This window comes from Nocardia brasiliensis NBRC 14402 (assembly GCF_000308475.2).
Lineage (GTDB): Bacteria > Actinomycetota > Actinomycetes > Mycobacteriales > Mycobacteriaceae > Nocardia > Nocardia brasiliensis.
The window spans coordinates 115344-173014 of the sequence record NZ_BAFT02000110.1 but is presented as its reverse complement, the minus strand read 5'-3'; the positions used below and the strand labels follow the sequence as shown (position 1 = coordinate 173014).

Annotated in this window: 49 protein-coding genes and 1 riboswitch (2 of these 50 cut by a window edge); of the genes, 21 read left to right on the top strand and 28 right to left on the bottom strand. The window is 67.9% G+C overall.

Annotated features, from left to right (window positions below; genetic code table 11):
• Positions 1 to 1138, bottom strand: the 5' portion of a protein-coding gene (locus TY25_RS36985) for an FAD-dependent monooxygenase (RefSeq protein WP_042264384.1). Its footprint begins 80 nt before the window's first position; the window shows 1138 of its 1218 coding nt (coding positions 1-1138); it begins with the start codon at positions 1136 to 1138; the stop codon falls past the left edge of the window.
• A 248-nt stretch (positions 1139 to 1386) separates the two neighbouring features.
• Here TY25_RS36985 and TY25_RS36980 point away from each other — a divergent pair, with 248 nt between their 5' ends.
• Entirely contained in the window at positions 1387 to 2472 is a 1086-nt protein-coding gene (locus TY25_RS36980) for a serine/threonine-protein kinase (protein WP_042264383.1), read from the top strand.
• Positions 2473 to 2544: 72 nt separating this feature from the next.
• On the opposite strand, the gene TY25_RS36975 is transcribed toward TY25_RS36980, so the two are convergent.
• On the bottom strand, positions 2545 to 3363 hold the full coding sequence (locus TY25_RS36975; RefSeq protein ID WP_042264836.1) for an MBL fold metallo-hydrolase: 819 nt from the start codon (positions 3361 to 3363) through the stop codon (positions 2545 to 2547).
• A 454-nt stretch (positions 3364 to 3817) separates the two neighbouring features.
• Here TY25_RS36975 and TY25_RS36970 point away from each other — a divergent pair, with 454 nt between their 5' ends.
• From TY25_RS36970 to TY25_RS36960, 3 genes are all read left to right on the top strand, one after another.
• The gene (locus tag TY25_RS36970) at positions 3818 to 4861 is read left to right on the top strand and encodes a sigma-70 family RNA polymerase sigma factor (RefSeq protein WP_042264833.1); all 1044 of its coding nucleotides are present in this window, start codon (positions 3818 to 3820) and stop codon (positions 4859 to 4861) included.
• A gap of 68 nt (positions 4862 to 4929) precedes the next feature.
• Positions 4930 to 5811 carry a YybH family protein gene (locus tag TY25_RS44725; RefSeq protein ID WP_042264382.1) on the top strand — a complete coding sequence of 294 codons (882 nt, stop codon included), beginning with the start codon at positions 4930 to 4932 and terminating at the stop codon, positions 5809 to 5811.
• A gap of 34 nt (positions 5812 to 5845) precedes the next feature.
• Positions 5846 to 7021, top strand: coding sequence for an aminotransferase class V-fold PLP-dependent enzyme (locus TY25_RS36960; protein ID WP_088606992.1), 1176 nt, complete (start codon positions 5846 to 5848; stop codon positions 7019 to 7021).
• A 283-nt stretch (positions 7022 to 7304) separates the two neighbouring features.
• On the opposite strand, the gene TY25_RS36955 is transcribed toward TY25_RS36960, so the two are convergent.
• Positions 7305 to 8129 (bottom strand): hypothetical protein, encoded by an 825-nt coding sequence (locus tag TY25_RS36955; protein ID WP_201773749.1) that lies wholly within the window; start codon positions 8127 to 8129, stop codon positions 7305 to 7307.
• A 61-nt stretch (positions 8130 to 8190) separates the two neighbouring features.
• Positions 8191 to 9885 (bottom strand): protein kinase domain-containing protein, encoded by a 1695-nt coding sequence (locus tag TY25_RS36950; RefSeq protein WP_042264379.1) that lies wholly within the window; start codon positions 9883 to 9885, stop codon positions 8191 to 8193.
• A gap of 177 nt (positions 9886 to 10062) precedes the next feature.
• Between TY25_RS36950 and TY25_RS36945 the strand changes: the two genes are divergently transcribed.
• The 4 genes from TY25_RS36945 (at position 10063) to TY25_RS36930 (ending at position 14292) form a co-directional block, all read left to right on the top strand.
• Positions 10063 to 10956, top strand: a complete 894-nt coding sequence (locus TY25_RS36945; RefSeq protein WP_042264377.1) for an NADP-dependent oxidoreductase — start codon at positions 10063 to 10065, stop codon at positions 10954 to 10956.
• Positions 10957 to 11022: 66 nt separating this feature from the next.
• Entirely contained in the window at positions 11023 to 12783 is a 1761-nt protein-coding gene (locus TY25_RS36940) for a CocE/NonD family hydrolase (protein ID WP_042264375.1), read from the top strand.
• The gene (locus TY25_RS36935) at positions 12780 to 13148 is read left to right on the top strand and encodes a putative quinol monooxygenase (protein WP_042264372.1); all 369 of its coding nucleotides are present in this window, start codon (positions 12780 to 12782) and stop codon (positions 13146 to 13148) included. Before TY25_RS36940 ends, TY25_RS36935 begins: the two co-directional genes overlap by 4 nt.
• A 478-nt stretch (positions 13149 to 13626) precedes the next feature.
• Positions 13627 to 14292, top strand: a complete 666-nt coding sequence (locus tag TY25_RS36930) for a dioxygenase family protein (RefSeq protein ID WP_042264371.1) — start codon at positions 13627 to 13629, stop codon at positions 14290 to 14292.
• 9 nt (positions 14293 to 14301) lie between these two features.
• Here TY25_RS36930 and TY25_RS36925 read toward each other — a convergent pair whose 3' ends face one another.
• Together TY25_RS36925 and TY25_RS36920 are read right to left on the bottom strand one after the other, a co-directional pair.
• Complete coding sequence (locus TY25_RS36925) at positions 14302 to 15453, bottom strand: serine hydrolase domain-containing protein (RefSeq protein ID WP_081869346.1); 1152 nt, start codon at positions 15451 to 15453, stop codon at positions 14302 to 14304.
• 85 nt (positions 15454 to 15538) lie between these two features.
• Positions 15539 to 16282: a HEAT repeat domain-containing protein gene (locus tag TY25_RS36920; RefSeq protein WP_042264830.1), complete on the bottom strand. Its 744-nt coding sequence runs from the start codon at positions 16280 to 16282 to the stop codon at positions 15539 to 15541.
• A 183-nt stretch (positions 16283 to 16465) separates the two neighbouring features.
• Between TY25_RS36920 and TY25_RS36915 the strand changes: the two genes are divergently transcribed.
• The 3 genes from TY25_RS36915 to TY25_RS36905 all read left to right on the top strand — a co-directional run bounded on the left by TY25_RS36915 (position 16466) and on the right by TY25_RS36905 (position 18936).
• Positions 16466 to 17599, top strand: a complete 1134-nt coding sequence (locus TY25_RS36915; RefSeq protein ID WP_042264367.1) for a serine hydrolase domain-containing protein — start codon at positions 16466 to 16468, stop codon at positions 17597 to 17599.
• A 35-nt stretch (positions 17600 to 17634) separates the two neighbouring features.
• The gene (locus TY25_RS36910; protein ID WP_042264364.1) at positions 17635 to 18405 is read left to right on the top strand and encodes a MerR family transcriptional regulator; all 771 of its coding nucleotides are present in this window, start codon (positions 17635 to 17637) and stop codon (positions 18403 to 18405) included.
• Positions 18406 to 18495: 90 nt separating this feature from the next.
• Complete coding sequence (locus TY25_RS36905; RefSeq protein ID WP_042264361.1) at positions 18496 to 18936, top strand: YybH family protein; 441 nt, start codon at positions 18496 to 18498, stop codon at positions 18934 to 18936.
• On the opposite strand, the gene TY25_RS41055 is transcribed toward TY25_RS36905, so the two are convergent.
• The 5 genes from TY25_RS41055 to TY25_RS36880 all read right to left on the bottom strand — a co-directional run bounded on the left by TY25_RS41055 (position 18897) and on the right by TY25_RS36880 (position 28729).
• On the bottom strand, positions 18897 to 21125 hold the full coding sequence (locus TY25_RS41055) for an ABC transporter ATP-binding protein/permease (protein WP_052383441.1): 2229 nt from the start codon (positions 21123 to 21125) through the stop codon (positions 18897 to 18899). The two genes, TY25_RS36905 and TY25_RS41055, sit on opposite strands and share 40 nt — an antisense overlap.
• Positions 21126 to 21151: 26 nt before the next feature.
• A complete protein-coding gene (locus TY25_RS36895) occupies positions 21152 to 22123 on the bottom strand; it encodes an ABC transporter permease (protein ID WP_042264359.1) in 972 nt (323 codons plus the stop codon).
• Positions 22124 to 22128: 5 nt separating this feature from the next.
• Positions 22129 to 23715, bottom strand: a complete 1587-nt coding sequence (locus TY25_RS36890) for an ABC transporter substrate-binding protein (protein ID WP_042264825.1) — start codon at positions 23713 to 23715, stop codon at positions 22129 to 22131.
• A gap of 19 nt (positions 23716 to 23734) precedes the next feature.
• Positions 23735 to 23917: riboswitch (cobalamin riboswitch) on the bottom strand.
• 159 nt (positions 23918 to 24076) lie between these two features.
• Positions 24077 to 27097, bottom strand: coding sequence for an alpha-mannosidase (locus TY25_RS36885; protein ID WP_042264823.1), 3021 nt, complete (start codon positions 27095 to 27097; stop codon positions 24077 to 24079).
• 183 nt (positions 27098 to 27280) lie between these two features.
• The gene (locus tag TY25_RS36880; RefSeq protein WP_201773748.1) at positions 27281 to 28729 is read right to left on the bottom strand and encodes an FAD-binding oxidoreductase; all 1449 of its coding nucleotides are present in this window, start codon (positions 28727 to 28729) and stop codon (positions 27281 to 27283) included.
• A gap of 110 nt (positions 28730 to 28839) precedes the next feature.
• Between TY25_RS36880 and TY25_RS36875 the strand changes: the two genes are divergently transcribed.
• Both TY25_RS36875 and TY25_RS36870 read left to right on the top strand, forming a co-directional pair.
• The gene (locus TY25_RS36875) at positions 28840 to 29484 is read left to right on the top strand and encodes a TetR-like C-terminal domain-containing protein (protein ID WP_042264357.1); all 645 of its coding nucleotides are present in this window, start codon (positions 28840 to 28842) and stop codon (positions 29482 to 29484) included.
• A 26-nt stretch (positions 29485 to 29510) separates the two neighbouring features.
• Positions 29511 to 30194, top strand: a complete 684-nt coding sequence (locus TY25_RS36870) for an NAD(P)-dependent oxidoreductase (RefSeq protein ID WP_042264356.1) — start codon at positions 29511 to 29513, stop codon at positions 30192 to 30194.
• A 33-nt stretch (positions 30195 to 30227) separates the two neighbouring features.
• Here the strand turns inward: TY25_RS36870 and TY25_RS36865 are convergent, their stop codons facing one another.
• A complete protein-coding gene (locus TY25_RS36865; RefSeq protein ID WP_081593917.1) occupies positions 30228 to 30941 on the bottom strand; it encodes a response regulator transcription factor in 714 nt (237 codons plus the stop codon).
• Positions 30942 to 31616: 675 nt separating this feature from the next.
• Between TY25_RS36865 and TY25_RS36860 the strand changes: the two genes are divergently transcribed.
• Positions 31617 to 32348: a response regulator transcription factor gene (locus TY25_RS36860; protein WP_042264354.1), complete on the top strand. Its 732-nt coding sequence runs from the start codon at positions 31617 to 31619 to the stop codon at positions 32346 to 32348.
• Positions 32349 to 32353: 5 nt separating this feature from the next.
• Here TY25_RS36860 and TY25_RS36855 read toward each other — a convergent pair whose 3' ends face one another.
• From TY25_RS36855 to TY25_RS36795, 13 genes are read right to left on the bottom strand one after another with little or no spacing between them, the layout of a single operon-like run.
• Positions 32354 to 32785: a nuclear transport factor 2 family protein gene (locus tag TY25_RS36855; protein ID WP_042264352.1), complete on the bottom strand. Its 432-nt coding sequence runs from the start codon at positions 32783 to 32785 to the stop codon at positions 32354 to 32356.
• Positions 32778 to 34160, bottom strand: a complete 1383-nt coding sequence (locus TY25_RS36850) for an NDP-hexose 2,3-dehydratase family protein (RefSeq protein WP_042264350.1) — start codon at positions 34158 to 34160, stop codon at positions 32778 to 32780. Before TY25_RS36850 ends, TY25_RS36855 begins: the two co-directional genes overlap by 8 nt.
• Positions 34157 to 35278: a DegT/DnrJ/EryC1/StrS family aminotransferase gene (locus tag TY25_RS36845; protein ID WP_042264348.1), complete on the bottom strand. Its 1122-nt coding sequence runs from the start codon at positions 35276 to 35278 to the stop codon at positions 34157 to 34159. The genes TY25_RS36850 and TY25_RS36845 overlap by 4 nt, the downstream gene beginning before the upstream one ends.
• A gap of 58 nt (positions 35279 to 35336) precedes the next feature.
• Positions 35337 to 36206 (bottom strand): glucose-1-phosphate thymidylyltransferase RfbA, encoded by an 870-nt coding sequence (rfbA, locus tag TY25_RS36840; protein WP_042264817.1) that lies wholly within the window; start codon positions 36204 to 36206, stop codon positions 35337 to 35339.
• A 31-nt stretch (positions 36207 to 36237) separates the two neighbouring features.
• Entirely contained in the window at positions 36238 to 37149 is a 912-nt protein-coding gene (locus TY25_RS36835; RefSeq protein WP_042264347.1) for an alpha/beta hydrolase, read from the bottom strand.
• Positions 37146 to 38648 carry an FAD-dependent monooxygenase gene (locus TY25_RS36830; protein ID WP_042264344.1) on the bottom strand — a complete coding sequence of 501 codons (1503 nt, stop codon included), beginning with the start codon at positions 38646 to 38648 and terminating at the stop codon, positions 37146 to 37148. Before TY25_RS36830 ends, TY25_RS36835 begins: the two co-directional genes overlap by 4 nt.
• Positions 38649 to 38681: 33 nt before the next feature.
• Entirely contained in the window at positions 38682 to 40136 is a 1455-nt protein-coding gene (locus TY25_RS36825; RefSeq protein ID WP_042264342.1) for an FAD-dependent monooxygenase, read from the bottom strand.
• Positions 40137 to 40140: 4 nt separating this feature from the next.
• Positions 40141 to 41085, bottom strand: a complete 945-nt coding sequence (locus TY25_RS36820; RefSeq protein WP_042264339.1) for an aromatase/cyclase — start codon at positions 41083 to 41085, stop codon at positions 40141 to 40143.
• 21 nt (positions 41086 to 41106) lie between these two features.
• Positions 41107 to 41892 carry a 3-oxoacyl-ACP reductase FabG gene (fabG, locus tag TY25_RS36815; protein WP_042264337.1) on the bottom strand — a complete coding sequence of 262 codons (786 nt, stop codon included), beginning with the start codon at positions 41890 to 41892 and terminating at the stop codon, positions 41107 to 41109.
• Between the two features lie 12 nt (positions 41893 to 41904).
• On the bottom strand, positions 41905 to 42162 hold the full coding sequence (locus tag TY25_RS36810; RefSeq protein ID WP_014982309.1) for an acyl carrier protein: 258 nt from the start codon (positions 42160 to 42162) through the stop codon (positions 41905 to 41907).
• Positions 42163 to 42174: 12 nt separating this feature from the next.
• The gene (locus tag TY25_RS36805) at positions 42175 to 43374 is read right to left on the bottom strand and encodes a ketosynthase chain-length factor (RefSeq protein ID WP_042264335.1); all 1200 of its coding nucleotides are present in this window, start codon (positions 43372 to 43374) and stop codon (positions 42175 to 42177) included.
• Positions 43371 to 44642 (bottom strand): beta-ketoacyl-[acyl-carrier-protein] synthase family protein, encoded by a 1272-nt coding sequence (locus TY25_RS36800; RefSeq protein ID WP_042264333.1) that lies wholly within the window; start codon positions 44640 to 44642, stop codon positions 43371 to 43373. Before TY25_RS36800 ends, TY25_RS36805 begins: the two co-directional genes overlap by 4 nt.
• Positions 44639 to 44965, bottom strand: a complete 327-nt coding sequence (locus TY25_RS36795; protein WP_042264331.1) for a TcmI family type II polyketide cyclase — start codon at positions 44963 to 44965, stop codon at positions 44639 to 44641. Before TY25_RS36795 ends, TY25_RS36800 begins: the two co-directional genes overlap by 4 nt.
• A gap of 439 nt (positions 44966 to 45404) precedes the next feature.
• On the opposite strand from TY25_RS36795, the gene TY25_RS36790 reads away from it, so the two are divergent.
• The 6 genes from TY25_RS36790 (at position 45405) to TY25_RS36765 (ending at position 51308) form a co-directional block, all read left to right on the top strand.
• The gene (locus TY25_RS36790; protein WP_042264328.1) at positions 45405 to 46592 is read left to right on the top strand and encodes a nucleotide disphospho-sugar-binding domain-containing protein; all 1188 of its coding nucleotides are present in this window, start codon (positions 45405 to 45407) and stop codon (positions 46590 to 46592) included.
• Positions 46592 to 47209: a dTDP-4-dehydrorhamnose 3,5-epimerase family protein gene (locus TY25_RS36785; protein ID WP_042264326.1), complete on the top strand. Its 618-nt coding sequence runs from the start codon at positions 46592 to 46594 to the stop codon at positions 47207 to 47209. Before TY25_RS36790 ends, TY25_RS36785 begins: the two co-directional genes overlap by 1 nt.
• Positions 47200 to 48204: an NAD-dependent epimerase/dehydratase family protein gene (locus TY25_RS36780; protein ID WP_042264324.1), complete on the top strand. Its 1005-nt coding sequence runs from the start codon at positions 47200 to 47202 to the stop codon at positions 48202 to 48204. Before TY25_RS36785 ends, TY25_RS36780 begins: the two co-directional genes overlap by 10 nt.
• Before the next feature lie 66 nt (positions 48205 to 48270).
• Positions 48271 to 49266, top strand: coding sequence for an LLM class flavin-dependent oxidoreductase (locus tag TY25_RS36775; RefSeq protein WP_042264321.1), 996 nt, complete (start codon positions 48271 to 48273; stop codon positions 49264 to 49266).
• A 16-nt stretch (positions 49267 to 49282) separates the two neighbouring features.
• A complete protein-coding gene (locus TY25_RS36770; protein ID WP_042264816.1) occupies positions 49283 to 50335 on the top strand; it encodes a ketoacyl-ACP synthase III family protein in 1053 nt (350 codons plus the stop codon).
• Positions 50328 to 51308, top strand: a complete 981-nt coding sequence (locus tag TY25_RS36765; RefSeq protein ID WP_042264319.1) for an acyltransferase domain-containing protein — start codon at positions 50328 to 50330, stop codon at positions 51306 to 51308. The genes TY25_RS36770 and TY25_RS36765 overlap by 8 nt, the downstream gene beginning before the upstream one ends.
• Here TY25_RS36765 and TY25_RS36760 read toward each other — a convergent pair whose 3' ends face one another.
• From TY25_RS36760 to TY25_RS36750, 3 genes are all read right to left on the bottom strand, one after another.
• A complete protein-coding gene (locus tag TY25_RS36760; protein ID WP_042264318.1) occupies positions 51309 to 52481 on the bottom strand; it encodes an IS701 family transposase in 1173 nt (390 codons plus the stop codon).
• A gap of 363 nt (positions 52482 to 52844) precedes the next feature.
• Positions 52845 to 55001 carry a winged helix-turn-helix domain-containing protein gene (locus TY25_RS36755; protein WP_042264314.1) on the bottom strand — a complete coding sequence of 719 codons (2157 nt, stop codon included), beginning with the start codon at positions 54999 to 55001 and terminating at the stop codon, positions 52845 to 52847.
• Between the two features lie 44 nt (positions 55002 to 55045).
• On the bottom strand, positions 55046 to 56731 hold the full coding sequence (locus tag TY25_RS36750) for an MFS transporter (protein ID WP_052383439.1): 1686 nt from the start codon (positions 56729 to 56731) through the stop codon (positions 55046 to 55048).
• Between the two features lie 530 nt (positions 56732 to 57261).
• On the opposite strand from TY25_RS36750, the gene idi reads away from it, so the two are divergent.
• A protein-coding gene (gene idi / locus TY25_RS36745; protein ID WP_042264313.1) for an isopentenyl-diphosphate Delta-isomerase crosses the window boundary here: on the top strand, positions 57262 to 57671 show its 5' portion. 214 nt of this gene lie beyond the right edge of the window; only the first 410 of its 624 coding nucleotides appear in the window; the start codon lies at positions 57262 to 57264; its stop codon lies off the right edge, out of view.

The following is a 57671-nucleotide window of genomic DNA, read 5'->3' as shown; positions in this document are numbered from 1 at the left end:
CGCTCTCCTCGTTGAGCAGGTGGTTGCGTGCGTCGAGCGCGTCGGCGGTCGGCGGTGCCAGGAACTGAGCGGTTGCCTGCCCGCCTTCCTGGCAGGCGGTGAGGTAGGCACGAAGGCGGGATTCATACGCGCGGAAGGCGTTTCGGTGGTCGCCTGGGGCGATGGCGAGTTCTCCGGCGAGGACGTAGGCGCCGACCATCGCCGACCCGGTGCCCTTGCCGCCCAAGGTGGCGCCTGCGGCCGCATCGCCCAGCAGGACCGTCCGCCCGCTGGACCAGGAGTCGACGTCGACGCGGCTGATGGAATCGAAATACAGCGTCGGCGTATCGGCCAAACCGTCCAGCAGTGTGGTCGTTTCCCAGCCGATACCGCAGAACGTCTCGGCCAGGATTTTCTTCTGCCGGAACGGATCACGATCACCATCGATCGTGTCGGCGGCGAAAAGGGCGTAGACGTCGATCTTCGCGGAACCGCCGGGACGGGGCACGGCCATGATCATTTTGCCGGGGACGTTGTACATCAACGCGGTGCCATCGATCCCGACCCGATTGGCCGCCGTCCAAGCGGCCACGTAATAGCCCAGGTGACTGACGAACCGCGATTCCGGGCCGAAAGCCGAGCGCCGCACCGTGGAATGCAGCCCGTCGGCACCGACGACGAGGTCGAACGTGCGCGCGGGCGACCGCCGAAAACCAACGCGCACAACATCTTCGGCTTCCTCCAGTGCGACGACCGCATCGCCGAAGATGTACTCGGCGCCATCGCGCGTGTGCTCGTGCAACACGCGCGTCAGATCGCCGAGCATGATCTCGATCTGACCGCCGCCCCACTCGATCGGTACCTCCGCGAGCCGGCGACCGGCACCGTCGACGACCGTCGTCGGAACTCCGCCGGTCTGTCGCTCGCGTACGTCGTCCAGAATCCCCATCCGTTCCAGGACGGTGAGATGTGCCGCGCCGCGGAAGTCGACCGCGAAACCACTGTCGCGGCGCGAAGGCGCGGCTTCCACCACGGTCGGCCGGCAGCCGTACCGGCCGAGCCAATACGCCAACGCCGATCCGGCGACGCTCCCGCCACAGATGAGCACGTTGCGGCCGCTCAGAACGCGCTCGGGCGAGCGCAGAGAATGATCGAACATGATATGAGAGTGAATCCTTCACTGGTGCAGACAAAGACGAACCACATGTACGAAGACATAGGCCGCTGACACCAGCGATCAGTGCGGGCTAGAGCTGAAAACCCACCCCGGCGGTGCACAACGGCCCCTGCGGGCGCGTAGGCATGGACGTCACTCCCTCGAAACTCGACAAATCATGAAACCAGCGAACAGCTAACCCGACAGCACAAGATCGGTCAAGTAACAGGCCGGGAAGCAAGGTAGTAGCAATGTCACCTCACGCCACGACTCCCGACCTGTCGCACCAGGCGCGACTGCACGCCCACAGCGCCGTCTCCACTGCCTTGGCACTGCACAGCGACTACACGTTGCGCGAACTCGTGGACGGGGCCGCGCCGATCGGCACCGGTATCGGCGGGAAGTCGGCGCTGCTGGAGGTCGCCGGAACCCCGGTCTTCGTGAAGCGAGTGCCCCTCACGGACTTCGAACGGCAGCCGAAGCACGTCCGGTCCACGGCGAACCTGTTCGACCTCCCGCCGTTCTGCCATTACGGCGTCGGGATCCTCGGCGGGCCCGGCTCCGGGGCCTGGCGTGAGCTCGCCGTGCACATCATGACGACGAACTGGGTGCTCGCCGCCGAACACGAGGGCTTCCCGCTGATGTATCACTGGCGGGTACTGCCGGACACGACACCGCTGCCCGAGGAACTCGCCGACATCGACCGCGCCGTCGCCTACTGGGACAACCGACCACAGATACGCCACCGGATCGAGGCCATCCGGAATGCGTCGGCAAGCATCGCGCTGTTCCTGGAGTACCTCCCGCAGAATCTGCACGAATGGTTGAACGCCCAGATCGAGGCGGGCGACGAGACTGCCGACCGGGCCTGCGCCATGGTGGAGCGCGAACTGGCCGACGGCACGCAGTTCATGAACAGCCGCGGGCTGCTGCACCTCGACGCGCACTTCGAGAACATCCTGACCGACGGCCGGCGCCTCTACTTCGGCGACTACGGCCTCGCACTCTCCCGCGCATTCGACCTCTCGCCGGCGGAAGTCACGTTCTTCGACCAGCACCAGAGCTACGACCGCGGCTACACCGCCACCTCCCTGGTGAACTGGCTGATCGTCGCCCTGTACGGGCTGTCGCCGGCGGACCGGCAGGCGCGGGCCGAGCTGGTGCGCACCTTCGCCGAAGGCCAACCGCCAGAGGGCATTCCGGCGCAGGCTGCCGCAATCCTCACCCGACACGCGCCCACCGCGGCGGCGATGTCGGCGTTCATGCGTGCGTTCCAGCAGGAGAGCCGCACCACTCGATATCCCGACCAGGAAATCCGCCGCCTGCTGAGCGAGTAGAGCGCGGCTGTGCTTCGACTGTCTGAACGTGAGCGCGTCTTTCGCCGACGCGGCACCACGGCAGCGGTTCGATCAGCCGATCGGAGGGGCGAGGTATTCCAGTGCATAGCCGTTGCCGGAGGGGGTGACGCGGGCGATGCCGGGTGAGTCGAGGTGGGCGCCGGCCACGTAGTGGTGTGGCCGGGTCAGTTGTTCGAGGAGGGCTGCTCGTACGGTGCGGGCCCGAGGTTGGTCACCGTCGAACTCCCAGGCGATGTTCGGTCGCTCGAATTGGAGGGTGGGCACGTGCACGGTGTCGCCCCAGACGAGCAGGTGACCGGCACTGCTGCGGACGTCGTAGACGGTGTGGCCGGGGGTGTGGCCCGGTGTCGGGATCGCGGTGAGCCAGCCTGTGATCGCGACCTGTTCCGAAACCGGGACGACGCGGTCGCGAAGCGGCTCGAGGCGGCCGGTGAACACCGAGGTGTCGCCCGCGCCGATCCACACCTGCTCGAGCTCGGGAAACGCCTCCGTGCCGTCAGACGCGATCAACCCACTTACGTGGTCTACATGGCGGTGGGTGATGGCCACCTCGGTGATTTGCGCGCGACCGATACCCGCTTCGTCGAGCGCGTCGTAGATCGAACCCATGGTGGGCTCGTGCCAGACATCGCACCCGCCGGTGTCGATCAGCACCGATCGCGTGCCATCGGTGACGAAGAAGGCGTTGACCGCCAGCCGCAAGTTCGTGTCGACCAGCGGCACGGTAGCGGGCAACTCGTCGAGCGGGCACCCGTCCGCACCGCGCAGCCGAGTCGGCGGCATATCGATGTACCCGTCTCGCAACGAAATCACTTGCAGTTCGCCGAATTCGAAGGTGGCATGGTGCCGCCCACTCGAGATCAAACGCATGACACCTCCGACGTCCAGCATGTCTGCTGATTCTTCCGCACAAGAACCTACAGAGCCCGACGATCAGCGTCGCATCCAAGATCGTTCCCGCCTGCCGGCACCGCGAACGCCGCGGTGGTCACACGGTCACATCGGATTGCCGAACAGTCGGCGCGTGGCGTACACGAGCAGCGGTGTCACCCTGCAGCGCAGCCCACGACCGAACTACTGGCAAATCACTAGTGTTTTCCGGAATGCGTTGTTCAACTGCAAGGGCTACCCGAATGAAGGTTCCGACGGGTTCCCGCAACAGAATTCGTGACGCGTCCGAATCAGCGGCGCGATAAGCGAATTCGAGCACCCTGCCGTTCGAGAGCACCTACGACCGGCATACCGCCGCGCACGTGTGCGGACGCGTCAGCGGCCGGTGACGATGCCGGTGAATTCCGACGTCGTTCGGCGTAGCGTGGCGATCATGGGCGATCTTTCGGACCGGGTGCGCGATGCACATCAACCGGGCGAGTCCGCGGCCACAAAACTTTTGGTGGCAGCGCGCGCGGGCGACGGCGACGCGTTCGGACGTTTGGTCGCGCCTTTCCGCGACGAGTTACGTGCCCACTGCTATCGAATGCTGGGGTCTGTTCATGATGCCGAGGACGCAGTCCAGGACACCCTGGATCGCGCATGGCGAAACCTGCGGAGCTTCGAGGATCGCGGGTCGATCCGGCCGTGGCTGTACAAGATCGCGACGAACCAATCACTGACGCTCATCGAGCGTCGCGGGCGGCGGGAGCTGCCCACCGATTGGGCAGCAGGCGCTACCCCGCGAGCCGAGGCGACATGGCTGGAACCATATCCGGATCAATTGATGGGCTGGACAGCGCAATTGAGCCCGGAGGCCCGAGTCATCGCACGAGAAACCGTGGAGTTGGCGTTCGTCGCCGCACTGCAGCAGCTGTCCGCTCTGCAACGAGCCGTACTCCTCCTACGCGATGTGCTCGGCTTCGCCGCGGACGAGGTCGCCGCACTGTTGGACACCACGGTGCCGGCGGTGAACAGCGCACTGCAGCGAGCACGCAAGGTGCATGCCGGCCTGCTCCCGGCAACGACGCAACGCCGGACCCTTGACGCGCTGGGCGAGGTCGCCCAGCGGGACCTGGCAAAGAAGTACATGCTCGCGTGGGAGGCGGGCGAGGTGGACACGATCGTGACAATGCTGACCGAGGACGTGCGCTACTCGATGCCACCGCTGAGCATCTGGTACGAGGGGCTCGACGGGGTACGCGAGTTCCTGGTCGATATTGCCCTGCGGCATCGCTGGCGGTTCCGGCCGGCGCAGGCGAACGGGCAGCTCGCGTTCGGTACGTACCGGTGGGCGCCGGAACAGGGCACCTACATCCCATCAGGCCTGGATTTGTTGCTGATACGCGATCGGCGGGTGGCCGAGGTGGTCTCGTTCCTCGACGCGGATTTCCCGTCCTTCGGACTGCCGGCACAACTGACGGAAAAAGATCTGTGAACGGCGATGAGTTTGCGGGGCGGCCCGGGTTGTAGTCCTGACACGCAACCCGAAAGGACCGAGCACACATGTCCACAGACGAGAAGCAGATCCGCACACTGATCGAGCATTGGGCCGAGTCGGTGCACAACGGTGACCTCCCCGCAGTCCTCGCCGACCATGCCGCGGACATCGTGATGTTCGATGTGCCGCCACCGCATCAAGGCGTGCGCGGCCTCGACGCCTACCGCGAAACTTGGCCGTCGTTCTTCCAATGGCAGGCCCAGGGTGCCGCCTTCGAAATCGAGTCACTCGACATCACGGCCGGTGACGACGTCGCGTTCGCCCACGCCCTGCTGCGGTGCGGAACCGAGAAGAACTTTCTCAGCAATCCCGAAAACCGACTGCGGTTGACGTTCGGGCTGCGCAAGCAGGACGGTCGATGGGTCGTCGCCCACGAGCACCATTCCTTCCCGCTCGACACGGACGCCCCTGCGCAAGCCGACGTCGCCGCGGAGCAGGACCTGCGCGAACTACACCGAAGCTGGTTCGACAGCACCGCCGCGAAGGACATCGACGGTCTCATGGCTCCCATCGCCGACGACGTCGTCTCCTATGAACATGAGCAGCCGCTGGAATACGTCGGTGTCCGAGCCGTTCGCGAGGTCTGCCAGGCCGGCCTCGATGCTTCCGCCGACGGCACCGTCACATGGGATGTTCCCGATCTGAAGATCGTGGTCGACGGCGATCTCGCCGTCGCTTGGGGCCTCAACCACATGCAGGTTGCTCCCTCAGATGCGCCGGCTACCGAGAGCTGGTCCCGCGGCACCCGCGTTTTCCAACGCAGACAAGGTGTTTGGCGGATGACGCATCAGCACGTCTCCTTTCCCTACGACCCGGCCACCGGTGCCGCCAAGACCGACCTCCCCCATACCGCGGGTTCCCACGACCAGGAAGGCAATGATCGATAGGCCCGGGGTTCGATCAGATCGACCAAGGAGAACTGTGTCTGTATTCGATATCGAACAATTGAGAGCCGACACCCCTGGGTGTGCGAATCGAATCCACCTCAACAACGCGGGCGCAGCGCTGCTGTCGCGCACGACACTGGCGGCGATGACCGACTATCTGCACCTCGAAGCGGCCATCGGGGGCTACGAGGCGGCCGAGGAATCGGCGGAGCAGATCGCCGGTACCTATCACGCACTCGCGCGGCTGCTCAACGCGAACAGTTCGGAGATCGCGCTGTTCGACAACTCGACCCACGCATGGAACGCCGCGTTCTATTCCGTGCCGCTACATCGGGGTGACCGAATCTTGACGGGTCGCAATGAGTACGGCAGCAACGTACTGGCATATCTGCAGACCGCGCAACGTCACGGCGTGGAGGTAGTCGTTGTTCCTGATGACGACCACGGGCAACTCGATACAGCGGCATTGACCGAACTGATCGATGAACGCGTCAAGCTGATCGGACTCACGTGGGTGCCGACCGGCGGCGGACTGGTCAACCCGGCGGCCGAGGTCGGCCGAATTGCCAACGCGGCCAACATCCTTTACCTGCTCGACGCCACGCAGGCGGTCGGTCAGTTCCCGATCGACGTCGCAGCCCTCGGCTGTGATTTCCTCACCGGAACCGGGCGCAAATACCTTCGCGGTCCGCGTGGCACCGGTTTTCTCTACGCCCGCGAAGCCGCACTGCCGCATATCGATCCGTATGTGGCCGAAATAGGCTCGGCCCACTGGGACGGTCACCGCTCGTTCAGTTGGGCCGCGGGCGCCCGGCGGTTCGAGACCTGGGAATACAGCTACATGAACGTCGTTGGGCTGGGCTCGGCAGTCTCCCAGGCACTCGATCTGGGCGTCGACGCGATCGGACAGCGCACTCGGCGCCTCGGCGCACAGCTGCGGGCCGGCTTGCGTGAACTCGCCACCGCCACTGTGCACGACCTCGGCGAAGAGCAGTGCGCCCTGGTCACCGCGACGGTCTCCGGTCACAGCAGCGCCCAAGTCGCTGACGAACTCGCCCGGCACGCGATAAATGTCGACACCACCGTCGCCGAGCACAACCAATTCGACACCGAACAACGCGACATCCATCCGTTGGTCCGTTTGTCGCCGCACTACTACAACACCGAAGACGAAATCGCCCGCACCATAGACGTACTCGCCTCGCTGTAGGTCCTCCAGCGCTGCGGACCACCTCTCGGTCAGGGATTGATCACCCGTCAGCGCCAGGCTGAACTTGTCTGCGGTACGGCCAAGGCTCGAGCGGTGCCATCGATGGTCGCGACCACCCGCCGAACCCGCACCCCTCCCGCGGGTTCGGCGACGGTCGCCGCCACGCGTCCGCCGTGCGCGATCAGTGACCGTTCCGCGGCAGAATGCGCTGAGCCAGAATGGGTTTCGCACAGTACAGTGCGCGACAACGCAATACGCTCCTGTCGCGGCGTGGGAAGTGTGACTAGTCGAGCAGGTCGAGATCGCGTGGCACGAGCGTCGACGACTGGATCAGCTCCTGAATCAAGTTGTGGTTCAGCATGTTCCCGATCGGCTCGGTCAGCTGGTCCCGGGTCAGGCCGGGGACCGGCAGCCGCCCACAGGCCCGCGCGTACTTCTCGTCCGAGAGCTTAGCCCGGACCCGGCCGACCAACTCGGCGACCACCCGGTCGGTCCAGCCCGCTTCGGGCTGCACCGTAGCCAGCAGCGTGGCGGTTTCCTTCCAGGTCCACGGCTGCGGCCAGCGCTCGTGGAACAGATACGACTGCCCGAGCGCGACCAGCACCAGTTTCTCGTCCGGCCGCAACGGCCACGGCGGCGCCACGTCGGTGACATGCTCGTGCCGGGGTGCGCGCACGTCACCGTCGTCGCCGGTGACGTAGACCTCCAGCAGATGCTCACGGTGGTGCGAGCCACGGATGAACATCGGGGTGTAGCCGGTGCACAGCGGGAACGGCTCCTCCCGCGGAAACAACAGCCGGGCTTCCGGTAGCCGGATGGGCACGGTGCCGGTATTGCTGAGTTGCCAACCGGCCCGGCGATAGGTCAGCGTCCCGTGTACCCGGCTGATCCGCAGATCGTCCGGCCCGACCCCGACGTCGACCTGCCGCAGGTTGCGGCCGAACTCGATGACGTTGCCTTCCTCGGGGCGTCCGCTCACCCCGCCGACCGTCGACTGGACCGAGATGGTGCCCGGTGGCACGCCACCGATTCCGCCCGCCAGTCCCTGGGTGGACGGGGCCAACGCGGTCAGTCCGCTGCGCTTGCGCTCCCCTGCTTGCTGCGACACTTCGGCCTCCTCTACTCGGTGCTCGAGCCTCGCACGACGCCCGCCGGACCGGTCCGCGCATTCACCGGACCAGGCTGGCGGCGACGGTGGTGGCGAGTTCGGTGGCGGTCGCGCAACGCAACTCCGGCGTCGGCGCGCCACCGAACCGGACGACGGCGATCTCGGCGAGGTCGTCGCCGGAAATTCCGGTGAAGTCCCGGTACTGGATCTGTACGGTGCACTCGTCGGTACTGGTCACTCCGGCGCGCCGGAAGCTGGGTAGTCCGGCGAGCACGAGCGGTTGCCCGTCCACGGCGGTCTTCGGTGGGTCGCGGTCGTAGCGCACCGTCACGTGGCTGTCGATGGTGCTGTTCCAGCGACAGGACCAGTTGCCGAAGCCGGGCACCGGACGCAACGCGTCCAATCCCGGTACCTTGCTGAGCGTCGGCACGTCCAGTTGCGCGCAGGCGTCGTGGCGGGCCAGCGAGTCCGCCGGGAACTCCCCTGACCGTCGCGGAATCGGCCCACGTGCCAGCATCTCTCGCACATGGCCGGTCACCGCGTCGGCCAGCGCGCACGGATCCGGCCCGCCGGGCTTGCGCTGACCGAGGATCTCGATCGTCGCAAGGTCCGAAAGGGCCAGGGCCCGAGTGCATCTGGTGTTACCCGGGGGCTCGGACACAATGGCGAGGTCACCGACCCGGGTCACCGTGGCATGCGAGCCCGGCTCGGGCGGCGGGGCGTCGGACAAGGTCAGCCGGACCCGGCCGACCTCGGGATGAAAATCCTCGCCGGGCAGCCGGACCCGCAGATCGCAGGTATCGAAATTACCCTGGTCCGTGGCCATGTCGATGCGCCCGAAGTCCGCGAGCACCGCCGGGTCCAGCAGCGCACAGGGGTCGGCGGTGCGCGGATCACCGAGCGGGTCGGCGGGCCTGTCGGCGGGCATGGCCACCCCGGCCGCGACGGTCAGCGCTACCGCACACAGCAGGGCCGCACCGAGCACCACCCGACGCAACCGGGTGCGGTCCAGATCGCGCGGCGCCTGTTCCAGCCGCGCGAACGCGTCGGCGGCCGCGGCGGCGGTGGGGCGCAGGCTCGGATTCGCTTGCGTGAGCTGGGCCAGCAACGCATCGAGGGCGCCGGTCCCGCGCCGCGGGCCCGATACCGCGAGCAAGGATGCGGCGAGCGCGTACACGTCGGCCTTGGGGCCGGGGAGCCCGCCGCGGCCGATCTCGGGTGCGGCATAGCGCCACTTTCCACGTGCCGCATCGGCTTTCGGGCGCTCGCCGGTACCGGCCGCCCGCAGATCGAGCGAGCTGCCGAAATCGGTGAGCCTGGCTTCCCCGTCGGGAGTGAGGATGATGTTCTCCGGCGAGACATCACAATGCAGGATGCCGTTGTCGTGACAGTGCGCGAGCGCGCTCGCGATCTGCGCGCCCACGGACACGGCCTGGGATATCCCCAATTTCCTTTGCTGACGCACATTTTCGGCGAGCGAAGCGCCCGGGACATATTCGGCGACCAGCCACAGCACGCCGTCGCATTCGAAGATATCGAGCACGCCGACGATATTCGGATGCCGCAGGCCCGCGGCGTTGCGTGCCGCGACACGCAGCACCTGCGCGCCCTCCGTATCGCCGTCACGCGGGCATTTGAGCACCACATCCCGGCCGAGTACCTCGTCGGTGGCCCGCCAGACCAGCCCCTCGCCGCCCAACGTGAACATTTCCCGCAACGTGTAACGATCCGCGATGCAGTCACCGTCGCTCGCCATGCGCCCATCCTCGATTCGGCTCACGTCCCGCAGCGAAAGTGTAGCCCTCCCACAATGACTCGACCCGAATCAACCACCACCCACACCTCGACCCGTGACGCTATCAGATCCAAACCACGACCAGCTACTAAAGACTAACCATTGCAAAACACTAACAGTTAGCGCTATGTTCTGGGTATGAGAGCAGTCCGCTTCGCCGAGTACGGCGGCCCCGAAGTCCTGGAACTGACCGAAGTGCCCGAACCTCACCCGGGGCCGGGGCAGATACGCATCGCCGTGCGCGCGGCAGGTGTGAATCCGCATGACTGGCGGGTGCGCGAGGGCCAGTTCCGGCGGATCCGCCCGATCGAGTTGCCGACGGGCCTCGGCCAGGACGCCGCGGGCGTGGTGGACGAGGTCGGCGCGGGTGTGACCGATATCGAGGTCGGCGCGTACGTGTTCGGCCGTGGTGCGAACACGTACGCCGAGTTCGCCGTGCTGTCCTCGTGGGCCCGGCTGCCTCGCGGTCTCACCTTCGCCGAGGCGGCCGGGTACCCGTCTGTAGTCGAGACCGCATTACGAATCCTGCGCCTGGTCGATGTCCAGCCCGGGCAAACGCTGCTGGTCAGCGGCGCGGCCGGCGGTGTCGGTTCCGCGGTGTTGCAGATCGCCCGGGAACGCGGCATCAAGGTGATCGGTACCGCCGGGGCCGCGAACCTGGATTACGTGCGCGGCCTCGGCGCCCTCGCCACCACCTACGGCGAGGGCTGGGTCGAGCGGGTCCGCGCGCTGGGCCCGGTCGACGCCGCGCTGGACCTGAACGGTGCCGGTGTCATCCGGGGTCTGCTCGACCTGACCGGAGACCCGGACAAGGTCATCACCATCGCCGACCTCGAGGCGCCGATGCTCGGCATCCGATTCGCCGGTGTGGGCGGCAGCATGACCGAAGCGCTCGCCGAGACCGTAGCTCTGGTCTCCCGCGAAAAGTTGTATATCCCTGTTGCCCAGTCGTATTCGCTCGCCGACGCGGCGACCGCACACACCGACAGCCAAGCCGGGCACACCCGTGGACGCCGGGTCCTGCTCGTTTGAGCGCGTGCGTCCCGCTCCGGCCGGAGCATCCATCCCGGTCACCCGTCGACCTCAGAGGAGACAACCGTGTACCGCCCCCGCATCGATGCCGATGTCGAGATGACCACCAGAGACGGCGTCACCCTCACCGCCGATCTGTACCGCCCGGCTGAGGAGGGCCGATGGCCGGTGCTGCTGCATCGCACCCCGTACAACCGCAGGGACTCCTTCCGGGTGTCCGGAATCGTGGCCGACCCGCTGTGGCTCGCCAGACAGGGCTTCGCGGTGCTCGTCCAGGACACCCGCGGCCGATTCCAGTCCGGTGGCGAATTCGATTTCATCACACAGGAATACAACGACTCCTACGACGCGATCGATTGGGCCGCAACGCAATCCTGGAGTGACGGCAATGTCGGGATCTACGGCTCGTCCTATCTGGGCATGGCCGTCCTGCAAGCCGTCGCGGCCCGCAACCCACATCTCGGGGCAGCGGTCGCCCTGGTCGCCACCGCCGACATGCACCACACCGCCCGGCCGGGTGGTGTGTTCGAGCTCGGCTTCCTCACCACCTACGGCCTCGTCCTCTGCCTGGAAGGACTCGACCACAGCTCCCTGCACGCCGACGAGCAGGAGCAGGTGCGCGAGCAACTCGCCGAAGCCTTCGCCGACCCGCTCGCCACCGTGGGCAGACTGCCGCTCACCGGTATCGGCCCGCTCGACGACGACCGGGTAGCGCCGTTCTGGGCCGACTGGCTGCGCTCGCCCAACGACCCGTTCTGGCAGCGGCCCACCCTGCTCACCGAACCCGAACGCGTCACCATCCCGTTCCTGCAGGTGACCGGCTACCAGGACTTCACCAGCCCCACCCAGTTCCGGCTGGCCTCCGCACTCGCCGACAACGAGAACGCCCGCCTCGTCGCCGGACCCTGGACGCATTTCGGCGCCTACACCCCGTCCGGGCAGGTCGGTGCGCGGGTGCTCGCCGACGCGAGTGCCGGTGTCCCCACGTGGAATTCGGTGCTCGCCGCGTTCTTCGACCGCCATCTGCGCGGCGGCGATGGCGCGGACCACCCGACTGCCGACCGGTATCTCTCCGGACCCGGCCGGGTGACCTACTTCGTCGGCGGCTCGGACACCTGGGCCCACGCGCCTGCCTGGCCGCCCGCGTCGACCATCGAGGAGTGGGCACTCGGCTCGGCCGGTGACGCACGCAGCGCGGAGGGCAATGGACAGTTGACCCGGTCAGGCACGAAAAGCTCTGGGGCCAGCGCCATTTCCGATACGTTCACCGCCGACCCGCACGATCCCTTCCCGACCCACGGCGGCGCGGTCCTGCTGGAACGAGACCCGGCGGCGGCCCCGCAGGGCATCCAGGACCAGCGCGCCGTCGACCGGCGCTACGACCTGCTCGTCTACACCAGCGAGCCGCTGACCGAGGAGGTGACGATCGCCGGACAACCCGAACTGGTCACCTTCCTCACCAGCAGCGCCCCCGACGCGGACGTGTGCGTCACCCTGGTCGATGTCGAACCGGATGGTTTCGCCCGCAATGTCGCCGACGGTGCGCAACGGGCCCGCTACCGCGACGGCGGTGACACCGACTGGCTCGATACCGTGGAACCCAGCCGCGTCACCGTCACCCTGCACGACGTGGCGCACCGGTTCGGTGTCGGCCACCGCATCCGTGTGCAGATCGCCGGGTTCGATTTCCCCCGGTTCAGCCGCAACCTGCACACCCGCACCGTGCCCGAGTTCGGCACCCTCGACGAGGCCGTGCCCGCTCAGCACACCGTGCACCACCATCCGGCGGCGCCCTCCACGCTGCGTCTGCCGGTGCTCGTCGCGTGACCATCGACCCACAGGAGCCCACGTTGTCCGAAATCGTCGTCGTCGCCAGTCTGCAGGCCAAGGCCGGACGGGGCGCGGAACTGCTCGCGTTGCTGTCCGAACTGGCCCCGCGGGTCCTGCACACCGAACCACAGCTGCAGCGTTATGCCTTCTACGTCGAACCCGACTCCGACCCACTCCGCGTCACCGTGATCGAAAAGTACGCCACCCGCGCCGATCTGGTGGCGCACGACAACGGTGTGCTGACCGAGTATCTGCCACGCCTGCTCGACCTGGTCGATCCCGCACCCCGCACGATCGAACTGCACCCGGCTCCGCTGACGGTCGAGGTCAACGCGGTCGATGCCGCACGGTTGACCATCTAGCGCAGTATTCCACTGCTTCACAGCTGGTCCACCAGGCCGGACGGGCATCCCGTCCGGCCTGTTCGCGATGCGCGAAAATAATTAGTTTGCAACATGATACGAACACTGATCCCGAGCTCCTTCGAACAGCGGTGATTGCCTGAGCACAGTCGATTCGACAACTGGGGCGCACTGGGGACAGCGCGTCGACAATCAGGACAGCTCGACTAATTCAGTTGCAGCACAAGACTTTTCCTTGGGACGGCCAGCCGCCCCCCGCACACCACGGACTGCACTTCTTGTCCGCTCCACCGCGATCGACTTATCGTTCACTCGCGTTCAAATTTGAAATACCCTCGCCGACAAGATCTTTGATCATCAGCCGAACCGTCGCCCGCGCACTCAGGTTGCGCGGCGCGCAATGATCAGAGCTGTCGGCGCCGCCGGAGTCGAAGCCCGCGCACTTCGGCAATCCATTCCCGCGAGGAGACGAACAATCATGACCGATCGATCCCTTTCCGACGACGACGCCGACATCCCCCAGGCGATCACCCGCAAACGCCTCCTGCAGATGGGCCTGCTGGCGGTACCCGCCGCGGCGGCACTGACCGCAGCCACCACGGCCACCAGCGGAAACGCCAGTCCGCCGCAGGCGGTGCCGGACGACCTCGAGCCCACCCCGGCCTGCCACGACGGGGACGCGGCCACCATCGCGCAGACCGAAGGCCCCTATTTCAAACCGAATTCACCTCGGCGCAGCGACCTGGTGCTCCCGGGCGCGCCGGGCACCCGGCTGACGGTCAGCGGCTATGTGTTCACGCGCTCCTGCCGTCCGGTGGCCCAGGCCCTGCTGGACTTCTGGCAGGCCGACAACGCCGGAGCCTACGACAATTCGGGCTACAACTGGCGCGGGCATCAGTTCACCGACGCGAACGGCCGATTCAGCCTGTCGACCATCGTGCCCGGCCTCTACCCCGGCCGCACGCGGCACATCCATGTGAAGGTGCAGGCGCCCAACCAGCGGATACTCACCACCCAGCTGTATTTCCCCGGCGAGCCCCGCAACAACACCGATTCCATCTTCGACCGGCGGTTGCTGATGACGGTACGGACGGTACCCACCGGGAAGGAAGGCACTTTCGACTTCATCCTGAACTTCCGCTGACCGCCCCGACTAAGCCGCGCAGAGTGCGTGATCGGTCAGTTCGTCGGCCGCCTGCAGCTGGGCGAATCCCGCACTGCGCGTGATGTCTTCGCCACCGACGGCGAGGGTGCCGGTGAGGGAGACGACGACGCTGCGGGCTCCGTTCTCGGTCACACCGGCGTTGCTGAGGTAGCCCGTCTGGCCGCCGTTGTGCATCCAGTAGGTGCCACCGCAGGACAACGGGACCGAGAACAGCCCGAGCCCGTAGCGCGCGCCCGGCCACGCCTTCGCGGTGACGCCGTCGACCGGGACGGTGGCGCGCATCTGTGCGAGTTCTTCGGGACGTAACAGGCTGCCGTCCAATAATTTTCGATAGAAGGTACCGATATCCGCGGTGGTGGACAGGTAACCGCCGGACGCGTCGGCGTCGACGAGTTCGGTGACCTCGACCATCGGCCCGTCGACCTCGAACTGCTGATAGCCCTTCGCATGTGGCGCGGGTAGCGTCGGCCGGTCGCCGGGCCACCGGGTATCACGCAGCCCCAGCGGTTCGAGGATGCGCGTGCCGATCTCGTCGTACCACGGGCGCTGGGTCACCTGCTCGATGATCGAACCCAGCAGGACGTAGCCGGTATTGGAGTACGACCAGCCGGCGCCCGGTGCGAAATCAGGCGCCTGTTCCATGGCGGACGCCACCACCTGCCGCGGGGTGCGGGTCTGGTAGCGGAGGCGGAGATAGTCCTCGGCCGTGTGCATTTCCAGCGGCGCGTCGCGAATACCGCTGGTGTGCTGGAGCAGTTGCCGCACGGTGATCCGATTGCCGTCATAGCCGTTGCCGTTCAACAGATCCGGTAACCATCGCGCCACGGTGTCGTCGAGTCCGAGCCGTCCTTCCCCGGCCAGCATGAGCACCACGGTCGCCACCATCGTCTTCGTCAGGCTGCCGACCCTGAAGTACCCGTCCGGCGAAACCGGCTCCGCGACAGCGATATCCGCGCGACCTCCCACGGCGACACGGTCGATTCCGGCCGCGGTGTCCACCGTCCTGGCCTGTACGCCGGTGGTGCCCACCGCCACGATCGCATCGACATCGCGCTGTAATGGGTCAGCGCCGGTCGTTTCGCCACAGCCACCGGCCACCAGGACCGCAGCCACCGCCGCAGCTACCGCCGTATATCGCATCGCGTCCCCTTCCGAGTCCGCGAAAATCTAGCCGCGCCTTCCACCCACCGAGATCACCCTCGGGTAGTGCATCGCCACGCCCTTCTCACCTCGTGGTACCGAGCGCCACCTCGCGCACCTCGGGATCCGGGTCGGCGGCCAAGCCCGCCAGCAGTCGACGGGCCGCACTACCCCGATAGCTGCGCAATGCCACCGCGAGCGCGTAACGCACGTCGGGGTTGGCGTGCTCGACCAGGTGCGCGATATCGCCGACGTCACCGCGGCTGCGCCGGCTCAGACCCCACAGCGCGTCGGCCAGGTCGTCATCATCTTTCGCATGCCGCAGTTGGTGCAGCAGTTGCGGTTTCGTCGGCTCGGGGCCTTGGACCGGGAACCGGCGGCGCAGGTCCGCCGCCTTGTATTCGCCACGCCCCAGGCACGCGGGGCAAGCGCAGGGCCGGCGGCCGTGCGCGTCCGGGCGGTATCGCCACCCGGTCACCTGGCGCACCTGCCGAATCCGATGCAGTTCCGCCGCGGCGATCGACCGGGGAACGACAACCTGGTACCCGCGCGCGTCACCGGCGGCTCGGGCCATCGAAACAGCTTCGGCCGCAGTCATTTCCGCACCGGTGTCCGCGTACTGCCCGACGAAGACCCGTTCCTCGTCCGGCACCCGGAAATGCACCGCGACGATCAGCCGCTGCCCACGTCGGCGCAACTCCCGCAACCACTGATGCGACAGCACATAGGAGGGCAGCACCGGTACACAGAACACCCCCGCACCCTGCACCTTGATACCCGCCCGGCGAATCCGCCGCACGTTCTTCTCCGGTGTCAGGTGCACAAACATGGCCACCCTTGAACGGTAGCCACCCGCCCTCGCCACAGCCATCGGTTTTCCAGCGTCGGCGGGCTCGGCGAGTACCGAAGGCAGTGAGCCAGATCACTGTTGAGGTTGACCCGAGGTCAGGGTGGACGCTCGGTGCAGCGGCACGGAATACGCCGAACGGAACAGCATCGAGGAGCACCCACCATGACCACCGACACCGTCGTTCTGGAACGCCCGGAACTGCAACAGGCCATCCAGAGCATGGTCGATTCGGGCTTCCTCGGCGTCACCCTGCGCGTGCACGACGAGCGCGGCGAATGGACCGGGAGCGCCGGGCTGAGCAAGCTGGGCGAGACGGCCGCGCCACCGATCGACGGGCACGTCCGGATCGGCAGCAACACAAAGACTTTCATCGCGACCGTGGTGTTGCAACTGGTGGCCGAGGGCAAGATCGACCTGGACGCGCCGCTGGTCGGCTACCTGCCCGAGTTCGAGCTGGATTCGCGGATCACGGTGCGCATGGTGTTGCAGCACACCAGCGGAATCTTCAACTTCACCGGCGAGTTCTACACCGAACGCGAGAACGAAGCGGCCGTGCCGTGGAACGACGGCTGGATGGTCCGCGGGATCGCCTGGTCCGGGCAGGAGTGGGTGGAGAACCGGTGCAAGACCTATCGCCCCGAGGAGCTGGTCCAGCTGGCGTTGACCAAGCCGGCCCGGTTCGAGCCGGGCGCGGGCTGGAGCTATTCCAACACCAACTACGTGCTGGCCAGGCTGCTGATCGAAAAGGTGAGCGGGGGCCCGTACGCCGCGGAGATGCAGCGGCTGATCCTGGGGCCGCTGGGATTGACCGGCACCGTGGCCCCGACGGTCGAGCAGGAGATCGCCGAACCGCACGCGCACGCCTACTACCGGTACGAGGACGCGGCCGGGGTGGCGCATACGGTTGATGTCACCCGGCAGAATCCGTCCTGGATCTCCAGCGGCGGGGACATGATCTCGACCACCCGGGATCTGCACACCTTCATCGCCGCACTGGTGGGCGGCAAGCTCCTGCCCGCCGAACTGCTCGCGCAGATGTTCACCCCGCATCCCGAATTCGGCTACGGCCTGGGCGTTTTCGTGCAGGAGGCGCCGAACGGCGGCGGCACCCTCGTCACCCACAACGGCGGTATCGCCGGTCACGGGGCGCTGATGTACAGCTCGCTCGACGGCAGCAAGACCCTGACCGCGACGCTGAATTCGGTGGACGACGCCGACCTGTCCCTGTCCGGCGCGTTCCAGCAGGGCATGCAGCGGCTCGTCGCGGCGGTGTTCGGCGGCGCGCAGGCCGAGTAGACCGACCTGCCCGCGCACCCAGGCAAGCTGGACGAATGATGAACGGCGTCACGATCGGGCAGGCGGCGGCCTTCGCCGGTGTCACGGTCAAAACCGTGCGGCACTATCACAAGCACGGGTTGATCGAGGAACCCGCACGCGACAGCTCCGGCTATCGCCGGTACGGATCGGACGAGCTGCTCCGGCTCGTCCAGGTCCGGGCCCTGGCCTCGGCCGGCATCCCGCTGGCCGAGATCGGGCCGCTGCTCGACGCCGACGCCGCAGAGTTCGCCACCGCCCTGGCCGAGGCCGAGCGCCTGCTGAACGAGCGGATCGCGGACCTGGTCGCGCGGCGCGACACACTGCACCGGCTCGCCGACGGCGACCGCGCCCTGCTGCCCGACCGCGCTTGCGCGCTGCTCGACCGGATGGCAGAACTCGGTTTCGACCCCGAGTTCGTGGCCGTCCAACGCGAGGCCCTGGTATTGACCAGGGCCCTGGTGCCCAACGGTTTCGACGGCTTCCTGGCCCAGCTCGAACACCGATTCAGCGATCCAGGACATATCGACCTGGCCAAACGCGGCTGGGCGGCAGAGGCCTGGGATCCCGACGATCCGAGGATCGCGCAACTCGCGGCCGCCATGGCCGAGCACTATCTCGCCGACACCGCGCCGCCGGCGAAAGTCACCGACCTGAACGCCTGGACCAACGCGGCCACCCAGTACAAGCTGATCAACAACCATCGCGATTCCCCGGTCTCGGCCCGGCTCACCGCGCTGGTCGAGGCCGAACTGCGCGCCGCGGGCCTGCCGATCCCCCACCGTTAGCGGCGCGTCCTCACATTACGGTGGGCTGCGTCGTCGGATTACTGGAACCGCAGGCACGGGCCGCGGTCCGAGTTCCCGAGAGGTGATCCGATGACTACCAACGATTCCGAGATCAGCGCGTTCATCGCCAGTCGCACCGACGCCCAGCAGACCAAGGACATCGATCGGCTGATGACGCATTACGCGCCCGGCATCGTCTACTACGACGTGGTGCCGCCGCTTCGCTTCACCGGCACCGACCAGGTGCGCCGCAACTTCGTGCGCTGGTTCGACGAGTACGAGGGGCAGATCGACCTGCAGACGCACGACCTGACCATCGTGCGCGACGGCGACCTCGCCGTGGCCAACATGCTTCATCTGGATTCCGGTGAGCGCAAAGGCGGGCTGCAAAGGTCGATCTGGGTCCGGGAAACCTCTTGCCTGCGCCGGGAATCCGGCCGATGGTTGGTCACGCACGAACACATCTCGATTCCGTTCGACCCGGCCAGCCTTCAGGTCTGGCTCCCGACGGACAAAGACCAACCCGCCTGAGTATCGAGGTCGGCGCTCGATGCGGTCAGCGCGAGGGTGGTGTCGGCGAGACGATCGAGCACGGCGCGCTGGTGGCTGATCAGGACGAGGGACAGGCCATCTCGGCGCAACTCGTCGAGCAGGTCGATGATGGTTTCCCGGGCCCGGGCGTCCAGGGCGGACGTTATCTCGTCGCAGATCAGGATGCGCGGATCGGCGGCGAGTGCGCGGGCGACGGCGACCCGCTGTTGTTGCCCGCCGGACAGTTCACCGGGGCGGCGGGCAGCCAGGTTCGGTTCGAGCCGAACGGATTCCAGCAGTCGGACGGTCTCGCGGGCGGCGGCCTCGGGCGTCATCCCGCGCAGCAGGCGTAGCGGCCTGCTGATCTGCAAGCCGATGCGGTAGTGCGGGTTCAGCGACGTCGCGGGGTTCTGATAGATCAGCTGAATCGCGCGCCGCTGCGCGGTGGTCCGCCGATCCACGTCGGGCGCCAAGCGGGTGCCGTCGAGTTCGAGCAGGCCGTGCGCGGGCCGGTGCAGGCCGGCGAGCACCCGGGCCATGGTGGTCTTACCCGCACCCGAACGTCCACTGAGCGCGAGACATTCGCCGGGATGCAGCGAGAAGGACAGGTCGGCGGCGACCACCCGAAAGCGTCCGCGGTGCCCGTGCCCGGCCGTCAGCTGCTCGACGCGCAGCACCGGAGGGACCGCGTCGTTCCTCGCGGACGATCGTGAACTCGCTGTGTAACAAGGTGTTTCATCGCGAAGCGGAGCGAACGAGCGAACTCGGCCCTGATCGAATTCCAGCACATCGTCGATCAGCTCGGCCAGGGTCGAGACCTCGTGCGTGATCACCAGCAGGGTGATCGTGCTGTCCTGCCTGATCCGGCGCAACGTAGCCACCAGTTCGTCGCGGGTCTGCGCGTCGAGGCCGGTGGTCGGCTCGTCGAGCACGAGCAGCGTGGGCTCGCCGAGCAGCGCCATCGCCAGCAGCACCCGTTGCTGCTGGCCGCCGGAGAGCTGGTGCGGGAACCGGCGCCGGAAGCGGCGGTCGTCCGGTAGGCCGACGCGGCGCAAAGCCTGCCCGACACCATCGCCGGCATCGCCCTGTAGCCGGGCGATCTCGCGGATCGCGGTGCCGATCCGCAACGACGGATTGAGCCCGGACGCCGGATCCTGCGGCACATAGCCGGTGGTCCGCCGCTCCCCCTGTGCCGCACCGACTTCGATCGTTCCTTCGGCCCGCAGCCCGGCGGGTAGGGCACCGAGCACCGCGCGGGCGAACGTCGTCTTACCCGCGCCGGACGGGCCGACCACGGCTACGCCGCGGCCGGCGGGCAGATGAACCGAAACATCGTGCAGCAAAAGGTTATCCGCACGATCCCGCACCGTGAGCCGCGCCACCCGCACACCGGAAGCGCCGGTCCGGCTGGGCGATACCGTCTTGCCCCGCGTCGCGCGCTGCGCGCCGAGCATACGATCCACCACCAGGTTGATCGACACCACGAGCACCATGATCAGCAACGCCGGTGCGAGCACCGCCCACGGCTGGCGCCCGAAGCCGGGCCGGTTCTCGGTGATCATCAGCGCCCAGTCCGGTGCGGGCGGGCGCAGCCCGAGCCCGAGGAAGCCGCTCACCGCGACCATCGAGATGGTCATCGACATCCGCACCCCCGCGTCGGCCAGCACCACCGACCGCAGATTCGGCAGCACCTCGACCAACGCGAGCCGCCACAGGGGTTCGCCTCGGGCGCGCGCGGATTCGACGTAGCCGGTACCCGCGAGTTCCAGCACCGCCGTACGCACGATGCGGATGATCCACGGCACCGACGCCAGGGTGCTCGCCGCGACGATCGCGGCGGGCCCCGCGCCGATCGCCGTCGCGAGCACCGCGAGCAGCAGGAACCACGGCACGACGACGATCGCGTCGACCGGCCGCATGATCCAGCGGTCGGCGCCGCGGCGCAGCCCCGCGACCAGGCCGAGCCCGAGGCCGAGGCCGTAGGCGACGAGCAGCGCCAGCCCGGCGATCGCGACCAGCGACAGACCGCCGTGCAGGACCCGGGACAGCACGTCGCGCCCGACCACGTCGGTGCCGAGCAGATGACGCGCGCTCGGCGGCTGGAACGGCCGGCCGTGCGCGGCGGTCGGTGCGTAAGGCGCGCAGAGCGGACCGGCGAGCGCCACCAGCAGCACGGCGAAAGCGCTCACCGCCCACGGTGTCCGCAGCCGCCGCCTCATCGGCCCGCCACGATCTGCTGCCGCGCAAGCGGACTCACCAGCAGCGCGAGCAGGTCGGCGAGCAGGTAGACCCCGATGCCGAAGGCCGCCAGCAGGACGGCCGTCGACTGGACGAACGGAAAATCACGAGCGGAGATGGCGCGCAACAACTCCTGGGACAGGCCCGGATAGACGAACAGCGTCTCCACCACGGCCACGCCGCCGATCAGCCCGACCACCGAACCGGCCAGTGGATGGATCGACGCCGAGACCGCGTTGGGCGCGACGTGCCGCAAGAACAAGCGCGCACCCCTGATTCCGTTGAGCCGCGCGGTCAAAATGTACTCACTGGCCATGACCTCGGCGGTCTGGGCGCGCACCATGCGCACCGGGTGTGGCGACAACCCGATCAGCAGACAGGTCACGGGCAGCACGAGGATCTCCGGTCGGTCCCAGACGCTGGTGCCGGTCGGCAGCAGCGAGACGGCGGGCAGCAGATGCAGGGTCAGCGAGACGGTCGCCACCAGCAGCACACCGGACACGAACGAGGGCACCGACTCCGCGGTGAGCGCGGCGACGCTGATCGCCCGATCGGTCCGCGAACCGGCTCGCGCGCCGGCCGCCAGACCGAGCCCGATCGCCAATGGCACCAGCAATGCCGCGGTGAGCAGCGCCAGTGTCGCGCTGTTGGCGAATCTGCCGAGCAGCACCTCGCGCACGGGACGCCCGGAGATCAGCGAATTGCCGAAGTCCCCCTGCGCGAAATCGCCCGCCCACTCCGCGAATCGGACCGGCGCGGGCCGGTCCAGGCCCAATTGCGCACGCAGCGCGGCCACTTGGGCCGGCGCCGGATCGCCACCGCCTTCCCGGGACAGGATGACGGTGGCCGCATCGGAATCCAGCGTCTCGAACAGACCGAACACGATCAGGGCGACGCCGAGCAGCACGGCGATGCCCGCGCACACTCGACGTGCGACATAGCGAAGCACGACCGTCAGCGGGCCAGCCAGGTCGTGGCGTAGTTCGCCCAGTCGTCCGTACCGGGCACCCCGTTGCGCACCCCGCGCACGAACGGCCTGGCCGCATCCGGTCGCTTCGCGAAGCTGTGCAGGATGTAGCCGCCCTCGTCCCAGAGCGATTGCTGCAGTTCGAAGTAGAGCTGACGGCGCCGCTGCGGATCCATCGCCGCGCGCGCCGCCGCGAACTTCGCGTCCCACTCCGGACGCTGCCAGCCGGTGCCGTTGCTCGGCGACGTGCTGGTCATGGTCTGGCCGTAGAAGTAGTCGAGACTGTAGTTCCACCAACCGATGTGGGTCAGCGGGTACTTTCCGCTGACCTGGGAGAAGTAGGTATCGGCCGGCACGGATTCGAGCCGGATGGTGATCCCCGCCGCCTTCGCCTGCTCGGCGTAGAGGGTCGCGGATTCGAGCATGCCCGGCATGCCGTCGGCGGTTTGCAGTGCGACCGTGAGGTTTTCCTGCCCGGCCGCGCGCAGCAGCTCGCGGGCCCGCTGCGGATCGTACGTGCGTTGCGGCAGCGAATCGGCGTAGAAGGGCGCGCCTTTGCCGTACACGTCGTTGCCGACCTCGCCGTAGCCGTAGTACACCGAGTCGACCATCGCCTGCCGGTCCACCGCCAGCCGCATCGCCTGGCGCACGCGCACGTCGTCGAACGGCGGGATATCCACCCGCATCTGGAAGGCGCCCATCAACCCGGCGGGCGGCACGATCACCGAGACGTCCGGATCGCTGGACAGATTGCTGGCCTGCAGATACGACACCTCGTGCACCACATCGGCCTGATCGGAGAGGAAGGCGTTCACCCGGGCTTCGGTCTCGGCGATCTGGATGATCTCCACCTCGTCCAGCAGGGCCGGCCCGTCCCAATGCCGCTCGTTGCGCCGCAACAGCGTTCGGTCACCGGGCGACCACCGCACCAGCGCGAAGGGCCCGGTGCCCACCGGCAGGGTGCGCTCGTCGAAGGTGGTCGTACCGTCCTTGACGATGTAGCAGTACCAGCCCGCGAGCACCGAACCGAAGTCCGCGAGCGGCGTTTTCATCGCCACCACCACGCCGAGATCGCCATCGGCGCGGGTCCGGGCCATATCGACCATGGCGAGGTCCCCGGAGGACTTGCGGGCCGGGTCCAGCATGCGCGTGAAACTCCACAGCACGTCCCGGGAGGTGAGGGGGGTGCCGTCGCTGAAGAGCACGCCGGGCCGCAGGGTGATCCGCCACTCGCTGCCGTCGGCGTTGGGCTGCAACGATTCCGCCAAGCGGTACCGCAGGGTGAGGTCGTTGTTGTAGGCGACCAGCTTGTCCCACACGTTCTTGGAGACCGCGCCACCCGCCGAACTGCCCGCCTGATGAGGGTCGAGCACATCGGCGGTTGCCGAGCGGCCCGCGATCGCCGTGCGCAACCGCCCGCCGGGCCGGGGTGGGCCATCGGGTGCGTTGCCGGGGGTCGCGTCGGTGCCGCAGCCGGTCAGCGCCCATGCGCCGCCGAACGCGGTCAGCGCGGTCGCACCGAGCAGTAACCGCCGCCGCCCGAATGCGGGCGCGGTCGATGTGGAGTTGTGCATCGCCATCCTCGTGGTGTTCGTCCCTTACCGCGGCGCAGGTATCCTGGCTCCCGATTCGACGCGCACCGCCGGCCTTCCAACCTGGGCAGGTCGTGGCCATGAACTGGCGGTTTACTCCTCGGTGACAGTTGCGGGACAGCCCCGGATTCGCACCGGTGTTCCCTACGCCGATCAGAACGTTACAAGGCCCCGGCTTCGAAACCACACCTTCACCTCGGGTTTCGCCGCCACTCGGCGAGTTCGGCTTCCCTGATAAATAATTTGGGGTTACCGTAGACAGTGCCGGAGCGTGTACCGGCAGCCACGATGGCCCCGCGCCGCTACACCCCGGCGCGGGGCCACCCCGGAGCCTGCCCGCGGCCTACGCCGCGGGGCGTGGGAAACGAAGCGTGACGAGCTGGAAAGGCCGCAGCCGCACGCGAACTCCGCCGGCTTCCGCGCGCACCGGGACTTCGCCGGACAGCGGTCGTTCCAGCAGATCGCACACCTGCTGACCCGTGGTGTCGAAATCCGGGGTGACCAGTGCGGTGGCACGACCGCCGTGCGCTTCGTAGAGGCGAAGGACGACATCGCCGCTGCCGTCGTCGGCGAGTTTGACCGCGCTGGTCACGACCGCGTCGTTGTCGACGGTGAACAGGGGCGCGACCGGGTCGGCGACGCCGGCGGTCGGCCGGGCGAGGTTGATCCGATAGCCCGCGGCGACCGCGTCCCCGATCGAGGCGCCCGGCAACAGGGCGTGCCGGAAGTCGTGCGTGCCGTGATCGGTCTCCGGATCGGGGAACCGCGGTGCGCGCAACAGCGAGGCCCGCACCGTTGTGGTCGTTCCGCCGTCGGGCCGGACCGTCCGGGTGACGTCGTGGCCGTAGGTGGAATCGTTGACCAGCCCGACACCCCAACCGGGTTCGGCGAAGTGCACGAAACGATGATTGCAGGCTTCGAACTTCGCGTATTCCCAACTGGTATTCGTGTGCGTGGGCCGGTACAGATGCCCGAACTGGGTCTCGGACGCGTAGCGGTCGGCGTGGATGTCCAGGGGAAAGGCCAGTTTGAGGAACTTCTCGGTCTCGTACCAGTCGACGCGGGTGTCGATATCGAGACTGCGCGCGCCCGCGCGCAGCGTGAGCGCCTGCTCGATCTTGGACGAACCGAACGAGCGGCCCACCCGCACCACCGCATCGATCGGCGAATCCGTCTGCGCCACCACGAAATCCGCGTCGGTGAGATCGGTGACCCGGTTCCGGTAGAACAGATCGACATCCCAGGCGTCCCACGAGTTGGGCAGATCCGGATGCAGCTGCAGCAGGTTCGCGGGACTTTGCGGCGGCAGCGTCTCGCGCTGCTGGACGAGGTCGAACACCGACACCACGAGACCGCGCGCGTCGATCTCCACCCGCAGCAGGGCGTTGTCGAGCACGAACCCGCCGCCGGCCCGCTCGACCACCGTGCACGGCGCCTCCGGCTGTTGCGGTCCGGCGCCACCGGCGGGCACCGCGCGCCAGGCGTGCGGGGCGGGGTTGAAGACATTCGGTCCCGCCTGATCGCCGCCGAGCTGCCGGTGCGCTTGATCGATGAGCGCGGTCAGCTCCGCGGTCACCGCCGCGTGCGTGCGCTCCGCCTCCCGATGCACCCAGGCGATCGACGAGCCGGGCAGTATGTCGTGGAACTGGTGCAGCAGCACCGTCTTCCAGAGCCGGTCCAGCGCGTCGTACGGATACTCGGCGCGCTTGCGCACCGTCGCCGTCGCGGCCCACAGCTCGGCCTCGCGCAGCAGATGTTCGTTGCGCCGGTTGCCCTGCTTGGTCTTCGCCTGACTGGTGAGGGTGGCACGGTGCAGCTCGAGGTACAGCTCCCCCACCCACACCGGCGGATTCCGGTACTCCGCCTCGGCCCGCGCGAAGAAGTCGGCGGGCTTGTCCCAGACCACCTTCGGCGAACCTTCCAGATCCTTCATCCGGGCCGCCTTGGCGATCATCTCGCGCGTCGTCCCGCCGCCGCCGTCACCCCAGCCGGTCGGCGCGAGCGACATCGACGCCCGGCCCTTGTCCTTGAAATTCCTTGCGGCGTGCGCGATCTCGCGCCCGGCCATGGAGCAGTTGTAGGTGTCGACGGGCGGGAAGTGGGTGAAGATACGGGTGCCGTCGATGCCTTCCCACAGGAAGGTGTGATGCGGGAACTTGTTGATCTGACTCCACGAAATCTTCTGCGTCAGCAGCCATTTCGATCCGGCCGCCCTGATGATCTGCGGCAGCCCGGCCGCGAAACCGAAGGTGTCCGGCAACCACGCCTCTTCGTTCTCGATCCCGAACTCCGCCAGGAAGAACCGTTTTCCGTGCACGAACTGGCGCGCCATCGCCTCGGAGCCCGGCATGTTGGTATCCGCCTCGACCCACATCCCGCCCGCGGGCACGAACCGCCCTTCGGCCACGGCCGCTTTGACTTTCGCATAGACCTCGGGGCGTTGCTGTTTGACGAAGTCGTACTGCGCCGCCTGCGACATGGTGTAGACGAACTCGGGGTCCTCGGCCAGCAGCGCCGTCATGTTCGCGGTGGTGCGAGCCACCTTGCGGACGGTCTCGCGCAGCGGCCAGAGCCACGCCGAGTCGATATGCGCGTGCCCCACCGCCGAGATTCGATGGGCCGACGCAATCGCGGGCTGCGCCAGCGCCTCGGCCAGGCAGGCGCGCGCCGCGGCCGCGGTGGCGGGCACGTCCTGCAGATCGATGGCGTCCAGCGCGCGCTCGATCGCGCGCACGATGTCGTAGCGGCGGGCGGGATCCTCGGGCATCTCGTGCATCAGTTCGCCGAGCACCTCGAGGTCCTGCACCAGGTGCCAGACGTCGTCGTGGAAGACCGCGAGATCCATTCGGCCGAGCCGGTATTGCGGCTCGGTGCCCGCGGTCGACTTGTCGCCCAGCGGCGTCGGCGCGAAGAACGGGATGATCGGGTTCGACGCCGCTTCGACATGCAGCAGCACGTGCTCGCCGCCCACCGCGGGAGACCCCACCCGCACCCACTGGTTGCGCGGCTGCAGCCCCTTCACCGGCGACCCGTCGGGCAGATAGACCAGGCCCTCGCACTGGAAGCCGGGCATGTTCCGGTCGAAGCCGAGGTCGATGATCGCCTCGACGGTCTTACCCGCCCACGCCGCCGGCACGGTGCCCTCGACAGTGAGCCAGCTGGTGCCCCACGGCGCACCCCAGGCCGCGCCCGGCGCGGTGGGCGTCCGCGGCGCGGCCAGCCCCTCGGCCACCGGTACCGGCTCGTCCGGTGCGACCCAGATGGACACCTGCATCGGCACCGATTCGCCGTAGATCGCGGGTGTGATCCGTTCGCCGAGTACTCGCCCGAGGCGATCTTCGATCAATCGACGGTCGTCGTGCATGGCGGTGGCTCCCATCGGATCAGGCGCTGATCATCGATCTGCCCCATTCTCCGTGATGGTGCTGTGCCCGCCGGGAATTCCCGGGAAACGGCGGTTCGGCGGCGCGGGGCAGGCCGGACCGGCACACCGGTCCGGGGCCGCCCCGGCGCGCCGCCCCACCGGGACGGAAATGCCGTCGGTGATTCAGCGGCCGGACTTCGGGTCGAGGACCGGGAAGTTGCTGCGGAACACACCGTGCGGGTCCGTGCTGCGCTTGATATCGCGCAGCCGGGCCAGCGTGTCGGGAGTGAAGGCGTCCGCGGCGGTCTGACCGGGACCCAGCAGGGTCAGCGGCGTCCGACGGCTGCGCGACGAACCGAGGGCGGTGAGGTAGTCCGCCATCCGAGTCTCGTTGGCGGCGGCCATATCCGGCGTGACCTCGGGTGCGATCAGGCCGATGTAGTACGGGGCGGCGACGGCGCCGGCCGGAGTGTCGGACGCGCGGGCGAGGCGACCGCCGAGGTGGCGTACCTGCACCGCGGCGACCGGCGCCATCGGCTTGCCCAGCAGGCCCGCGACGTCCGCGTCGGTGAGCCCGTTCAGCAGTTCGATCTGCGAGCGGATCGGACTGGGCTCGGCGGGTTCACCGGTGATGGTGCCCAATTCGGCGATCGGCAGCACTCTGCGGGTATCGCGCATCTTGCCGTCGATACCGTCGAACGGACGCAGCAGCGCCTGCCCGGCCGCCTCGTCACCGAGATAGGTGACGTCGAGGCCGACCATCGGTGGGGCGCCGTCGAATTGGAGCAGACTCCACCAGAGCGTCAGCTCGTCCGGAGCCGTCGCCGTCACCTCGCGGAAGGCGGCCATCACCTGCGGCGCCCGGTCGGCGGACCACAGCACCTTGCCGCCGTACAGGGCGGGGGCCGGGTGCAACCCGAACTCGATCGTGGTGACCAGCGCGTAGTCGCCGCCACCACCGCGCAGAGCCCAGAACAGATCCGGCTCCGTCGCGGCCGTCACCCGCCGGGTGCGTCCGTCTGCGTCGATGATCTCGAACGCGGTGACGCTGTCGGCGGCCCAGCCGAATTTGCGTGCGAACCAGCTCAATCCACCGCCGAGGGTGTACCCGGTGATACCGACGCCCGGCGCGCTGCCCGCCACCCCGGTCAATCCGTGCGAGCTCGCGATCTCCTGCACCTGTCCCCAGGAGACGCCGGCGCCGACCCGGGCGGTGCGCGCGACCGGATCGACGCGGATCTCGTTCAGCCGCTTGGTGCGTACCAGAATCGTTCCGTTCACCGCCGGCGAGGGATTGTGCCCGTTCGGCTGGACTGCCAAAGTACTGCCAGCATCTTTGGCATACCGCACCAGCGCGGTGGCATCCTCGGCGTCGGCGAGTTCGACGACGGCGCGCACCGACTGGTCGACCGTCAGATTCCACGGCTTACGAGCGAGGTCGAACCCCTCGTCGCCGGGCAGCAGCACCCGCCCGCGCACGGCGGATCGCAGCTTCGAATCATCACCGGGGGCAGCCTCCGTACCGGACCCGTCGGTCGTGCACGCCGCCACCGCGAGCCCGCTGCCGACCACCAGCAAGCGGCGGCGGCTCAGCTCGAACGACCCACCCTTACCGTCCTGACCTGCACTCATTCCATTCCTTCCACGAGGTTCATTACGAAACGATACGCACTCGTTTCATAATTGGAGATGCGATACAGAACACGCTTGTTTCGTAACTCCCGCACCGCTACGCTGTCGGTGTGTCGACACAACAGAGCGGCGAACCCAAGGCGAAACCCGGTGGTAGGCCCCGGGATCCGGATCGCGATCGCGCGCTGCTGGCCGCCGTCAGCGAGATCTTGCCCGAGGTCGGCTACGACCGGCTGACCATGGACGCCGTCGCGGCCCGGGCCGGCGCGGGCCGGGCCACCGTGTATCGACGCTGGAAGGACAAGTCGGAACTGGTCCGCGACGCGATCCAGGCGCTGAGCTGGGACGAGCCGCTGCCCGACACCGGCAGCCTGCGTTCGGATCTGATCGCCGTGGGCGCCATGTATCTCGACCCGAGCAGTCAACGGGATTCGATCCTGTCCGCGATCGCATCGGCGATCAAACGCGATCAGCAACTGCGCGAAACCGTCGAACGCGTCATCTCGCAACCGCGCCGGGCGGCCTATGCCGCCATCGTGCATCGGGCGTGTGAACGCGGTGAGATCGCGGCGGGAGCCGATACCGAACTCATCGCCGATGTCGTGCCCGCGATGATCTTCTATCGCCTGCTCGACAAGGAAGAACCAATGGAGGGCGCATATTTCGAGCGGGTGATCGATTCCCTGGTCATCCCATTGCTCACGGGATATGCGGGCGCGCGCCCGCTTGGCGCGACCGAGAAAACTGACAATTAGCTGTATCAGCCGGTGGGAGAAGCAAGATGAGGTTTGTTGTATTCGGTGCCAGCGGGCCGACCGGACTACAGGTCATCCAGCAGGCAATCGACAAGGGGTATGAAGTGACCGCCGCGGTCCGCCGTCCCGGCGAATTCCCGCTCACCGCACCGAATTTGCGAGTCGTCCAGGTGGACGCACTCGACGCCGAATCGGTGAAGAACGCGGTGGCCGGCCAGGATGCGGTGATCTCCATTCTCGGCGGTAAATACACGATGAAGCCGGTATCGATATTCTCCGAAGGCCTGGGAAATATCTTGCCCGCCATGCGGACCCATGGTGTCCGCCGCCTGGTGTGCGTCAGTTCCGTCTGCGTCGCGGGTAAGGCCGCGCCGGGTGAGACGTTCCTGTTCCGCACGGTCCTGCTGCCCATCCTGCTCACCCTGGGCCGCACCGCCTACTTCGACATGGGCCGCATGGAGGACCTCGTCAAGAACAGCGGCCTGGACTGGACGATCGTGCGCGCCTCGGGCCTGTTCGACGCCGACCGGGTCACCGATTACACGATCGGCCCGTCGGGCATCCCCGGCCGCTACACCGCACGCGCCGACCTGGCGGACGCGCTGTTGCGCGAGGTGATGGAGAACCGGCACGTCAAAGCGTCGGTCGACGTGGTCACCACCGAGGGCGTCCCACGACTGACCGACAGCTTCAAGCGCGGGCAGAAGTAACCACCCCCGATGACCCGGCGAGGCAGCGCGCCGTCAGCCCGTATCGACCATCGGGTGGTGCGCTGCGGGGTAGGCGTCACTGACGAGTTTGAAGCCGACACCGCGCACCGAGATGATCCACTCGCTGGCGCCGAGCTTGGCGCGCAGGCTGCTGACGTGTGTATCGGCGGTGCGGCGCGACCAGTTGTGACCCCACACCGCGCGCATGATCTCAGCCCGCGGCACCACCCGCCCGCTGTTCTCCGCCAGCAGGACCAGCAGGTCGAACTCCTTGCGGGTGAGCGCGATCCGGCGGCCGAACACGGTGACCTCGCGGGCCAGCGCGTCGATGCGCAGCGGTCCGTGCTCGAGCGCGGGTTCGGCCCGGCGCACCCGGGCCGACCGGCGCCACATCAGCGCCTCGACCCGGGCCGCGAGTTCACGGAAGTGATAGGGCTTGGCGATGTAGTCGTCCGCCCCGGCCTGCAATGCGAGCACGCAATCCAGTTCCGACTTCCGTTCCGCGGTGACGATTATCGGTACGCCGCACTCGGCGACACTCCGGCATACATAAAGACCATCCATATCCGGCAGTTCGAGACTCACGATAACCAGGTCATAAGCGGTGCACGCGTCCACCGCCGCCAGACCGGAATCGGCCTCCGCAACTTCGTAGCCATGCCGGGTCATATATTTGGCAAGTTCCGCCCGCGATGCCGGGTTACCGTCGACAATCAGGATTCGTTGCCCAACAGACCACCTCGTCATCGCGCCCGTACTTCGCTCACCCTGGTGAGTAATCGGACCCTGTGTCGACTTCCGTTGTCCGGACTGCACGTCGAAATACCCCCCAAACTTTCCCGCATTGGAGCACGGCGACCGATAAAAACGCGCCCCACCTGGGACGCCCGTCGGACCGGAGGTCGCCGTCCGACGGCAAGGCCGACAGTACCACAGGGGTTAGGTCCGAGCCTGACCACGAAAGTGTGGGCACCACTACGAGTTACGCGGGCTGACAAGTTTAGTTCGTATTGTTCGAAAGCTGGACCAATAGCTTGTCATCTACTATCCGCGACGCGCGGGAATCCTGCGTGTATATCGACATACGTTGTGTCACATGACAATACGAAGCCCTCGGATCATCCCATCTGATAGGATCTCCGGGCATCGTAGAACGAACGGAGGCACTGCTAAATCAACACTGCCACAACGTAATTCAACCTTTCACCAGCCTACCCCAGCCCAGCTGCCCAGCGTCGAGCGGCCCGGCTATCGCGTATCACATTCCGGCCACGGAGCACGCGGCGTGCCACCCGGCCAGGAAAGGCCCGCGCGACAAGTAATTCCACAAGAACTGTGCAGCCGAGCCCGACGGCGCGTTCGTCGGAGCAATGCGCGCACCCACCGCAATCTGCAGTACGAGCTGTGATGTATCGGGGGATTATGGAGCTACAAAGTTTCGACGCCGACCGGTCGGCGAACTATCACATTCTCTTGGTGGAAAGCAATGAGGCAGAACGGCGGTCGCTGACCGAGCGACTGGTTCGGCACGGTTACACGGTGACCGCGGTCGATACTGCGGGCAGCGCGCTGGAGTGTTACCACAATGCCGATCTGGTGCTGCTCGACGTCGATCTGTCCGATCTCGACGGCATCGAGGTCTGCCGCGCCATCCGGGATACCAGCGCCGTCCCGATCATCATCGTGACCGCCCGGGATTCGGTCCTGGATCGCGTGCTCGGATTGCGTTCCGGCGCGGACGACTACATCACCAAACCCTACGGAGCGCGAGAATTGATCGCGCGGATCCAAGCGGTATTGCGCCGATTCGTGCCCGATGAATGTATGGCGCCCACGCCGGTCCCGGCGACCTCGATCCGGCACGGACCGCTGTCCGTCGACGCCGATGCCCGACGTGTCGAATTGGCCGGTGATCTCGTCAAGACCACGAGAAAGGAATTCGACCTGCTGTACCTGCTCGCCTCCAACCCGGGCAAGGTCATCGAGCGCAGCACGATCACCGAGGAGATCTGGGACGGCACGCTGTCGAGCCGGACCGTGGACACCCATATCAACAGCCTCCGCAAGAAGCTGGGCACGAGCGAGTGGATCGTCACCGTGCGCGGTATCGGTTTCCGCTTCATCGGACACCGATACGACGCACAGCACGCGTAGCCCGGCTACGGCACGCTCCATGCCGAGGTGAAGGTGAAGCGGCGCATCCGCCAACCCGCCGCGGTGCGCACCGCGGCGGCCGTGCCGAAGCCGCCGAACGAGGTGTGCCCCGCCGGGCCGGCGGCCGGGCCGATGTGCACCGCGGTGAGATGTGCCGTCACCGTGGCGGTGTCGCCGTCGCACACCACCCGGTGGTTGCCGCCGAGGTGGTGTGACCGTGGAAACTTCTCGTACGCCATGCGCTGGAACCCGCGCAGCTCGGCCATGCCGCGAAACGTGCCCTGTGGGAAGACGAGCTCGGCGTCGTCGGTGAACACCGCGCCGAGCCATGCGTCGTTGTCCCGGTCGAAGTCGAGGTGGTGCACGTAGCGGTCGAAGAGCTCGACCAGCTCGGCCTTGTCGAGGAATGCGTGCAGACGCTGTTGAACATCAACCATGGTGTGCGAAATCCTGATTCAGCGAAACGGCCCCGGCGTTCAGGCAGGACAGCAGCGTCCTGGCCTGCACGTTGAGGTAATGACCGTGGCCCGCGAGCCAATTCAACTGCGCGGGGGTGGCCCAGCAGTAGTTGCGCGGCACCTCCAGCGGCAGGTCCGCCTCGACGAACATGTAGCGGCTCTCCGCGTTGAGGAACCGTCCCCCCTCCTCGGAATGCACTACGTCGTAACGGATCTGGTCCGGTCCCGCGTCACGGACCACGTCCAGGAACGGCGGCCGCTGGTCCCAGTTGGCGGGCACGCACTGCACGGTCGGCGCCAGCTCGACCGTGTCGAGGAAGCCCGCCTCGACCTTCGCCTGCACCAGAAGATGTGGCAGACCGTCGATCCGGCGGAAAACGAAGGCCGCGATGCCTTGGCCGTGCGGCTCGAACAGCGGCTGGGTCCAGGAGGTGACCTCCCGGCTGCCCGCCTCCACCTCGACCGCGATGAGCCGGAAGAACCGGTCGTCCGCCCGGCCGATATGGGTTTCGCCCCGCTGCCAGCCGACGACGTCCGCCAGTGGCATCAGCGAGATCTCCACGTCGTGCCTGGCGCGCTCGACGGTGAACCACGACTGCAATTCGGCATCCGAACGCAGTGCGACAGCGCTGGTTCCGTTCATCGGAAAGGTCGCGATCACGGTGCGCGAGTCCATGTTCACCACGTTGTCGGCCTGCAGCAGCGCGCCGATCTGGCCGAGGGTCAGCCAGCAGAAGTCCGGATGCACCGTCACCTCATCGGTGGTCTCCACCAGCATGTTCCGGTTCGACTTGCGATAGAACCAGGCGCCGTGTTCGGACTGGAGCACGTCGGCGAGCACCCGCCCGGCGCCGAGATCGGTGAAGTAAGACAGGTATCGGACGTTGCTTCCGCGATGCACGCCGGTGTAATTGCTGCGAGTGGCCTGCACCGTCGGCGAGAGCTGGAGCAGATTCCGGTTGCCCGGCTCCATCTTTGCCTGCATGAGAAAGTGCAGCACGCCGTCGAATTCCTTGGCCAGGATGCCGAGTATCCCCACCTCGGGCTGCAGGATGATCGGCTGCTGCCAGGACCGTACCGCCCCCTCGTCCACCTGCACCGAGAGCCCCTCGACGCTGAAGAACTTCCCGGTGCGGTGCCGCATGTTCCCGGTGCCGGACTCGAAGGACCAGGCGTCCATCTCGCGAAACGGTATGCGGCGCACCTCGAATCGGTTCGCGGCCGCCCGCTCGGCCAGCCAGGCCGGAAAATCCGCCGTACGCAGCCACGCGCCCGCCTCGGTGGCCGCGGCCGACAACGCGAGCCGCTCCGACAGGTCCTCGTCGGAGCGGGTCCGGACGGAGCGCACGCTCACAGCCCCGCCACGACGGTGCGCAACACCTCGATGACGCGGTCCTGCTCCGCCTCGTTCAGCGCCGGATACATCGGCAGCGAGAAGATCTCCTGCGCGAGCGCCTCGGTGACCGGCAGTTGCCCGGCGCGCCAACCCAGATGCTCGAATCCGGTCATGGTGTGCACCGGCCAGGGGTAGCTGATGTTGAGCAGGATGTCGTGCTCGCGCATCGCCTCGATGATCGCGTCGCGCTTCGGGTGTCGCACGACGTAGACGTAGTAGACGTGGGTATTGCCGGGATTCGTGGCGGGCAGCAGCAATCCGTGTGAGTCGGCGAGATCACCGAGCCCCTGTTCGTACCGCCGCGCCACCGTGTTGCGGCCCGCGATGTAGTCGTCGAGCCGACCGAGCTTGCGACGCAGGATCTCGGCCTGCACCTCGTCGAGCCGGGAGTTGTGGCCCGGCGTGCGCATCACGTAATAGACCTTGTCCATGCCGTAGTAGCGCAGCTGCTGCAGATTTCGCTGAATGTTCGCGTCGGGGGTGACCACCGCACCACCGTCGCCGTAGGCGCCGAGCACCTTGGTCGGATAGAAGGAGAACGCCGCGGCGTCGGACATCGTGCCCGCCAGCTGCTCCCCCTGCCGGGAGCCGTGGGCCTGGGCACAGTCCTCCAGGATCTGCAGCCCGTGTTCGGCGGCCAGCCGCCGCAGCGGCGCCATGTCCACGCACTGACCGTAAAGATGGACGGGCACAATCGCTTTGGTGCGCGGCGTGATCGCGGCCGCGACCTGATCGGTGTCCATGAGGAAGTCCTCGGCCCGCACATCGACGAAAACCGGTGTGGCACCGGCACCGACGATCGCGACGACGGTGGGGGCAGCGGTGTTGGACACGGTGATCACCTCGTCGCCGGGTCCGACACCGAGGGCTTCCAGGCCGAGTTTCAGTGCGTTGGTGCCGTTGTCGACGCCGGTGCAGTGCGCGAGCCCGTGGTAGGCCGCGAATTCCCGCTCGAAACCGCGCACGCTCTCGCCGAGGATCAGCTGGCCCGATCCGAACACGGTCTGCACCGCGTCGAGGATGTCCTCCCGCTCCTTTTCGTACTCGGGCAGGTAGTCCCATACACGGGTGGTCATGTGTTTGCTCCCTTGATAGTTCGGGTGATCGGAACGGACATCGCGAGATCGGGCGCGCTCACACGGCGGCCGCGATGTCCATGACGTATTGGCCGTACGGCGATTTCGCGAGTTGCCTGCCGAGCCGGTGGCAGGACTCCTGGTCGATGAAGCCCATGCGCAGCGCGATCTCCTCGACGCAGGCGATCCGTACGCCTTGGCGGCGCTCCATGATCTCGACGTACTGACCCGCCTCCAGCAACGCCTCGTGGGTGCCCGCGTCGAGCCAGACGAAGCCACGGCCGAGCGGCACGAGGCGAGCCCGGTCCTGCGCCAGGAAGGTCCGGTTGACGTCGGTGATCTCCAATTCGCCGCGCGCGGAGGGTTGCAGATCCTTCGCGATCGCGACCACGTCGTTGTGATAGAAGTACAGCCCGGTGACCGCGAGATTCGACCGCGGCCGGGCCGGCTTCTCCACCAGGTCGAGCAGGCGGCCGTCGGCGTCCACCTCGGCGACCCCGTAGCGTTGCGGGTCGAGCACCGGATAGCCGAACAGGACGCAGCCGTCGACATCGTGGCTGCTCTGCTGTAGCACCTCGACGAAGCCCGGACCGTGAAAAATGTTGTCCCCCAGCACCAATGCCACCGGTTCGTTACCGATGTGCCGTTCGGAGACCAGGAACGCGTCCGCGAGCCCGCGCGGCTTGTCCTGCTCGGCGTAGGTCAGGCACAATCCGAGCGCCGACCCGTCGCCCAGCAGCTGCTGGAAGCGCGGCAGATCGTCCGGGGTGGCGATGATCTCGATATCGGTGATGCCGGCGAGCATCAGCACCGACAGCGGGTAGTAGATCATCGGCTTGTCGTAGACCGGTAGCAGCTGCTTCGACACCGCCAGGGTGACCGGTTGCAGCCGGGTGCCGCTGCCACCGGCGAGGATTATCCCCTTCACGGCCATCTCCTTCAGGATCGCTTGTGCGGCTTCATAGTTCGGAAGATGTCGCCTGCATCGCGCGGTCGGCTTCCGGCGCACCGGCAGGGTGCAGGCAGTCCTCCAGGAAGCCGAGTGCGCGCAGGTGGTAGGAGCGGGCGGCCCAGCTCAGGCTGATGTTGTGACCCGCTCCGGATTGCCGCTCCACCGCCACACTCGGCGCGCCGGTGAAGCGAGCGGCCATATCCCGCAACGTATTCGGGTCGTGCCGCCACAGCGCCTCGTGTTCGGCGAAGGTGCACCGGACCGGCACCGCGACCCGGGCCGCCAGGCGCGCGAACACCACCGGCCAGCGGGCCGCCTCGACCAGTTCCAGCGTGGGCGTCGGCGCGACGACGGTCGAGCTGGTCCGGAAGGTCGCGGGCGGGTACAGCCGCGGCGGCCCCCAGCCCCGCAGCGCCCGCCTGCGCGCGTCACCGAGCTGGAACAGGCGCGAGGCGTACCGATGGCCGCAGCCGGAGAGGTCCACCCCGAGCAGCCGGGCCGAGCCGAACGTCTCGGTGGCGAGGCGCAGCGCGACCATGCCGCCGAAGGAATGCGCGAGCAGGAAGAAGCCGGCGCCGATGTCGTGCTCGGCCGCGAATCCGGTGAGCGCGTGCCGCAATGTGCGCGCCTGCGCCGCCTGTGTCTGTCCGTCGGGCAGTTGCGCGGTGGACCGCCCGTAGCCCGGCCGGTCCACCGCGAGCACCGAATAGCCGAGGCGCGCACCGAGGGTCAGCAGCGACACCTCCGCCGCCGCCTGCCCGTCGAAATAGCTCGCGTTCATCCCGGCCCCGTGCAGCGCCACGATCGTCGCGCGTGGAGCTTCGTCGGGCCGATTCAGCAAGGCGGACAAGCTGATTCCGGCACCGTTCAGCAGTACCGAACGGACGCCGGTGGAACGCGCGAGCGCCGCCGTGGTCACCGCTGCGCCTCGGCGGCCACGCTGCGGGACACGGCGTCCGCCGGACCGAACCAGCGGCGCAGGGCCGCGGTCAACGCCGTACGGTCGCGCCGCTCGGCGGCCGCCCACGCCACATAGCCGTCGGGGCGGATCAGTACGGCTGTCACGTCTTCGAGGCCGCGACGCTCCGATAGTTCGGCCTCGACGACGGTGACCCGGTCCCGCCAGGGATCGGCCGCGGCTTGCAACGCACCGTCGGCGGCCAGGTCCAGCAGCACACCGCGGGCCGGATGCAGCAGTTCGGTGGTCGTGGTCGCGCCGGCTGCGGTACGCAGCGGCCGGGGTGGAATCCGCCTGCCCTGCAACGGATGTGCCGCGGGATCGGGCGAATACCGGATGTCGAGCCCGCTCACCGTGCCCGCGAGGTAGCGCTTGGTGTCGTCGTAGGCGATCAACTCCGTGAACAGCTCGCGCAGCGGATCCGCCTCGGCGCCGGTGATGTAGAGCATCCCCTGTACCCGGGTGTTGTCCAGCAGCCTGGCACCGACCGGATGACGTTCCGCGTGATAGGTATCGAGCAGTTCCGGCCCGGCCGAACCACGCACCACGGCACCGAGTTTCCACCCGAGGTTGGCCGCGTCCTGGACGCCGGTGCTCAGCCCCTGACCACCGGCCGGAAGATGGATATGCGCCGCGTCGCCCGCCAGGAACACCCGGCCTCTGCGGTATTCCGATGCCTGGCGGGTGGCGTCGGAGAACGAGCTGGCCCAGTCCGCGCGACCGTGGGCGATCGAGTCCCCGGTGATCCGTTCCCAGGCCGCGGCCAGTTCGGCGAAGCCGATCTCGGTTCCGCGCTGCACCACGGGTGTTTCGTGCTCGCAGACCACGACCCGGTCGACACCGGGCGCCAGTGGCATGGCCATGATCATGCCGCCGGGGAGCCGTTCACCGAACGGCCGCGGCGCGATGTCACAGCCGACCACATCGGCCAGATACATACCGAGAGTGCCTGCGGTGCCGGGAAACTCGAAGCCTGCGAGCTTGCGCACGACGCTGTGCCCGCCGTCGCAGCCGACCAGATAGTGCGCGCGCAAGGTCTTTTCGTCGCCGGCGACTTCGGCTGCGACCGAGACTCCCGCGCCGTCGTCGTGCAGCCCGCGCACCGTCCAGCCGCGCCGGACGTCCGCGCCCAGCTCGCCGGCCCACCGTTCCAGCGCCGCCTCGGTCTGCGATTGCGGCACACCGCGCGCGCCGAAATGACAGTCCTCGAGCACCGTGTAGTCGAACAGCAGCCCGCCGAAGTGACCCATCGGGCTCTGCTCCAACCCGCCGACGGCCGCGAGCAGGCCCCGCTGATCGAAGGTCTCCATCGCGCGGGCGGTGAAGCCGAGGCCGCGGGACTGCCCCGTCGGTTCCGGCAGTTGTTCCAGCACCACGACTTCGGCGCCGGCCAGCCGCAATTCGCCGGCGAGCAGCAGGCCGGTCGGCCCGGCGCCCACCACAATCACATCGGTGTCCACGTTTGCTCTCCTTGTCTGCGCACGGGCTCGCGGTCAGTCAACGGACCCGGGCGGGCCGAACCAGTGCCGCAAGCGGCCGTCCAGGTCGGCATCCGCGGAACCCACCCAGCTCACGTAGCCGTCCGGCCGTACCAGCACGGCCTCGGTACCGATCTCGTCTCCGGCCGCGACCTCGGCCACGCCGACCCGCCGGCCCCAAGGCGCCACCACCTTTTCCAGCGCGTCGACCTGCGAGCGACCGGACCCGAGCACCAGGCCGCGCCCGGTGCGCAACGCCGCGGTGCTTGTCCCGGCGGGCTCGCGCAGCGCCAGTTCGGGCAGCCGGACGCCGAGCCAGCGGTGCTCCCCCGGCTCGGCCGGATAGCGCACGTCCAATCCGCTGATCATCCCGGCCAGGTGCACCCGCACCGATTCCGCCGCGATCAACTCGCGCAGCATGGTCCGCAACGACTCGACTTCCGGTCCGCCGAGCAGCAATTCGGTCTGGACCCGGATGTTCGACAGGATGCGTGCACCGACCGCACTGCGTTCCGAGTGATAGGTGTCGAGCAGCTGATCCGCCGCGCCGTGCAAGGCGGCGGCCAGCTTCCAGCCCAGGTTCACGGCGTCCTGAAGGCCGAGGTTCAGCGCTTGGCCACCGCTGGGCATCTGCTGATGCGCGGCATCACCCGCGAAGAGCACGCGGCCCCTGCGGTATTCCCGCACCTGCCTGCTGGTGTCGTCGAAGGCGTTCACCCACAACGGCTTTCCGTGTCCGATGACCTCGCCGGTGACCTGCTGCCACGCCGCGGCGACCTCGTCGAACGAGGGATCGCCCGATCGCCCGGCACCGTCGGCGCCGAAGCGGTGCACCATCACCCGGGTGATCCCGGCGGGATTTTTCGCCGCCGTGGCGAATCCGTGCTCATACCGCTCGAAGCGCCGATCCTCGATCGCCAGGCCCGCCACGTCCGCGCGCAACAGTTCGCGGGTGGCCGAGCGGCCCGCGAACTCCACGCCCGCGCACTCGCGCACCGTGCTGTCCGCGCCGTCGCAGCCGACCACGAATGCCGCACGCAGCCGCCGTATTCCGGTGCCGGTCTGCGCGCGAACCTCGACGCCGGCGCCGTCGTCGTGCACCGCCGATACCCGCCAACCACGCCGGACCTCGGCGCCGAGCGCCACGGCCCACTCGTGCAGCAGTGCCACGGTGGTGGTCTGCGGGACCTTCCACTGACCGGGAAACCGGCTGGGCAGGGTGAGATCCAGGGGGATGCCGCCGAAGTGGCCGCGCGGCTCGTTCGGCACGGGGCCGAGTTCGTCGACCAGGCCCCGGGCGTCGAAGATCTCCATCGTGCGCGCGTGCAAGGTCGAGGCCCTGGACTCCGTCGACGGCGTCTCCCGCGACTCCAGTACGACGACCTCGACGCCCCCGAGGCGCAACTCACCCGCCAGCATCAGCCCGACCGGGCCCGCGCCGACGACGACCACCTGCGTCTGTTCGATCATCGGATCAGCCGCGTCGCTCGGCGAAGGACTTCGCGTGCTGCAGGGTGGTCATGCTGTTGGTGCTCAACGCATTTCGCACGAAGTCCTTGGCGTCCTCGAGCGTCTTGTCCGCGCCGAGGATGTCGGCGATCCGATCGGTGTCGATGGTGACCGTGTGCTGCGAGGTGGCCAGTACGCCGTCGGTGTTCTCGGCGAAGGTCCACCGTCCGGTGTGCAGCGACATCAGCGCGGGCAGGGTCACCTGCTTGTAGACGATCGAATGGTGCGGGTAGGTGACCCGATAGGACTTGGTGGTGTGCACCGAGCCGTCGCGCGTCTTGGTGTCCATCTCGAGTGTCTGCAGGCCGGGTGAGGGCTCTTCCAGCCGTGCGGCGGCGACGTGCGGCAGCCGCTCGGTCCACAGCTGCGCCTGGTCGATGAATTCGTAAGCCTGCACGGCCGAACCCGCGATCTGCACGGAATCCTCGAACGAGAAGGTGGAATCGGCGGCCGCGTAGGCGTATTCGAGTTCGGTCCGCAATCCTTCCAGCTCACTGCGCGAGTTGCGGTCGACCGCCTGGTCGATCCAGGCCAGGCCGTCCGGGTCGTCGTCCACCGCGCGGTAACTGTGCTGCAGCCGGACCAGTGCGGTGTGGTCGGACCGGGCTTCGATCAACCACGCGCCGCTCATGAAGGCCACCGGCGGTGCCGAAATCTCTTGCTGGAAGGTGATTTTCCGCGCGGCCGGATCGAGCGTGCGGCGCGAGGTCCAATTCTTGGCGGTGCCGTTGGCCGTCGCCCAGATCCGGATCCGTTCGGCGCCCTCGGTCTGCTCGAGCTGCTCCACGTAGATCGTCGGACCGAAGATGCGCGGCCAACTGCCGACATCGGCGATCAGCGCGTACACCGTGTCCGCGGGTGCGGCGATCTCGATCTCGTGCTCGACCTCGCGCATAGTGCTGGTAGTCATCGAAATACCTGTTCCTCGAGCTCAGAAGTTGCCCAGTCCGCCGCAGACGTTCAACGCTTGCGCCGTGATGGATGCGGCGGTGTCGGAGGCCAGATAGCCGACCAGTCCGGCCACCTCCTCCGGGGTCGAGTAGCGCCCGAGCGGGATCTTGGCCTGGAACTTCTCCAGGATCTCCGCCTCGCTCTTGCCGTAGGCGCTCGCGTAGCCCTGCCGGACCCGCGCCGCCATCGGCGTCTCGACGTAACCGGGGCACACGGCGTTGACCGTGATGCCGGTGGGGGCCAGCTCATTGCCGAGCGCCTTGGTGAACCCGACGACGCCGTGCTTGGACGCCGAGTACGGCGCACCGAGCACCACGCCCTGCTTGCCCGCGGTGGAGGCGATGTTGATGATCCGGCCGCGGTCCTTGGTGCGCATGCCGCCGGTGTTGAGCACCTCGCGGGTCAGGCGGAAAACGCTGGTCAGGTTGGTCTCGATGACGTCGTTCCACAGCTCGGCGGTGATATCGGCGGTGACGCCGCCGCCACTGCGCCCGGCGTTGTTCACCAGGACATCGATGGACCCGAACGCGTCGACGGCGGCCTGGACGAACTGCGCTACCTCGGTGTCCGAACGGACATCCACGGCGGCGCCGTCCACCGTCAGGTCCTCCGAGCGCAACTGCTTCACCGTGGCGGTCACGTTCTCCGCGGTGCGCGCGCCGATGAACACCCGGTGTCCCGAGCCGCCGAGCAGACGGGCGACGGCCAGTCCGATTCCGCTGGTCGCCCCGGTCACCAGGGCTACCGGCGCTTCGACATTCGACATCTGCGTTCCTCCTCAGGCCGCGTTCACGAGACGCGCGTTGACGGCGCCGATCAGGGCCCGCGGCGTGGTGGCCGACAGCAGGGTGTCCTCGTCCAGCGAGATCTCGAACTCGCGCTCGATCCGGCCACTGGCTTCCAGCAGCGCGAGCGAGTCGTAACCGAGGTCGTCGAAGAGCACGTCGAGCACGGGTTCGGCGAAGTCGATGCCCTCGTCGCCCGCGGCCTCGAGCATGATCCGGCCCAGGTCGGTGAGTGTGAATCGGTCAGCCATTGTCCTTCTCCTTCATGAGTTTTCGTTGGTCAGCACGAGCGCCGAGTTGAATCCGCCGTAGCCGCGCGCCAAGACCAGCGCGGTGCGCACGGTGGCCGGGCGGGCCTGGCCCACCACCAGATCCAGTTGCGCCTCGGGATCGGGCTCGACGTGCACGGTCGGCGGAATCAGGCTGTGCCGCATGGCCAGCAGCGCGGCGACGAGATCGAGCGGCCCGGCACCCGAGTACAGCCGGCCGGTCATCGTCTTCGGCGCGGTGACCGGCACCGCGCCGGCGCCGAACACCGCCGAAATGGCCTGCGCTTCCATGCGATCGAGCTCGGGCAGGCCCGCCGCGTCGGCAAAGACCACGTCGACGTCCGACGGGACCCGCCCGGCATCGGCCAGCGCCAGTTCGATCGCTTTGCGCAGTCCTGGCCCGTTCGGGTCGAAGGTGGCTGCGTAACCGGCGATCTCGCCGTAGGTCCGCGCGCCACGAGCCCGTGCATGCCCGTCGGACTCGACGACCAGGATCGCGCCGCCCTCGCCGGGCACGTGCCCGTTCGCGCGGGCATCGAAGGGCAGATACGCGTCCGCCGGGTCGTCGCTGGTGCTCAATCGCCCGCTCGCCTGCTGCCCGATCCAGCCCCACGGGCACAGTGACGAGTCGATCGCGCCAGTGACAATGGTGCTGGTGCCCTTGCGAATCGCGCGCCGCGCGGCGGCCACGGCATCCAGTCCGCCGGCCTGGTCACCGACCAGCACGCTGGCCGGGCCCTTCATGCCGTTGCGAATCGCGATCTGGCCGCTGTTCACGGCGTAGAACCAGGCGAAGGACTGGTACGCGCTGACGTACTGACTGCCCCGGTGCCAGAGGTTCTGCAATTCGCGCTGGCCGAATTCGAAACCGCCGGCCGAGCTGGCGGTGATCACGCCGATGTCGAATTCCGGCAGCCGACTCGGCGTCAGCCCGGCGTCGGCGAACGCCCAGTCCGTCGCGGCCAAGGCCAGCTGGGTCATCCGGTCGGTCTGCGGGAGCAGCCTGCCCGGCAGGTGATCAGCAGCCTCGAAGCCGGGAACCTCGCCCGCGAGCTGTGCCGGATAGCCACTCGGATCGAACCGGGAGACCCGGGCGATGCCCGACTTCCCGGCCACCGTGGCGTCCCAATATTGTTCCGCGCCGAGACCGTTCGGTGCCGCCACGCCGAATCCGGTGACCACCGCCGTCGTCATGCCGCGCTCCGTTCAGCGCGGGCGAGCACCATCGCGCTCTGGAAACCGCCGAAGCCGCTGCCCACGGTCAGCACCGCGTCGGTCACGTGCTCGCGCGCGGTCAGCGGCACGTAGTCCAGATCGCATTCCGGATCGGGGGTGTGCAGGTTGGCCGTCGGCGGGACGGTGTTGTGCGTCATCGCCAAGATCGACGCCGCGATCTCGATCGAGCCGATCGCGCCGAGCGAATGCCCGACCATCGACTTGATCGAGCTGACCGGGATCTCGTAGGCCCGATGGCCGAGGCTGCGCTTGAACGCCGCGGTCTCGTGCCGGTCGTTCTGCTTGGTGCCCGAACCGTGCGCGTTGATGTAGTCGATCTCGTCCGGGTTCATCTCGGCTTCGTGCAGCGCCACCCGGATGGCCTCGGCCATCTCGATGCCGTCGGGCCGCAGGCCGGTCATGTGATAGGCGTTGCTGCGGGTCGCGTAGCCCGCGATCTCGGCGTAGATGCGCGCGCCGCGCTGCTTGGCGGATTCGAGTTCCTCCAGCACGAACACCGCGGCGCCCTCGCCCAGCACGAAGCCGTTGCGGGTGCCGTCGAACGGGCGCGACGCGGTGCCCGGCTCGTCGTTGCGCGGCGAGGTCGCCTTGATCGCGTCGAAGCTGGCCACGGTGATCGGCGAGATGGGCGCGTCGGTGGCGCCCGCCACCATCACGTCGGCGGTGCCCTCGCGGATCAGTTCGACCGCGTAGCCGACGGAGTCGATGCCTGAGGTGCAGCCGGTCGAGATCACCGTGGTCGCACCGCGCGCCCCGACCAGCTCGGCCACCTCCGCGGCGAACGAGCTCGGCACCAGGCAGCTGTACAGATGCGGCACGGCGTACTCGTGGTCGACCAGGTGCAGCCGCCCGGCGTCACTGACCACGCGATATTCCCAGTCCAGGCTGGTGGCCGCGCCGACCGCGGTGCCGATCGTGACGCCGACCCGGTACGGGTCGTAGGTCTCGATGTCGATTCCGCTGTCGGCCACCGCGCTCGGCGCGGCGACGGCGACGAACTGCGCTGCCCGATCCATCCGCCGGACCTCTTGCGGACTGAGCCCGCCCGCCTCGGGATCGAAGTCGACCTCGGCGGCGATCTTGGACCGGAACGGCGCCGGATCGAAGAAGGTGATGCCGCGCGTCGCGGTACGGCCGGCGCTCAACAGCTCCCAGAACGCGTCGCGACCGACGCCGCCGGGCGCGAGCACCTCCATGCCGGTGACGACGACTCTGCGCTCGTTCACGATTCGGCTGCCCAGCTGTAGAACCGAGTGGCCATGGCGTCCGAGGGTGTACGCCACTGCGGGTCGTAGGCCTCGATGAACGGTTTCAGATCGGCGCTGATGCCGACGAAGCGCGGATCGGTCTTGGCCTGCTCGATCCGTTCGCCGCCGTCCGCGGAATCGAAGTCCTGCAGGTGGAAATAGAGTCCGCGGTAATAGAACAGCTGCCTGCGGCGGGTACCCATGCGGTGCGGCATCTCGGTGCCGTCGAACTCGGCGAACAGGTCCGCGACCTGTGGGTGCGATCCGGGATCCATCCGCGCCACAATCAATGTGCTGTGCATCGGAGTTGTCTCCTTCTACTAGATTCGACGCTCGCAATCCCAGAAGATCGCCCACATCGGCGAGCGGACTGCACTGGCGAGGATTCTTGACTCCACGCAGCGGGTAGCGATTTCGACCCCGGGTTCCATGATCTTGAAGGAAACGACAATAAACAAGATTCGAATCGGTCAGGACATTGTCAAACTTTTGTTTCCGCTTCGCACCGCCGAAATACTGCGAGAACACCGAGTGTCAGCGAACTGTCAACTCGCCACGGGCGCCGACCGGCGAGCAACGATTCGGATTTGACCAAGAATTGACACAAATATGCAAAACCCCGTATTGCCTATTCAGCGGCGGACTGGAAATTATTGAATATCCAGCCGGACGGCTCATTCGCCGGACGCGCTCGCGACAGCTGCCGGCCAGACCACGACATATCCGGAGGTACCGATCGCAATGCGATTCCTGCTCACCACCCTGCCCGGCACATCGCACCTGTTGCCGCTGGTGCCGTTCGCGCAGGCGGCGCTCGCCGCTGGGCACGAGGTGCGCGTGGCCTGCACCGGTCCGGCCCTGCCCGCCGCGGTGGCGGCCGGGTTGCACGCGCTGGCCGTGGACGACGGCGCCTCGGCCCGGCCGTACGAGGAGATCGTGCGCCGCATCGGCGAGACCGACATGACCGAGACGATGTCGCCCGCGCAGATGCACGCGGAATTCGCGGCCGCGTTCGGCGAGACCGGCAATCTCATGCTCGGCGGGTTGGTCGAGGCCGTCCGGGAATGGCAGGCCGACGCCGTGGTGTACACCCCGATGGCGGTGGCCGGCCTGGTGGCCGCGCGCGCGACCGGCACGACCGCCATCGTGCACGGTCTCGGCACCCGGTGGCCGACCTACGGCCCCGCGCTGGCCCACCTGCACAGTGCCGCAACCGATCTCGGCGTCTCGGAGGCGGTCGAGGCGGATATCGAGATCGACGTCAGCCCGCCCTCGCTCGAGGCCATCCATCATCGGACCACGCCCGCGCCGACGCAGACCTACGCGAGCCGCATCGAGAGCATGCGCTACCTGCCCTACAACGGCGGCGGGGAACTCCCCGCCTGGGTGCGCGCACCGCGCACCGGACGCCGCCGGGTCGCCGCCACTCTCGGCTCCTTGACCGCGACCTACGGCGACGGCACGCTGCTGCGGCACATCATCAAGGGCGCCGCGGAGCTGGACGTCGAGATCATCCTGATGACCGGCGACGCCACCTTGCCCGGCCCGCTGCCCGAGTACGTGCGACCGGTGCCGTGGCTGCCGTTGCGCGCGGTGCTGGAATCCTGTGCGGCCGTGGTCCATCACGGCGGCGCAGGCAGCATGTACGCGGCCCTGGACGCCGGCGTCCCCCAGCTGGTGCTGCCCGACCGCGGCACCGACAGCGATACCAACGCCCAGATCGCGGTGACCCGCGGCGTGGCCCTGCGGCTCGACGCCGGCGAGATCGGCGCGAGCACCATCGAACAGTCGCTCGGCAAGCTGCTCGACTCCGAGAGCCATCGCGACGCTTGCACCGAAGTAGCCCAGGAGATGCACAACATGCCTGCTCCCAGCACGGTAATCGACCGGATCGCCGCCGCGATCACCGCGACGAAGGCGGGTGCGTGATGAGCTCGGTCGAGGTCAGAAAGCTCGACATCGAGGATGCGGTGGAGTTTTCCGTGCCGGTATATCGAGACAGCCGTGGACTTTTCACCAGCCCGTTCCAGATCGACGCGTTCGACGCGGCCCTCGGCCACGGCCTGTTCCCGGTCCGCGACATCAGCCACAACGTCTCGGCTCGCGGCGTACTGCGCGGCATCCACTACACGACGACCCCGCCGGGGCGCTCGAAGTACGTGTACGTCCCGCACGGCCGCGTCACCGACTACCTGGTCGATCTCCGCGTCGGCTCACCGACCTTCGGCCGTTGGGACCAAACGGAATTGGGCGGCGACGGCGCCACGGCCAAGGCGCTGTTCATCCCGATGGGCGTCGGCCACGCGTTCCTCTCGCAGCAGGACGATTCGATCGTGGTCTACGTGATGTCGGAGGGGTACGAGGCGGCCAACGAATTGGCCATCTCCCCGCTGGACCCGGAGATCGGACTGCCGATCCCCCGGATCCCCCGTCCGGAGCAGTCCGAAAGAGACCGCGCCGCACTGACTCTCGCGGAGGCGGGCGACCGTGGCCTGCTTCCCGACTACGCGACCTGCCTCGAGCTGGAGGCGAAACTGTGGCACTGACACCACCTCTGGTAACCCTGCTCGGCGCCACCGGCTTCGTCGGTTCGGCGGTGCTGCGGGAACTCGCCGCACGCCCGATCCGGCTGCGCGTCGTCGCGCGGCATCCCGCACCGATTCCGCCGGACGCGCGCGCCACCATCGAGGTGTGCACCGCGGACCTCACCGCGCCCGGTGTGGTGGCCCGCGTGGTCGCGGACGCGGACATCGTCGTGCACTGTGTCGCCTACATCAACGACGGCCCGTCGACCTGGCGGATCGCCGAGGGCGACGACGCCGCCGAGCGGGTGAACGTCGGCATCGTCGCCGACCTGGTCGCCGCGCTCGAGCAGCGCCCCGACCCGGTCGGCGTGGTCTTCGCCGGTGCCGTCTCCCAGGTCGGCAAGGGCGCGGGCGAGGTGATCGACGGCACCGAGATCGACGCTCCCTCAGGCGAATACGACCGGCAGAAGCTACGCGCCGAACGGCTGCTGCTCGACTCGCTGGCGGCGGGGCCGCACCGGGCGGTGTCGGTCCGCCTGCCGACGGTCTTCGGCAGCGGGCCCCAGTCGACCGCGCGGGACAAAGGCGTGGTCTCGATGATGATCCGGCGCGCGCTGGCCGGTGACCCGCTCACCATGTGGCACGACGGCACCGTCAAGCGCGACGTGGTCTACGTCGAGGACATCGCCCGGGCGCTGGTGGCCGCGACCGAGCACACCGCCGAACTCGCCGGGCGCGCCTGGGTACTCGGCTCCGGCCACGGCATTCCGCTCGGGCAGTTGTTCGGCACCATCGCGGACCTGGTCGCCGCGCACACCGGCAGCCGCGCCCCCGTCGTCTCGGTGCCGCCGCCCGCCCATGCCGAGGCCGGCGATCTGGTACACATCACCATCGACTCCTCGGCTTTCCGCGCCGTCACCGGCTGGCAGCCGACCGTACCCCTGGAAACCGCACTGCGCCGGACCATCGAGGTCTGCGCGGCCGAGCGGGTCACCACCGAATCGACGGCCGGCTGAGCCGGTGCCTCGACGCCACCGTGACTCGCGTGAGTCACGGTGGCACCGCCGAAGAATGGAGCACACATGGACGTCGGACTCGTCTTCGATCTCCGCAACCCCCGGCAGTGGCAGCGGCCGTGGGCCGACCACTACGCACGCACCCTGGAGTTCTGTGAGGAGGCCGACCGACGGGGCGCCGGTGGCATCTGGTTCACCGAGCACCACCTCTTCGAGGACGGCTATCTGCCGCAGCCGCTGACCTTCGCGGCCGCCGCGGCGGCGCGCACCCGCCAGGTCCGGATCGGCACGGCCGTCGTGCTACCGGCGCTGCGCAAGCCCGCGCAGCTCGCCGAGGAAGCCGCGGTCGTCGATCTGATCAGCGGCGGCCGGCTCGAACTCGGCCTCGGCGCCGGCTATCGCGTACCCGAATACCAGTTGTTCGACGCCGATTTCAGCAAGCGGTTCGCCCGCACCGGCGCGACCATCGAAGAGGTCCGCCGCCTGTGGGAGACCGGCGGTGTCACACCGGGCCCCGTGCAGCAGCCGGTACCGATGTGGGGCGGCTTCTATCGCCCGCGCGGCGCGCGGCTGGCCGGCCGGCTCGGCATCGGCCTGATGCACATCTCGCACGAGATGTTCGCGCACTATCAGGTGGGATTGGTCGAGGGCGGTCACGATCCCGAGTCGGCGCGGGTCGCGGACCTGGTGCCGATTCTGCTGGCCGACGACCCGGAAGCGGCGTGGGCCCGCGTCACGCCCTATCTGGCGCATCAGAAGAACACCTACCGCAGCTCCTCCGTCGAGGGCACCGACCGCCCGGCCCCGCCGCTGCTCGGTCCGGACGACCTGCGCGTCCGGCCGCTGGACGGGTCCTGGGGCCACCTGGAGATCCTCACGCCCGAGCAGGCCGCGGTCCGGATCAAGGCGCGCATCGCGGGATTGCCGGTGCGGCACTTGATCTTCTGGGCCGATATCGCAGGCATGCCGGACGATTTGGTGGCGCGCAATATCGAGCTGGTGAGCGAGCACCTGCCACCGCTGCTGGCCAAGGAACTCGATGTGGCGGGCACCGCCCGATGAGCATCCGGAGACACGCATGAGCGGCGAGCTCTATATCGCCGGATGCGCCACCTGGCTGCCTCCGACCGTGTCGACCGGCCAGGCCGTGGCGGCGGGCGACTGTGACGAGAAGCTGGCGACGATGACCGGCATGGCGTCGGTCACCGTGGCGGAGAAGGAATCCGGGCCCGAGATGGCCGCCAACGCCGCTACCGCGGTGCTGGACCGGACCGGTATCGGGCCCGACCGGATCGACCTGATCCTGCACGCCAGCCTCTACTTCCAGGGCCACCACCTGTGGTCGCCCGCGTCGTACATTCAACGTGCCGCAGTCGGAAACCAGTGCCCGGCAATGGAAATACGACAGGTCTCGAACGGTGGCATGGCCGCACTCGAACTGGCGGGCGCCTATCTCTCGGCGTCCGCCGACCGGGATTGCGTGCTCATCACCAGCGGTGATCGGATGAACCCACCCGAGTTCGACCGCTGGCGCAGCGATCCCGGCACGGTCTATGCCGACGGCGGGACAGCGCTGCTGGTGTCGCGGCGCTCCGGTTTCGCCGTTCTCCGTGCGCTGCACACGGTTTCGGACCCGGAGCTGGAGGGGATGCACCGCGGCGGCGATTCCTGTGGTGCGCCGTCGCTGACCACTCCGTCACCGGTCGACCTCGAGGCACACAAGCGCGAATACGTCGCCGCGCGCGGCCGGCAGTACAGTGCCGCGCGCGTGGCCGCGGGCCAGAAGGCCGCGCTGCACGGCGCGCTCGCCGCGGCGGGTGTCGAGCTTGCGGATATCGCGCGAATATCGTTGCCACACATGGGCTGGCGGCGAGTGAAGGCCGGCTTCCTGTCCCAGTTCGACATCGATCCGGAGCGCACTACGTGGTCGTGGAGCCGGACCATCGGTCATCTCGGCGCGGGCGATCCCATCGCCGGTCTGGACCACCTGGTCGGCACGGGCGCGGTCGGCCCGGGCGACCTGTGCCTGCTGGCCAGCGTAGGCGCCGGGTTCAGCTGGTCTTGCGCCGTCGTCGAAATCCTCAGCCGCCCTTCGTGGGTGGCTGCTGCCGAGGGGAATTCCCATGAGTAGTCCGCCCCTGGCGATGATGTTTCCCGGCCAAGGTTCGCAATACCCACGCATGGCCGCCGGGCTATATCGGGAGGAGCCCACATTCACCAAGGCGATGGACGAGGTCTTCGCGGCCCTCGGCGCGGAAGGCGCACCGCTGCGCGACGATTGGCTGGCCGCGACGCCCGTCGTGCCGATCGACCACGTCACGCGGGCCCAGCCACTGCTGTTCGCCATCGACTACGCCATGGCCCGGATGGTGACCAACTGGGGTTTCGCGCCCGACCTGGTCATCGGGCACAGCATCGGCGAGCTGGCCGCGGCGGCCTACACCGACATCCTGTCGCTGCCCGAGGCCGCGGGGGTGGTGCTCGACCGGGTGCACCGGATCGCCGCCGCGCCCGCGGGCGGCATGCTCGCGGTGGCCGCGACCGTCGACGAACTCGAGCCGTACCTGTCGCAGGAGGTGGCGCTCGCGGCGATCAACGCGCCCCGCCAGACGATCCTGGCCGGATCCGACACCGCACTCGCCACGGTGTCCGCCGAGTTGCGCGCGGCGGGGCGCACCTGCCGAACTGTGCCGTCGCTCAGCGCGTTTCACAGCCCGCTGCTGCTGCCCGCGGCCACCGGCAGTCTCGAATACCTGGTCAAGCTCACGCCGCGGATGCCGCGCATCCCGGTCTATTCCTGCTACACCACCCAGCCACTGGACCAGGCGACGATCGCCGATCCGGCGTACTGGGCCCACCATCCCGTGGCGACCGTGCGCTTCTGGCCCACCCTCGACGCGCTCATCGGATCGCACGAGCGCATCGTGTGCGTCGAAGCCGGTCCCGGCCAAGGATTGTCGACCGTCGCGCGCAGGCATTCCGCCATGCGCGAAGGCCGCGGCTCGGTCGTGTCGGTCTCCCCGGCCCGCGCGGGCGGCGCGGACTGGCAGGCCGCGGCCGCGGCCTTCGCCACTCTCACCTCGGTGTGCGCGCCGCTGTCGTGATCACCCGGCCGCCTCCATCGGCGCCAGCTGCTCCCGATCGGCCGCCAGCCGCATCAGCAGCGCGTGTGCCACGGAGGCCAGCGTCACGTGCCGATGCCAGCCGCCGTAGCTGCGACCGGAATAGTCCCGGACACCGGCCTTGTCGGCGACCTCGGCGCTGTCCCGTTCGACCCGGGTCAGCGCCGCCGCCAGCCGGACCAGTTCGCCGGCCCGCTCGGTCGGCAGATCGGTCAGCCACAGTGTCCGCGCGGCCGAGCCGGTCTGCGCGGGCATTTCCAGCAGCGCCAGTTCCGCGGCGGGCCCGCCGACGGAATTGCGCGTGCGCGGGGCGAAACCGACCGTGACCGCGGCGGTCCGGGGTGATCGCAATTTTCCCGGCAGCTCACCGTGCGACGGCAACAGCATGCGCCGTCGGCTTCCCTTGGCGGCTTTCATGATGTCGCCCGCCGGAATCAGGCAGTCGGCGCGGTGGCCGGTCAGCATTTCATCGGCAACATGCAATTTCGTCGCATGATCGATGCGCGACAGCGACGGAATACCGTGCGCGTGCAGCCGCGGCACCACCGCGCGGATATCGAGTTCGCGGGCGTCGAGCACCACCGGCCGCACCGGCAGGCGCCAGTCGTGCTTCAGTCGCAGGCACAGCTCGACGATCAGGTCCTCGCGCAGCTGTGGCAGCAGATCCGGCGGAATCGCCGCGGACGTGCGCCGATGCTGGTCGTCGAGCCAGCCGCGCGGCAGGTGCAGGCGCCAGTCGACGGGTGCGCTGAGTTCCGGCGACAGGGCCCAGATCGCGGTCGCCTGTTGCACATTCACCACCCGGCCCGCCGTAGGCAGGAAGCGCCGCTCGACGCCTACCGAATGCTGACCCGACTTCTTGATCGCCATCGAGTGCACCACCAGCGACTCGATCTCCTGCCTGCGGAACAGGTATTCGGCAAGCGCGAGGCGAACCGGGGTCCAGTCCCAGTTCGAGGCGCTGATGAAATGGTGCAGGCTTTGATCGGTGACGGTGCCGTCGAGTGACCGTGCGATATTCCGCACGGATTTCCGGCCCGGCGAGTCCAACAGGCCTTTCAAATATTGCGCCGCTCGACTACGTTGATCTTTACGCGGCAACGAAGAGAACAGAATATTGCACAGCTCGGCAGCCTCTTCAAAATCTTCGAACATACGAATGCTCCCCAATATTGCTTTGAACCGCGGAGATTCCAGACAGCCCGGAAATTGTTAGACCAACTTGCGAGTGCGGCGTCCGACGCTCATTACTCTACACAGGTGACATAATCTGCATAGCTCCCCTCGTCGCATTTGACAAAGATTTGACATAGCCACACCGCACCATTAGAGGTACCGGGTTTCAGGTCTGACAAAGATCTGACATCGGGACGGTGCGGTGCCGGGACGGGGTACCGGCACCGGGTCCGAGCACACGAAAACGCCCAGGTCAGTGCGGTTCTGACGAGCTGGGCGTTGATCACTCGCGAACGCTAGCGGACAATCCCGCGCCGCGGAACCGGATGGATCGCCAATTAATTACGGATTCTCGCCAATCCACTTGCCCGGGCCGATGATCGTCGCCGTTTTCGCGCCGCGCTGCACCAGTAGTGCGATATGCAGCCGCGAGGGACAGCCGAGCTTGACCATCACCCGGCGCAGATGGTTGACGACCGTCCACTCCGACAATCCGAGCTCGCCGGCGATCATCCGGTTCGTCTTGCCGGTCGCCACCAACTCGGCGATCTCCCGCTGGCGTGGCGTGAGCGTGTAGAGGGCCGAGCGGCCGTGCTCGGAGCACACGGACCGCGCGTAGTCGATCGCCGCCGCCAGGCTCATCGTCGACACGAGCCGCACGGTTTCCGCGAACAGTCGCCGACCCAACCGCTCCGGCCAATCGAAGGTCTCGCCGGCGGTGTCGAGCGCCGGTATGCCGTGATCGGCGCGCAGCCGGGCACCGGCCAGCGCCAAGGTCGCCCCTGCCGCCGTGTACTCGGCACCGCACAGCGCGTAGGCCGCGCCGCAACCCTCGATGGCACAGATCGCTTCGAGCGGGTATCCGTGCACCTGGGGATGCTCGAGCACCTCCCGATAGATCAACAGCGCCCGATCAGCGGTGCAGAGTCTGTTGCTCGCCAAGGCATTACGCACCGCGAGGCCGCCGTCCGCCGGCGCGATCCGCTGAATCCGCTGCCGCAGTTCGGCCCACTCGGCGGTCACCGGCGCGAGCGGGGTGAGCGCGGCGCGGGCGAGCTCGAGCGGATCGGCATCGGTGTCGGCCTGCTCGCCGAACCGCCGCAGCCCCGCCGCCTCGCTCAGTAACGCGACCGCGTGCCGAAACCGGCCCGCGGACAACGCCCACCGGCCGAGCAACCGTACCCCGCGCAACCGTGCCGCGCCGGGTAGGTTCTGGGCCAGACCGGCCGAGAGCCGCCGTTCCACGTCGTCCAGATGGCCGCACCGGATCCATACGTCCTGCAGATCTGCCGCGATGCGCAGGGCTTCGTCCACCCGACCGGCGAGGCACAGTTCGCTGATCGCCGTCAGAAAGTCCCGGGCGTGCACGTCGGCGCAGGCGGGCACGGGCCGAGCGGGATCTATTCCACGGCCGAGGGATTCGGCCAGCCGACACAGCCGATCGAGATGCTCGGCACGCAGCCGTGCCGCGAGCTCCGGGTCGGCCGCCAGACGCCGGCGGCACCAGATCCGCACTGTCGCAGGGAGTTCGTAACGTACGTCGCCCTGCGCATCGAGCCTGCCGTGCAGCAGGCTGCGATTCACCAGCTCGGCCAGGCCGGCGGTGGTCAGCTCGCCGTCCAGGCCACCGAGCAACAGCACCGCGCCACGGTCCACCGCGTCGGTGCACTGCGCCAGCCGCAGCAATAGCTCGAGCAGCACCGGATCGAGGTCGGTCAGGCCCCAGTCGATGGCGGCGCACAATGAGCGGTGCCGCACGGGCGTGTCCACGGACGGCGCGGACACCAGATCGCCGCCCGCCTCGATCCGGCGCAGCGTCTCGGCCGCGCCGACCTGCACGAGGTCGGCGGCCGCCAGCTCGAGGGCCAATGGCACGCCGCCCACCGCGCGCGAAATATCCTCCAGCACAGTCTGTTCGGTAAGCGCGTCGGTCTCGCCGTAGTCGCCGTCGATACTGCTGAGCAGGAGCTGGGCCGCAGGCGAGAAGCCGCCCTGCGCGGTCGGCGTCCCGGCCGGCAGCGCGGACACACACAACACACATTCATTGCGCAGGCCCAGCGGCACGCGGGTGGTCACCACGATCCGCAGCCTCGGCGACCGGTCGAGCAGCTGCGCGATATCGCACGAAATCGCCGCTGCGACAGGGTCACAATTGTCCAGCAGCAGCACAGCCGGACCGGGGGCCAGCGCGCCCGCGATACTCCTGAGCAGTTCGGCAGGCTCGCTCGGGCGGTCCGGCCCCGGTCCGCACAGCTGATCCAATACGCAGGCCAGCGCGACCGGCCGGTCGGCCGCCGACGCGAGATCCACCGGCACGACCCGGTATTCGTGAAGAGCCCCGGCCCGCAGGGCGGCCCGAGCCAGACTGCTCTTCCCGACACCGGCGGTGCCGGTGAGCGCGAGCAAGCGGACCCGTCGATCGGCCAGCAGCCCGGCCAGTTCGGCGAGTTCCTCGGTGCGATGCAGCAACACCGGCGCCCGCCGCGGCGCGTACTTCATCTCGAGCCCCTTGCTCGCGTTCGGGCGGCGCCGCCGCCGTCCCCTCAGAGCTTGGCGGTGCGCGGCAGTGCGAAGAACCCCAGGGATATGAGGATCATGATGCCGATGCCGTAGGCGAGGGTGTAGCGGAAGGTGTGCGCGAAGTTGATCGCGTTGGCGTGCGCCCCCGCGTCGGTCAGCACCCGCGTGACCACCTCGTCGGCCGGCCCGTTCTGCTGACAGCTGTGCGGCACCTCGGACGGGTCCACCTGCGCCGACCGATCCTGTACGCAGGACCGGAAATTCGCGAGGATCTGTTCCTGTGCGGGTGCGGGCAGACCGGCCGCGGTGAGTTCGGTGCGGATCGACGCCGTCGTCTCGTCGACGCCGCGCGCGGAATCGTGGTCCAGCTGATTGAAGAACACGATGCCGACCAGCGCGACACCGAGCGCGATGCCGAGTTGCTGTCCGGTGTTGAGCAGGCCGGAGGCCGCCCCGGCGTCCTCGGTCCGCACCTGGCTGAGCACGAGATCGATGGTCGGCGCCACCACCAGGCCGAAGCCGAGGCCGATCACGAGCAGCGGCGTCATCATGTGCCACGGCGTGGTATCCGGGCCGTAGTGGGCGACGAACCAGCCGTAGAGCCCGAGGCCGAGTCCGGTGACCACGCCGCCCGCGATCAGGACCTTCCGGCCGAAGCGCGGCGCGAGCACCCCGGCCGAGGCGGCCGCCCCGACACCGGTGGCCACCGCGAAGAACAGCGAGGTGAGTCCGGCCCGCATCGGCGACCAGCCCAGGCCCACCTGCATCACCAGCGTCCACACCAGGAAGAACCCGCCGAAACAGATCCAGAACAGCAGCCAGCTCGTCAGGCCGAGCGCGAAAGGCCGCAGCCGGAACAGGCTCAGGTCGATCAGGGGTGAACCGACGGTGACGCGGCGCCTGCGCTCGTACCCGATGAACACCAGCAACGCCGCCACCGAGGCCGCGATCATGGCGAAAGTCCAAGCGGGCCAACCCAATCGGCGTCCCTCGGTGAGCGGGTAGGTGAGCAGCAGGATCGCGGCGACGATCAAGACGACGCCCACCGGGTCCAGCCGCGACGCGGCCGCGGAGCGCGATTCCTTCATCACCAGCGCGCCCGCGATCACCGTCGCGATGCCGAAGGGAATGTTCACCAGGAAGATCGGCCGCCAGCTCAGATCGAACAGATTCCATTCCACCAGCAGCGCGCCGAGCGCGAGCCCGACCGCCGTAGCCGACCCGCACACGCCGCTGTAGACCGCGATCGCCTTGGCCCGTTCCTTGACCGGGAAGGTGATCCGCAGGATGGCGAGGATCTGCGGCACCATCAGACCGGCCGCCGCACCCTGCAGGAAGCGCGAGACGATCAGCGCGGTGGGTCCGGAACTCAGGCCGCACGCCGCGGAGGCCAGCGTGAAGCAGGCCATGCCGATGAGGAAGACGCGCTTGCGCCCGTACAGGTCACCGAGTCGCCCGCCGGTGATGAGCGTCGCCGCGAAGGCGAGCACATAGGCCGCGACAATCCATTCGATCTGCGAATACTGCGCGCGGAGGTCGCCCTGGATACTCGGCACCGCGACATTGACGATCGTGACATCCAGCAAATCCATGAAGCCGGCCGCCAGCACGATCGCGAACGTGATCCAACGGCGCGGATCGACGGTTACCGGGTCGCCATCGGGTGGCGTCGACCGGTCGATATGCGCGTACTCGAGGTCCTGTGCCACGACTCTCCTGATTTCGCTCGAATGAGACGATCGACGACGCCACGCTGACTTTCGTGCCCACCTGATCAACTTGCCGAACGCAACGCAACCTCGCCGTGAACAGACAGAATGCTACAGACCGGGACAGCGATCGCAATGCTCCTTCCGTAGCAGTAACCTGCCATTGGACGCACTGCGTGATCATCGCCCAGCCTTACCGTAACCAGTTGTCGCACAGCATATCTAGACTATCTCGCGGCTATCGACCGGCCATCACCGCAGTCTCGCACGCCGACGAATCCCCACAATCCGCGACATAGTTTGTCAGGTCCGATAGGTTGTTACGTCCGTCACGCGACCGGCTCGGATAATTTGTCAGCTCCGCCTTTGCCGACTCGAGAATATGTCAAATCGATAATTTGTCATCTCGCACCCTGCCGCTTTAGTTGTATGTGATTGCGCCCACCTGGGGGGTGCGGTATCTTCGGTACCGGGAGGTCTCGAAAAGACGTGCAGATAATGCCGTCGATATCATGATATGAGAGTTTTTCATGGAATATGTAATACTGGTCGATGAATCCGGTATTCCGCTCGGGTCAGCGGATAAAGCCTCGATTCACGACCACCAAACGCCGTTGCACCTGGCATTCTCCTGTTATGTATTCGGGCCGCAGGGTCATTTCCTGGTCACTCGCCGCGCCACTACGAAGCGCACCTGGCCGGGCGTCTGGACGAACTCCTGCTGCGGTCACCCGCAGCCCGGCGAGAAGATGGCCGACGCCATGCTGCGCAGGCTGTCCGACGAGCTCGGCCTGACACCTCGGCACTGGGGGATGGCACTGCCGGACTTCCGCTATCGAGCCGTCATGGACGACGGCATCGTCGAGAACGAAATCTGCCCCGTCTTCGTGGCTTTCGTGGACGGCGACCCGGTCCCGAACCCCGCAGAGGTGGACGACTA

Excerpts from the sequence above, each read along its gene's own strand:
- TY25_RS36925 (WP_081869346.1), bottom strand. The coding sequence starts at position 15,453 with ATGCGATATACGGCGGTAGCTGCGGCGGTGGCTGCGGTCCTGGTGGCC.
- TY25_RS36865 (WP_081593917.1), bottom strand. The coding sequence starts at position 30,941 with ATGACGAGGTGGTCTGTTGGGCAACGAATCCTGATTGTCGACGGTAAC.
- fabG (WP_042264337.1), bottom strand. The coding sequence starts at position 41,892 with ATGTCGAATGTCGAAGCGCCGGTAGCCCTGGTGACCGGGGCGACCAGC.
- TY25_RS36970 (WP_042264833.1), top strand. The coding sequence starts at position 3,818 with ATGGGCGATCTTTCGGACCGGGTGCGCGATGCACATCAACCGGGCGAG.
- TY25_RS36975 (WP_042264836.1), bottom strand. The coding sequence starts at position 3,363 with ATGCGTTTGATCTCGAGTGGGCGGCACCATGCCACCTTCGAATTCGGC.
- TY25_RS36915 (WP_042264367.1), top strand. The coding sequence starts at position 16,466 with ATGACCACCGACACCGTCGTTCTGGAACGCCCGGAACTGCAACAGGCC.
- TY25_RS36860 (WP_042264354.1), top strand. The coding sequence starts at position 31,617 with ATGGAGCTACAAAGTTTCGACGCCGACCGGTCGGCGAACTATCACATT.
- TY25_RS36920 (WP_042264830.1), bottom strand. The coding sequence starts at position 16,282 with ATGTTTGTGCACCTGACACCGGAGAAGAACGTGCGGCGGATTCGCCGG.
- TY25_RS44725 (WP_042264382.1), top strand. The coding sequence starts at position 4,930 with ATGTCCACAGACGAGAAGCAGATCCGCACACTGATCGAGCATTGGGCC.
- TY25_RS36795 (WP_042264331.1), bottom strand. The coding sequence starts at position 44,965 with ATGCACAGCACATTGATTGTGGCGCGGATGGATCCCGGATCGCACCCA.
- TY25_RS36905 (WP_042264361.1), top strand. The coding sequence starts at position 18,496 with ATGACTACCAACGATTCCGAGATCAGCGCGTTCATCGCCAGTCGCACC.
- TY25_RS36910 (WP_042264364.1), top strand. The coding sequence starts at position 17,635 with ATGATGAACGGCGTCACGATCGGGCAGGCGGCGGCCTTCGCCGGTGTC.
- TY25_RS36785 (WP_042264326.1), top strand. The coding sequence starts at position 46,592 with ATGAGCTCGGTCGAGGTCAGAAAGCTCGACATCGAGGATGCGGTGGAG.
- TY25_RS36765 (WP_042264319.1), top strand. The coding sequence starts at position 50,328 with ATGAGTAGTCCGCCCCTGGCGATGATGTTTCCCGGCCAAGGTTCGCAA.
- TY25_RS36930 (WP_042264371.1), top strand. The coding sequence starts at position 13,627 with ATGACCGATCGATCCCTTTCCGACGACGACGCCGACATCCCCCAGGCG.
- TY25_RS36820 (WP_042264339.1), bottom strand. The coding sequence starts at position 41,085 with ATGACTACCAGCACTATGCGCGAGGTCGAGCACGAGATCGAGATCGCC.
- TY25_RS36870 (WP_042264356.1), top strand. The coding sequence starts at position 29,511 with ATGAGGTTTGTTGTATTCGGTGCCAGCGGGCCGACCGGACTACAGGTC.
- TY25_RS36825 (WP_042264342.1), bottom strand. The coding sequence starts at position 40,136 with ATGATCGAACAGACGCAGGTGGTCGTCGTCGGCGCGGGCCCGGTCGGG.
- TY25_RS36885 (WP_042264823.1), bottom strand. The coding sequence starts at position 27,097 with ATGCACGACGACCGTCGATTGATCGAAGATCGCCTCGGGCGAGTACTC.
- TY25_RS36980 (WP_042264383.1), top strand. The coding sequence starts at position 1,387 with ATGTCACCTCACGCCACGACTCCCGACCTGTCGCACCAGGCGCGACTG.
- TY25_RS36945 (WP_042264377.1), top strand. The coding sequence starts at position 10,063 with ATGAGAGCAGTCCGCTTCGCCGAGTACGGCGGCCCCGAAGTCCTGGAA.
- TY25_RS36775 (WP_042264321.1), top strand. The coding sequence starts at position 48,271 with ATGGACGTCGGACTCGTCTTCGATCTCCGCAACCCCCGGCAGTGGCAG.
- TY25_RS36855 (WP_042264352.1), bottom strand. The coding sequence starts at position 32,785 with ATGGTTGATGTTCAACAGCGTCTGCACGCATTCCTCGACAAGGCCGAG.
- TY25_RS36805 (WP_042264335.1), bottom strand. The coding sequence starts at position 43,374 with ATGACGACGGCGGTGGTCACCGGATTCGGCGTGGCGGCACCGAACGGT.
- TY25_RS36810 (WP_014982309.1), bottom strand. The coding sequence starts at position 42,162 with ATGGCTGACCGATTCACACTCACCGACCTGGGCCGGATCATGCTCGAG.
- TY25_RS36845 (WP_042264348.1), bottom strand. The coding sequence starts at position 35,278 with ATGACCACCCGTGTATGGGACTACCTGCCCGAGTACGAAAAGGAGCGG.
- TY25_RS36755 (WP_042264314.1), bottom strand. The coding sequence starts at position 55,001 with ATGAAGTACGCGCCGCGGCGGGCGCCGGTGTTGCTGCATCGCACCGAG.
- TY25_RS36890 (WP_042264825.1), bottom strand. The coding sequence starts at position 23,715 with ATGCACAACTCCACATCGACCGCGCCCGCATTCGGGCGGCGGCGGTTA.
- TY25_RS36760 (WP_042264318.1), bottom strand. The coding sequence starts at position 52,481 with ATGTTCGAAGATTTTGAAGAGGCTGCCGAGCTGTGCAATATTCTGTTC.
- TY25_RS36880 (WP_201773748.1), bottom strand. The coding sequence starts at position 28,729 with ATGAGTGCAGGTCAGGACGGTAAGGGTGGGTCGTTCGAGCTGAGCCGC.
- TY25_RS36790 (WP_042264328.1), top strand. The coding sequence starts at position 45,405 with ATGCGATTCCTGCTCACCACCCTGCCCGGCACATCGCACCTGTTGCCG.
- TY25_RS36770 (WP_042264816.1), top strand. The coding sequence starts at position 49,283 with ATGAGCGGCGAGCTCTATATCGCCGGATGCGCCACCTGGCTGCCTCCG.
- TY25_RS36950 (WP_042264379.1), bottom strand. The coding sequence starts at position 9,885 with ATGGCGAGCGACGGTGACTGCATCGCGGATCGTTACACGTTGCGGGAA.